Source organism: Streptomyces macrosporus (genome assembly GCF_039533145.1).
GTDB classification, from domain to species: domain Bacteria; phylum Actinomycetota; class Actinomycetes; order Streptomycetales; family Streptomycetaceae; genus Streptomyces; species Streptomyces macrosporus.
Map to the genome: position 1 here is coordinate 56,946 of NZ_BAAASZ010000034.1, position 49,092 is coordinate 106,037.

At 72.5% G+C, this 49,092-nt stretch carries 37 protein-coding genes, 5 tRNA genes and 1 riboswitch; of the genes, 18 read left to right on the top strand and 24 right to left on the bottom strand.

The genetic code is table 11. The features are described 5' to 3' along the window. Positions 1–441 precede the first annotated feature (441 nt). From ABD335_RS24460 to hrpA, 3 genes are all read right to left on the bottom strand, one after another. A complete protein-coding gene (locus tag ABD335_RS24460; protein WP_344327301.1) occupies positions 442–852 on the bottom strand; it encodes a DUF6274 family protein in 411 nt (136 codons plus the stop codon). 152 nt (positions 853–1,004) lie between these two features. Further along, positions 1,005–1,079 (bottom strand) — tRNA-Asp (locus tag ABD335_RS24465). A 101-nt stretch (positions 1,080–1,180) separates the two neighbouring features. Beyond that, a complete protein-coding gene (gene hrpA / locus ABD335_RS24470; RefSeq protein ID WP_344327303.1) occupies positions 1,181–5,176 on the bottom strand; it encodes an ATP-dependent RNA helicase HrpA in 3,996 nt (1,331 codons plus the stop codon). Between the two features lie 107 nt (positions 5,177–5,283). Here hrpA and ABD335_RS24475 point away from each other — a divergent pair, with 107 nt between their 5' ends. Beyond that, entirely contained in the window at positions 5,284–6,384 is a 1,101-nt protein-coding gene (locus ABD335_RS24475) for an ABC transporter permease (RefSeq protein ID WP_344327305.1), read from the top strand. A gap of 597 nt (positions 6,385–6,981) precedes the next feature. Here ABD335_RS24475 and ABD335_RS24480 read toward each other — a convergent pair. The 3 genes from ABD335_RS24480 to ABD335_RS24490 form a co-directional block, all read right to left on the bottom strand. Continuing rightward, positions 6,982–8,730 carry an AIPR family protein gene (locus tag ABD335_RS24480; RefSeq protein WP_344327308.1) on the bottom strand — a complete coding sequence of 583 codons (1,749 nt, stop codon included), beginning with the start codon at positions 8,728–8,730 and terminating at the stop codon, positions 6,982–6,984. A gap of 458 nt (positions 8,731–9,188) precedes the next feature. Further along, the gene (locus ABD335_RS24485; RefSeq protein WP_344327310.1) at positions 9,189–9,701 is read right to left on the bottom strand and encodes a GNAT family N-acetyltransferase; all 513 of its coding nucleotides are present in this window, start codon (positions 9,699–9,701) and stop codon (positions 9,189–9,191) included. Positions 9,702–9,713: 12 nt separating this feature from the next. Next, entirely contained in the window at positions 9,714–10,487 is a 774-nt protein-coding gene (locus tag ABD335_RS24490; protein WP_344327312.1) for a GntR family transcriptional regulator, read from the bottom strand. A gap of 252 nt (positions 10,488–10,739) precedes the next feature. Here ABD335_RS24490 and ABD335_RS24495 point away from each other — a divergent pair, with 252 nt between their 5' ends. Genes ABD335_RS24495 through ABD335_RS24505 form a run of 3 tightly spaced genes read left to right on the top strand, consistent with a single transcriptional unit; the run spans position 10,740 to position 13,551 of the window. Beyond that, on the top strand, positions 10,740–10,922 hold the full coding sequence (locus ABD335_RS24495; RefSeq protein WP_344327314.1) for a hypothetical protein: 183 nt from the start codon (positions 10,740–10,742) through the stop codon (positions 10,920–10,922). Next, positions 10,919–12,340, top strand: a complete 1,422-nt coding sequence (gene repSA, locus ABD335_RS24500; protein ID WP_344327316.1) for a replication initiator protein RepSA — start codon at positions 10,919–10,921, stop codon at positions 12,338–12,340. Before ABD335_RS24495 ends, repSA begins: the two co-directional genes overlap by 4 nt. Then, positions 12,337–13,551, top strand: a complete 1,215-nt coding sequence (locus ABD335_RS24505; protein ID WP_344327317.1) for a site-specific integrase — start codon at positions 12,337–12,339, stop codon at positions 13,549–13,551. The genes repSA and ABD335_RS24505 overlap by 4 nt, the downstream gene beginning before the upstream one ends. A gap of 99 nt (positions 13,552–13,650) precedes the next feature. Here the strand turns inward: ABD335_RS24505 and ABD335_RS24510 are convergent. The 4 genes from ABD335_RS24510 to ABD335_RS24525 all read right to left on the bottom strand — a co-directional run bounded on the left by ABD335_RS24510 (position 13,651) and on the right by ABD335_RS24525 (position 15,605). Continuing rightward, positions 13,651–13,724: transfer RNA gene (locus tag ABD335_RS24510), tRNA-Phe, on the bottom strand. 4 nt (positions 13,725–13,728) lie between these two features. Beyond that, positions 13,729–13,803 (bottom strand) — tRNA-Asp (locus tag ABD335_RS24515). A gap of 37 nt (positions 13,804–13,840) precedes the next feature. Next, positions 13,841–13,913, bottom strand: a tRNA-Glu gene (locus ABD335_RS24520). Between the two features lie 126 nt (positions 13,914–14,039). Further along, entirely contained in the window at positions 14,040–15,605 is a 1,566-nt protein-coding gene (locus tag ABD335_RS24525; RefSeq protein WP_344327319.1) for a metallophosphoesterase family protein, read from the bottom strand. 84 nt (positions 15,606–15,689) lie between these two features. Here ABD335_RS24525 and ABD335_RS24530 point away from each other — a divergent pair, with 84 nt between their 5' ends. The 6 genes from ABD335_RS24530 (at position 15,690) to ABD335_RS24555 (ending at position 20,742) form a co-directional block, all read left to right on the top strand. Then, a complete protein-coding gene (locus ABD335_RS24530) occupies positions 15,690–16,052 on the top strand; it encodes a metallopeptidase family protein (RefSeq protein ID WP_344327321.1) in 363 nt (120 codons plus the stop codon). Positions 16,053–16,368: 316 nt separating this feature from the next. Continuing rightward, complete coding sequence (locus ABD335_RS24535; protein ID WP_344327322.1) at positions 16,369–17,073, top strand: hypothetical protein; 705 nt, start codon at positions 16,369–16,371, stop codon at positions 17,071–17,073. 217 nt (positions 17,074–17,290) lie between these two features. Further along, positions 17,291–19,261 (top strand): DEAD/DEAH box helicase, encoded by a 1,971-nt coding sequence (locus tag ABD335_RS24540; protein WP_344327324.1) that lies wholly within the window; start codon positions 17,291–17,293, stop codon positions 19,259–19,261. A 439-nt stretch (positions 19,262–19,700) separates the two neighbouring features. Then, positions 19,701–19,773 (top strand) — tRNA-Lys (locus ABD335_RS24545). Positions 19,774–20,172: 399 nt separating this feature from the next. Next, entirely contained in the window at positions 20,173–20,529 is a 357-nt protein-coding gene (locus ABD335_RS24550) for a PRC-barrel domain-containing protein (protein WP_344327326.1), read from the top strand. A 39-nt stretch (positions 20,530–20,568) separates the two neighbouring features. Beyond that, positions 20,569–20,742: a hypothetical protein gene (locus ABD335_RS24555; protein WP_344327328.1), complete on the top strand. Its 174-nt coding sequence runs from the start codon at positions 20,569–20,571 to the stop codon at positions 20,740–20,742. Between the two features lie 175 nt (positions 20,743–20,917). Here ABD335_RS24555 and ABD335_RS24560 read toward each other — a convergent pair whose 3' ends face one another. The 3 genes from ABD335_RS24560 to ABD335_RS24570 form a co-directional block, all read right to left on the bottom strand. Then, entirely contained in the window at positions 20,918–22,285 is a 1,368-nt protein-coding gene (locus ABD335_RS24560; protein WP_344327331.1) for an Nramp family divalent metal transporter, read from the bottom strand. Beyond that, on the bottom strand, positions 22,278–22,559 hold the full coding sequence (locus ABD335_RS24565) for a hypothetical protein (protein WP_344327334.1): 282 nt from the start codon (positions 22,557–22,559) through the stop codon (positions 22,278–22,280). The genes ABD335_RS24560 and ABD335_RS24565 overlap by 8 nt, the downstream gene beginning before the upstream one ends. A 72-nt stretch (positions 22,560–22,631) precedes the next feature. After that, on the bottom strand, positions 22,632–23,540 hold the full coding sequence (locus tag ABD335_RS24570; RefSeq protein ID WP_344327336.1) for a manganese catalase: 909 nt from the start codon (positions 23,538–23,540) through the stop codon (positions 22,632–22,634). Positions 23,541–23,788: 248 nt separating this feature from the next. Here ABD335_RS24570 and ABD335_RS24575 point away from each other — a divergent pair, with 248 nt between their 5' ends. The 3 genes from ABD335_RS24575 to ABD335_RS24585 all read left to right on the top strand — a co-directional run bounded on the left by ABD335_RS24575 (position 23,789) and on the right by ABD335_RS24585 (position 27,389). Then, positions 23,789–24,559, top strand: coding sequence for an AfsR/SARP family transcriptional regulator (locus tag ABD335_RS24575; protein ID WP_344327340.1), 771 nt, complete (start codon positions 23,789–23,791; stop codon positions 24,557–24,559). Positions 24,560–24,765: 206 nt separating this feature from the next. Next, a complete protein-coding gene (locus ABD335_RS24580) occupies positions 24,766–25,950 on the top strand; it encodes a PP2C family protein-serine/threonine phosphatase (protein WP_344327345.1) in 1,185 nt (394 codons plus the stop codon). Between the two features lie 237 nt (positions 25,951–26,187). Then, a riboswitch (cyclic di-AMP (ydaO/yuaA leader) is annotated at positions 26,188–26,325 on the top strand. A gap of 11 nt (positions 26,326–26,336) precedes the next feature. Further along, positions 26,337–27,389: a M23 family metallopeptidase gene (locus tag ABD335_RS24585; RefSeq protein WP_344327349.1), complete on the top strand. Its 1,053-nt coding sequence runs from the start codon at positions 26,337–26,339 to the stop codon at positions 27,387–27,389. A 269-nt stretch (positions 27,390–27,658) separates the two neighbouring features. On the opposite strand, the gene ABD335_RS24590 is transcribed toward ABD335_RS24585, so the two are convergent. Then, positions 27,659–28,381, bottom strand: coding sequence for an antibiotic biosynthesis monooxygenase (locus tag ABD335_RS24590; RefSeq protein WP_344327353.1), 723 nt, complete (start codon positions 28,379–28,381; stop codon positions 27,659–27,661). A gap of 128 nt (positions 28,382–28,509) precedes the next feature. Next, entirely contained in the window at positions 28,510–29,352 is an 843-nt protein-coding gene (locus ABD335_RS24595) for a helix-turn-helix domain-containing protein (RefSeq protein ID WP_344327358.1), read from the bottom strand. 233 nt (positions 29,353–29,585) lie between these two features. On the opposite strand from ABD335_RS24595, the gene ABD335_RS24600 reads away from it, so the two are divergent. Continuing rightward, positions 29,586–30,212, top strand: coding sequence for an ATP-binding protein (locus ABD335_RS24600; RefSeq protein ID WP_344327362.1), 627 nt, complete (start codon positions 29,586–29,588; stop codon positions 30,210–30,212). 62 nt (positions 30,213–30,274) lie between these two features. Here ABD335_RS24600 and ABD335_RS24605 read toward each other — a convergent pair whose 3' ends face one another. The 6 genes from ABD335_RS24605 to ABD335_RS24630 all read right to left on the bottom strand — a co-directional run bounded on the left by ABD335_RS24605 (position 30,275) and on the right by ABD335_RS24630 (position 37,293). Beyond that, positions 30,275–31,480 (bottom strand): PrsW family intramembrane metalloprotease, encoded by a 1,206-nt coding sequence (locus ABD335_RS24605; RefSeq protein ID WP_344327367.1) that lies wholly within the window; start codon positions 31,478–31,480, stop codon positions 30,275–30,277. 160 nt (positions 31,481–31,640) lie between these two features. Then, positions 31,641–32,375 carry a tRNA (guanosine(46)-N7)-methyltransferase TrmB gene (gene trmB, locus ABD335_RS24610; protein ID WP_425583733.1) on the bottom strand — a complete coding sequence of 245 codons (735 nt, stop codon included), beginning with the start codon at positions 32,373–32,375 and terminating at the stop codon, positions 31,641–31,643. A 163-nt stretch (positions 32,376–32,538) separates the two neighbouring features. Beyond that, positions 32,539–33,810, bottom strand: coding sequence for an alpha/beta hydrolase (locus ABD335_RS24615; RefSeq protein ID WP_344327373.1), 1,272 nt, complete (start codon positions 33,808–33,810; stop codon positions 32,539–32,541). A 97-nt stretch (positions 33,811–33,907) separates the two neighbouring features. After that, the gene (locus tag ABD335_RS24620) at positions 33,908–34,315 is read right to left on the bottom strand and encodes a PPOX class F420-dependent oxidoreductase (RefSeq protein WP_344327377.1); all 408 of its coding nucleotides are present in this window, start codon (positions 34,313–34,315) and stop codon (positions 33,908–33,910) included. 112 nt (positions 34,316–34,427) lie between these two features. Beyond that, a complete protein-coding gene (gene lhgO / locus ABD335_RS24625; RefSeq protein WP_344327420.1) occupies positions 34,428–35,663 on the bottom strand; it encodes an L-2-hydroxyglutarate oxidase in 1,236 nt (411 codons plus the stop codon). Positions 35,664–35,820: 157 nt separating this feature from the next. Beyond that, entirely contained in the window at positions 35,821–37,293 is a 1,473-nt protein-coding gene (locus ABD335_RS24630) for an NsdA family TPR-like regulatory protein (RefSeq protein ID WP_344327380.1), read from the bottom strand. Between the two features lie 621 nt (positions 37,294–37,914). Here ABD335_RS24630 and ABD335_RS24635 point away from each other — a divergent pair. Beyond that, the gene (locus tag ABD335_RS24635) at positions 37,915–40,077 is read left to right on the top strand and encodes an asparagine synthase-related protein (protein WP_344327384.1); all 2,163 of its coding nucleotides are present in this window, start codon (positions 37,915–37,917) and stop codon (positions 40,075–40,077) included. A gap of 77 nt (positions 40,078–40,154) precedes the next feature. Here ABD335_RS24635 and ABD335_RS24640 read toward each other — a convergent pair whose 3' ends face one another. Further along, a complete protein-coding gene (locus ABD335_RS24640; protein ID WP_344327388.1) occupies positions 40,155–42,239 on the bottom strand; it encodes an NPCBM/NEW2 domain-containing protein in 2,085 nt (694 codons plus the stop codon). Positions 42,240–42,495: 256 nt separating this feature from the next. After that, positions 42,496–43,323, bottom strand: coding sequence for a TetR/AcrR family transcriptional regulator (locus ABD335_RS24645; RefSeq protein ID WP_344327392.1), 828 nt, complete (start codon positions 43,321–43,323; stop codon positions 42,496–42,498). A gap of 378 nt (positions 43,324–43,701) precedes the next feature. On the opposite strand from ABD335_RS24645, the gene ABD335_RS24650 reads away from it, so the two are divergent. Together ABD335_RS24650 and ABD335_RS24655 are read left to right on the top strand one after the other, a co-directional pair. Then, positions 43,702–45,054, top strand: coding sequence for an NAD(P)/FAD-dependent oxidoreductase (locus ABD335_RS24650; RefSeq protein WP_344327425.1), 1,353 nt, complete (start codon positions 43,702–43,704; stop codon positions 45,052–45,054). Between the two features lie 155 nt (positions 45,055–45,209). Continuing rightward, positions 45,210–46,919 carry an ATP-binding SpoIIE family protein phosphatase gene (locus ABD335_RS24655; RefSeq protein ID WP_344327397.1) on the top strand — a complete coding sequence of 570 codons (1,710 nt, stop codon included), beginning with the start codon at positions 45,210–45,212 and terminating at the stop codon, positions 46,917–46,919. Here the strand turns inward: ABD335_RS24655 and ABD335_RS24660 are convergent. Beyond that, positions 46,907–48,229: an MFS transporter gene (locus tag ABD335_RS24660; RefSeq protein ID WP_344327400.1), complete on the bottom strand. Its 1,323-nt coding sequence runs from the start codon at positions 48,227–48,229 to the stop codon at positions 46,907–46,909. The two genes, ABD335_RS24655 and ABD335_RS24660, sit on opposite strands and share 13 nt — an antisense overlap. Positions 48,230–48,366: 137 nt before the next feature. Between ABD335_RS24660 and ABD335_RS24665 the strand changes: the two genes are divergently transcribed. After that, the gene (locus ABD335_RS24665) at positions 48,367–48,924 is read left to right on the top strand and encodes a MarR family winged helix-turn-helix transcriptional regulator (RefSeq protein WP_344327404.1); all 558 of its coding nucleotides are present in this window, start codon (positions 48,367–48,369) and stop codon (positions 48,922–48,924) included. Positions 48,925–49,092: the final 168 nt, after the last annotated feature.

Genomic DNA, 49,092 nt, shown 5'->3' on the forward strand with positions numbered 1-49,092 from the left:
CGCCCGCCCGCACCATCTGTCAGGCCGGTGTCCCCCACGTGGCCTGAACATCGACCGCGCTGGGCTCCGCCGGGCCCGGCGCGGTCTTTCGTCTCCGGAGGCCCCCACGGCCGGACCTTTCGGTTCCGGTCGCGGGGGCCTTCCGTGTGCCAACAGGGGCCTGTTCAGGGCCTGTTGACGGGGTGTCGGGTCCCCTGCCGGCTGCGGGGAAGGTGTGGCGAGGATGTGAAGAACCCGGTGGGGGCCGAGCAGTGCAATGGCACATATTAAATTTGGCGAGCGTGAGAAGGGGGTGAATTCCCCCTCTTGGTGAACCGATTCGGTGACTCCCGTCACACCACTCGTCTCTTGCCTCGGTCAACTACCGTGCGGTAAGGGGGAAATAAGCGTATGACCGCCCCCTTCCGGTGTCATGGCGGTCCGAAAGCGATACGCGGCCGGTCAGTTCACCGACTCGCCCACGCCGGCGGGCTCCTCGCCGCCCTGCTCCCCGCCCGGCGCGGCACCGACCGGCGCGACGGCGGCGGGCGGCACCGCGGGCGCCTCCGACCGCGCTCCCGACCGCGGCGCGGGCACGGACGTCGCCAAGGGCCCCGGGGGAGCGGCGGGAGAGGGGGACGAGGAGAGCGCGGAGGGCAGCGGAGGGGAGTCCGTCACGACCTCCGAGGCGACCTCCGGAGACGGTTCGGTGCGCGCCCGGGGACGCTCGTCCGCCGGCTCCATCGCCAACAGCTGCAACCGGTGGCAGACCGGGCAGTGGCGGGTCGCGTGGCCGTAGCGTGCCGCGGCGGCCAGATGGGCTCTCAACAGGGCCCGTGTCTCGTGCCGCGGGGGGTTCGGAGTCGTCGGCATGGCGCCCACCTCCCTTGTAGCAGGGGTACCCGCGCCCCGCGGGGGCGTCAAGACGTCCCGGCGGCACATGGCAAGGGAAGGTGCCCGGAGGGGCGGAAAACGGCCAACGACCAACGGCCCGAGTCCGTGGGGGACTCGGGCCGTCGAGAGTGCGGTCCTGACGGGATTTGAACCCGCGGCCTCCACCTTGACAGGGTGGCGAGCACTCCAAACTGCTCCACAGGACCTGGAGACCACAGCCGGATCTCGTTCGGATCTCCGAGCTGCGAGAAGAGACTCTACAGCAGCCCAGGGCCTCAAGGCGAACTCACCGGCCGTGGTCGTGGTGTCACGGGGCCGCGGCGTCGACGGCCTTGAGGATGCGCTTGTCCGACACCGGATACGCCGTCCCGAGGGCGTGCGCGAAGTAGCTCACCCGCAGCTCCTCGATCATCCAGCGGATCTCCTTCGCCTCGCGCGGCACCGGCCGCCCCGGCGGGAACTGCTCCAGCAGCCACGCGTACTCGTCCCGCATCTCCCGCACCTTCGCCATCCGGGCGCGGTCCCGCTCGGCGTTGGTGGGGAGTTGCTGGAGACGGCGGTCCACGGCCACCAGATAGCGCAGCAGGTCCGGCAGGCGTCCCGCGCCGTGGTCGGTCACGAACCCGGGGCGGATCAGCTCCGAGAGCTGCTCGCGCACGTCCGCCAGGCTCGGCACGAGTGCCGGACTGCCCGCGAGTTGGGGCGTCTTGAGCCGGCGCTCGCACGCCTGCCAGGCGGCGAGCACCTCCCGCACCTGCCGGACGGTCGCCACCACCGCGTCGGTGATGTCGGCGCGCACCGCGTCGAAGAGCTTGCGGAAGCCCTCCTCGTCCCAGGCCGGACCGCCGTGCGCCGCCATCAGGCGGTCGGCGGCGGCCGTCACGCAGTCGTCGAACAGCGCCTGGACGCTCCCGTGCGGGGAGGCGGCGAGGGCGAGCCGGTCGCGGTTGGAGAGCCTGTCCTGGGCGAACTTGGCGGGATTGGAGGGCAGGTTCAGCAGGATGAGCCGGCGCGTGCCGCGCCACATCGCCTGCCGCTGCTCCTCCTCGGTGTCGAAGAGCTTCACCGACACCGAGCCCCCGTCGTCCGCCAGCGCCGGATACGCCTTGACCGGCTGGCCCGCCCGCCGCGTCTCGAAGGTGCGCGGGAGCGTACCGATCGTCCAGGCGGTCAGCCCGGTGCGCTGCTCGACGCGGGCACCCTCCTTGGCGGAGTCGAACGCCTTGGACAGGGCGGCCCGGGTGCGGGGCCGCAGGGCCGTCCTCAGCTCCTCCAGGTCCTTGCTCTCGGAGTCGCCGGAGAGCTTGCGGCGGCGCTCGTCCACCACCCGAAAGGTGATCTTCAGGTGGTCGGGGACCTTGGAGAGGTCGAAGTCGCCGGACTCCACCCGCACGCCCGTCATCCGCGTCAGCTCGCGCGCCAGCACGGCCGTCAGCGGCTCCCGCAGCGTCCGCTCGGGCACCTCGCCGTCCTCGGAGACCGTCCCCAGGAAGCGTCGGGCGAAGTCGGGGGCGGGCACGCAGTTGCGCCGGATCGCCTTGGGCAGGGACCGGATCAGCTCGGTGACCAGGTCCTCCCGCAGCCCCGGGATCTGCCAGTCGAAGCCCTCGGAGGAGACCTGGTTGAGCACCTGGAGCGGGACGTGGACGGTCACGCCGTCGGCGTCCGCGCCCGGCTCGAACTGGTACGTCACCCGGAGCCTGAGCCCGCCCTGGCGCCACACGTCGGGGTAGTCGGCCTTGGTGACCTCCCCGGCCCGCTCGTTGATGAGCATGGACTTCTCGAAGTTGAGCAGGTCCGGCTCCTCGCGGCGCTTCTTCTTCCACCAGGAGTCGAAGTGCGCGCCGGAGACCACGTGCTCGGGGATGCGCCGGTCGTAGAAGTCGAACAGCGTCTCGTCGTCGACGAGGATGTCGCGCCGGCGGGCCCGGTGCTCCAACTCCTCGACCTCGCCCAGCAGTTTGCGGTTCTCGTGGAAGAACTGGTGGTGGGTGCGCCAGTCGCCCTCCACCAGCGCGTGGCGGATGAACAGCTCGCGGCTGGTCTCCGGGTCGATGCGCCCGTAGTTCACCTTGCGCTGCGCGACGATCGGGACGCCGTAGAGCGTCACCTTCTCGTACGCCATCACCGCCGCCTGCTTCTGCTCCCAGTGCGGCTCGCTGTAGGTGCGCTTGACCAGGTGCTGGGCGAGCGGCTCGATCCAGTCCGGGTCGATCTTGGCGTTGACCCGCGCCCACAGCCGCGAGGTCTCCACCAGCTCGGCCGACATCACCCAGCGCGGCGGCTTCTTGAACAGCGCCGATCCCGGGAAGACGGCGAACTTGGCGTTCCGCGCGCCCAGGTACTCGTTGCTCTTCTCGGTGCTCTTCCCGCCTTCCTTCCCGGCGTCCTTGAGCCCGATGTGCGACAGCAGTCCGGCCAGCAGCGACTGGTGGACGCGGTCGGGGTCCGCCTCCTGGTCGTTCAGGTGGATGCCCATCGACTTCGCGACCTGGCGGAGCTGGACGTAGATGTCCTGCCATTCGCGTATGCGCAGGTAGTTGAGGAACTCCGACTTGCACATGCGACGGAAGGCCGAGGAGGACAGCTCCTTCTGCCGCTCCCGCACGTACCGCCACAGGTTGAGCAGGGTGAGGAAGTCGCTGTTCTCGTCCCGGAAGCGGGCGTGCTGCTGGTCGGCCTGCTGCTGCTTGTCGGCGGGACGCTCGCGCGGGTCCTGGATGGACAGGGCCGCGGCGATCACCATGACCTCGCGGACGCAGCCGTTGCGGTCCGCCTCCAGCACCATCCGGGCCAGCCGCGGGTCCACGGGGAACTGCGCCAGCTTCCGGCCGGTCTGCGTCAGCCGCTTGCGCGGGTCCTTCTGCGCCGGGTCCAGGGCGCCCAGCTCCTCCAGGAGCTGCACGCCGGCCTTGATGCTGCGGTGGTCCGGCGGGTCGATGAAGGGGAAGCGCTCGATGTCGCCCAGGCCGGCCGCGGTCATCTGGAGGATGACGGAGGCCAGGTTCGTCCGCAGGATCTCCGGGTCGGTGAACTCCGGCCGGGAGAGGAAGTCCTCCTCGGAGTACAGCCGGATGCAGATGCCGTCCGAGGTGCGCCCGCAGCGGCCCTTGCGCTGGTTGGCGCTGGCCTGCGAGATCGGCTCGATCGGCAGCCGCTGGACCTTGGTGCGGTGGCTGTAGCGGGAGATGCGGGCGGTGCCGGTGTCGATGACGTACTTGATGCCCGGGACGGTCAGCGACGTCTCGGCCACGTTGGTGGCCAGCACGATCCGCCGCCCGCTGTGCCGCTGGAAGACGCGGTGCTGCTCGGCGTGCGACAGCCGCGCGTACAGCGGCAGCACCTCGGTGAAGCGGAGGTTCTTCTTGTTCAGCGCGTCGGCGGTGTCTCTGATCTCCCGTTCGCCGGAGAGGAAGACCAGGATGTCGCCCGGACCCTCGGCCTGGAGCTCGTCGACGGCGTCGCAGATCGCGGTGATCTGGTCCCGGTCGGGGTTGTCGCCGTCCTCCTCCAGCAGCGGCCGGTAGCGGACCTCCACCGGGTAGGTGCGGCCGGACACCTCGATGATCGGGGCGTCGCCGAAGTGCCGGGAGAAGCGCTCGGGGTCGATGGTCGCGGAGGTGATCACGACCTTCAGGTCCGGGCGGCGCGGCAGGAGCTGGGCGAGGTAGCCCAGCAGGAAGTCGATGTTGAGGCTGCGCTCGTGCGCCTCGTCGATGATGATCGTGTCGTACTGGCGCAGCTCGCGGTCGGTCTGGATCTCGGCCAGCAGGATGCCGTCCGTCATCAGCTTGACCAGGGTGTCCTCGCCGACCTGGTCGGTGAAGCGGACCTTCCAGCCCACCGCCTCGCCCAGCGGGGTGCGCAGCTCCTCGGCGACGCGCTCGGCCACGGTGCGGGCCGCGATCCGCCGCGGCTGGGTGTGCCCGATCAGTCCGCGGACGCCGCGCCCCAGCTCCAGGCAGATCTTGGGGATCTGCGTGGTCTTCCCGGACCCCGTCTCACCGGCGACGATCACCACCTGGTGATCCCGTATCGCCGCCAGGATCTCGTCCTTCTTCTGGCTGACGGGGAGCTGCTCGGGGTAGTCGATCGCGGGCACGGCGTCCCGCCGCGCGGCGACGCGCAGCTCGGCGCGCTCGATCTCGGCGGCGATCTCGGAGAGGACGGCCTGCCGCGCCTCCGGCTTGCGGATGCGACGGGTGCCCTCCAGCCGCCGTCCCAGCCGCTGCTGGTCGCGCAGCATCAGCTCGGGCAGCCGTTCCAGGAGGGCGGGGAGGGTGGGATCAGACACAGTGGACATACGTACTCCAGGATCGCACCCGCGCCGAGCACCGGGCGAATCAATTCGCCGGACCCTCTGGGCGATATGCGGTCGTATGGGGGTAATGGCTGGTTAGGGTGAGGCACATGAGCGACCAGCGCCACCCTCTACCGCACGGTTCGCGTGGTACGCCCGGCTCTCATCATGCACAGGATCACGACGGCGCCGCGGCCCGGTGGTGGGCGTGGTTCAAGGAGTCGCCGTTCCTGCCCGCCACCGTGCTGGTGCTGATCGTCGGTGCGGGGGCCGGGCTCTTCGCCGGCTCCTACACCTATGCCATGGCGAACCCCACCCCGCGCCACATCCCCGTCGCGGTCGTCGGCGACACCGCCGCGCACGAGGAGCGCGCGGACGCCTTCGCCGACGCCATGAGCGAGGACCTGCGCTCTTCCCTGGACCTGAGCGAGTACCCCGACCGCGCGGCGGCCGACGAGGCCCTGGAAGCCCAGAAGGTTTTCGCGGTGCTGAGTATTCCCGCCGACCCCGACCGGGAGCGGCCCGTCCTGGAGGTCTCCAGCGCCTCCGGCGCGTCCGTCGCCGAGCTGCTGACCCAGGCCGCCCGCACCGTGGGCGAGAAGACCGGACTGCGGGTGGCGGTGCGGGACGCCAAGCCGCTGGACCCGGGCGACCCGCGCGGCCTGGCCCTGTTCTACGTCACCCTCGCGGCGGTGGTCGCCGGCTTCATCGGCGCCATCCAGCTCAGCGTCAACGCCAAGGCCCTGAATCCACCCGAGCGGATCGCCTTCACGGCCGCCTACTCCCTCCTCGGCGGCTTCTCCATCACCGCCATCGTGGACTGGGTGCTGGACGCGGTGGACTTCCCCTTCGTCCACTCCTGGATGATCCTGGCCCTGACCATGTTCGCCTCCGGCATGGTCTTCACGATGTTCCAGACCCTGATCGGCCGCTGGGCCATGCTCCCCACCTGGGGTCTGATGGTCCTCATCGGCAACCCCTCCTCCGGCGGCGCCGTCTCCTGGCCCCTGCTCCCCTCGCTGCTGGGCGCCGTCGGCCGCTGGCTGCCCCCGGGCGCGTCCGTCAACGCCCAGCACTCGGCCGTCTACTTCCCCGGCCACCAGCACGTCCAGCCCTATCTGGTGCTGGCCGGCTGGGCGATCCTCTCCTGCGCCGTCTTCTGGATCTGGCGCCACCGCCACCCGGGCGGACGCGAGACCGACGGTTCGTAGCCGCCCGCCCGGACCCGCACGCGACGTGGCGCGCCGCGCCCGCCGAGGCCGAACGCGCCGCCGTCGAGTGGGCGTTCCGCGCCCTCCGCCGGGACGTGCCACGGCACCGGTGGTACGACGACCACCCGATCGGCGGCTTCCCCGCTCGCGCCCGACACACGGCCGAGGTCGGCCCACCTGTTCGACATGGAGCCGTCACGGGAGCCGACCCCGCGCCAGGCCGTGCTCGCCGACCCGCACACCCGAACCGCCCTCCGGTCTCCGGGTGCGGCACATACGGAAAAGCCCCCGGCGAGTGGCTCGCACGGGGGTTTTCCTGCGGTGGCTGGGGCCGGGGTCGAACCGGCGACCTTCCGCTTTTCAGGCGAGTTGATCGTACGGAGTGGATCACCTTCCCGCACGACAACGACCAGCGTTGACAGGCAATGGCGTACGGCTGCGTTCGGCGGCGTTCGCTGACGTTGCCGTCAGACTGCCGTCAGTTGCACTCAGCTTGGAAGCTCACCGCCTGGCTTACCCACATGCTCCCAACACGGGCTTGGATCGACCGCTGTCTCATAATTTCAACCACCGATCCACGCAGAGTTGCAGAATAATTTAGCGCCTCTTGGCTCTGCGTGCCTTCTCCCTGCGGATCCGCATCTTCAAGGTTTCGAAGTAAGTCTCGTAAGGTGTATTCACGATCTTCTTGTGTAGATCCTGCGAAACAAGCGCATCGCCTGACTGTTGCGTGATGGACGAAAGCCCTGTCTCGGACAGAATCTCATAGGCGTAAACGTAGGCTTCCGAGAACTCGTCTGCCCTATTCTCGGCGGCCTCGGCAGCCTCACGCAAGAAGGAGATCAGTCGGCCAGCCTCTTCTGAGGGATCCTGTGCCCTATCTGCTAGGTTAATTCCAGTCACAACCCCGGCTGCCAGTAGGGCAATGTAAGCACTATACTCTGGCTTGCGGAAGCGTTGAAAATACCTAACTTCCGCTTCTGCGTGAATTTCGCTGACTTCGTTTCTGCCGGCTCGCGCCGCACCGCTGATAGAGAACAGTGCGGAAAAAACCTTGTCAGAAGTGTTTTGATGCTCGTAAATTACTTCCAAGACTGGAGCGAGTAGCTTGCTGTAGTTATTGTCGAAGATATTCGTGGGGCGCTCACTGAACACCCCCTTGTACAGGGCCTTGGTCTCCTCGTAGGTGATCTGCACATCGCTGATCGCCGCGATCATGTCTGTCACGCCATGGGCTGCGTCTGGTGCAACAGAGAGGCCGGATCGAGCTGCCTCTCGTTGAACGAGCTGAGGCCGGAGATACTTAGCCAGATCCAGATCAATCTGCCGGACTCGATTTTGGTAGTTTGCCGAATGGGCTACTTCCCAAAGGTCGTTCGATTCCACGATTTTCACAGGGATCAGCAGGCTGTCATTAACGAATTCTCGCCTGGCTACGATGCACATCGTGGTCTGACATCCGTTAACGATGGAGGCGCTTTCGAGGAGAAGCTTGTTGCCGGAGCGCTCAACGCGGTTGGCTCGAATGGTGATGCCGTTATTCCGCTCGAGCATCTTCTCGGGTGTCTCTTCTACCGTCTTAGCGATTTTGCGATTCACTGATTCCCGGTCATGGTTTTTCTCCAGCCCCAAGAAGGATCGGATATTTTCAAAGAATAGACCGTCGCCGTGCTCGTCATAAAGGTGTAGAAGTTCGACGCCGGACAGGATGCCGACATGCACGGAACCAGCGTTGAGCCAGTCCGTTGCGCCCTTCAATTCGAGGAGGGAGGGAACCTCGAAGGACTTCCGATAGACCGATTGCAGAGAAAGTAGCAGAGTCGGTCCGTCGAGAATCAAAAGTCGGTCATCGGAAACAAGTGAATCGTAGAATGGGCGTGAACTGCGCCTTGCTGCCTTGTATCGACTTAGGACACCATCGATTTTTGAGGATGTGATAATGGCGTATATAGGGCGCGGTCGATTTTCAAGCTCGCTGGCGCTAAAGAGCGCGCCTTGGCCGGAGTCCCTGTCTTCGAGTTCGCGGTCGTAAGCCTCGAATTGGCTAATGATCTCGTCAATTTCACTTGCTCGGCGCAACCTGAACTTTGACTGTACGTAAAGGCGTTGCCCATTTTCATTGGGGCCCGCCAAGATGTCGACGCCCCGGTCGTGGCTAAGTTTATCGTTCAGGTGAAAATCGGTGAATTCGTCGCATCGCGGAATCCGAGGCAATAGAGCGAGGGCAAAGTTTACGAAACGCAGTCCCTTGCCATGCGGGTTTTCGTCCGCGAGTTGCTCGTCCAAGTGCCCTGAGAAGCTGTCGTAATCGTTGAGCCAGGCAGGAAGCGTAGTCGCAGATCCCATGTGCGATCTCCCTCGTGTGAGGCCTCACAGCCTCGGCCGTCAGCCGAAGTAGCATATCTCGCCTGCGCCTTAAGCGAGTTGACATGAGTGAGGAGGCGGCTAGCTTCGCCTGCGAGGTCGGCGGAGCGGCTTTGGGGTGGAGCTGGCTTGGGGCGAGAGATCGGGGGCCCGTACGCTGGCCCGCGAAATCGGGCAGCCCTTGGCCTGCCCGCAAGTGCCCGATGTGGGCCCCCGATCTTCGAGGCTCGCCCCAAGGTGGCTCCGTAAAGCCGCGGAGCCGGCCGCCCCAGCCACGACGGCACCTGGTCAGCAACCGCTGTGCTTGCTGCTGGTGCGCGGCCGGCGGACGCCGGGGCGGAGCGGGGCGAAGACAGGAGCGCAGGCCCGGCGGGGAGCCGGGCCGCGCGCGGCGAGCGGCAGCGAGCCGCACTTGATGAGGTAGAGATCTTTGTAACGCGCTAGCTGGATGGCGAGACGTAGCAAAGGGCGCTGGTCTGCTGGCCGTTGCCGTAGTGGTGCGTGGTCTCGCCGATCTTGCGCCATCCGAGACGTTCGTAGAGGCGTATGGCGGCGGTGTCCTTCGTCATGACGTCGAGCACCAGGCGGAGTCCACGGGCCTGCGCGTAGGTCGTCGCGGTCTGCATCAGCTTCTCGCCCAAGGCTCGCTTCCGGGCGCTCTTGGTCACGAAGAGTCGGCCGAGGACGGCTACGCGCTCGTGGCTCTCCCCGCTCTGCCGGGTCCAGAGAGATACGGCGTCCTCGCCGTTGGGGCTCATCACCGCCACGTGTCCGACGACCTGGTGGTCGGCCTCTGCCACCCAGGAAGCCAACACGTCCTCCGATCGCAGCCAAGCTTCCGGGTCGGCGACCCCTTCGACGGGATACCCGTCCGTGGCGTGCACCTCCACCAGTGCCGCCGCCGCGCCGGGCAGATCGGCTTCCTCGAACGGGCGGACTCTCGGGCTTCCCATGCGGACTCCTGGCTACTCGACGGGCAGTTCGTACAGCAATCCGGTCTGGTCCGCGCGGTGCACGTAGCGGGAGACCTCGAAGGGAACGCCGTCCTGGTCGAGGCTGGTGTGCAGCACCTCAAGGACCGGGACACCGGGCAGGAGTTCCAAGACGGCGGCTTCCTCCGGCGTCGGCATGCGCGCGCTGATCTCGTCGCGCACGCGGGTCATGACGTGCCCCAGTTCCTCGAGTCGCCCGTAGATGCCGTGCGGGCCGGTCTTGGGCTGCATGAGCGCGGTGCCCTGCGTTTCGTCCCACCGGAGGTAGGTCGAGACGATCTGCACCGGCTCGTCGTCGGCGAAGTAGTGGTTCTCCCGGTGAAGGACGCTGGCCTCGTCGCTCGGCACGTTCAAGCGCTCGGCGATGTCCTTCGGCGGTGTCTCTCGGTCGATGCTGACGACATCGATCCTGGCCGTCTTGCCCTGGCGCTGCGCCTCCAGCCGGAAGGGCGTCAGACCGGTCTCGCGGTTCTTCGAGGAGTAGCGGTCGCTGCCGAAGCGGAAGAGCCGCTGCGGCTCGCGCACGAAGACTCCGCGGCCCTGCTTGGCGGTCACCAGGCCCTGTTCGGCCAGCAGGCGGATCGCCTCACGAGCCGTGTTCCGTGCGGTGCCGTAGCGCTCGGCCAGGGCCCGTTCGGACGGCAGCTTGTCCCCGGGCGAGAGCCGGCCCGCCTCGATCTCGGCTCGTAGCTCCTCCGCGATGCGCCTGCTCGGAGGCTGCTGGGGAGGAGGGGCAGATGTGGTCATACCGAACAGCATAGCGACTGGCTTAAGCCAGCTCCTTGACGCGTGCGACCCTCCATGGTCAACTGGCTCAAGCCACCAGTGGCTCAAGCCAGTTGAAGGGCGGCGCCCTACCGCCAAGCAGATGCGCCGCCCCACCCCTCTCTCAAGGGAGCTTCCATCATGCCCGTGTCGCTTATCCATGCACAGCGCCGGTCCGGTCCTCCTGCACCGAGGATCGTCCGCCGCCCGTTCCGCTGCTGCCCGGTGTGCGGCATGCCGAGCTGCCTCGATCGGGACGCCTGTCGTCGGGACTTCGTGAACATCGAGTGGCTGGAGTGCCCGGACTGCGCGGGCTCCGGCTACGACACCACCGGATTCCAGATCTTCTGCCCGGCCTGCCGAGGGGCGAAGGTCCTGGAGGTCGAGATAGTCGACGATTCGGGGGTGGCCGAGTGACGGCCTTCCCCGTCGCCCCGGAGGCCGTGGCCGGTGTCGCCGCCTCCGTGGGCACCGACCCGCTGACCCTGGCCGACCTGCTGCGTGTCGCCTCGGCTCCGGGCTTCGACCGCTGGCGCGATCAGGTGCGCCGTACCGGGGGCTGCTCGGACCCGATCCACCTGTCCGGTACGACCGTGATCCGCGACGCCCGGACCGGGGCCGTCCTGCACTCGTACTCCACCGAGAACGAACCCGGTGGGCGGCTGCGGGTGGCCTGTGGGAACCGGCGGGCCTCGCGCTGCCCGTCGTGCGCCTGGACGTACGCGGGGGACGCCTACCACCTGATACGGGCCGGGCTGACCGGCGATCCGAGGATGGGCATCCCGGACCGGGTGCGGGTCCACCCCGGGGTGTTCGTCACGCTGACGGCTCCCTCGTTCGGCCCGGTCCACAACCGTCCCGAGTCCGGCCGCTGCCGCTGCGGCGTCGCTCACGCCGAGGACGCCCCGGAACTGGGGACGGCGCTCGATCCGGCCCGGTACGACTACGCCGGGGCCGTGCTGTGGAACAACCACGCCGGGAACCTGTGGCGGCGCTTCACGATCTACCTGCGCCGCGAGATCGCCGCCCGTGCCGGGTTGTCCCAGCGCGCCCTGCGGGACGTGTGCCGGATTTCCTTCGGGAAGGTCGCCGAGTTCCAGAAGCGCGGCGCGGTGCACTTCCACGCCATCGTGCGCCTGGACGGTCCCGGCGGTCCCGGGGACGCTCCGCCCTCCTGGGCCGGCACCGGCCTGCTCGGCGACGCGATCCAGGCCGCCGCCGCACGGGTCGCCGTCTCCGTGCCGGGGTCCGGTGGCTTTCCTGCCCGCGTCCTGCGCTGGGGCGCACAGGTGGACGTCCGCGCGATCGGCACCGACGGCCACGAGTTGACCGAGCAGGCCGTGGCCGCGTACGTGGCGAAGTACGCCACCAAGGCCGCCGAGTCCACCGGCACCGTGGACCGCCGCATCGGGGAGCTGGCCGAACTCGACAAGCGGCCCGGCCTGCCTCCGCACACGCGGCGGCTGATCGAAGTCTGTCATGCCCTGGACGACGCCTATCCCGATCGCAAGCTCTGGGCCTGGGCCCACATGCTCGGCTTCCGTGGGCACTTCCTGACCAAGTCCCGCCGCTACTCCTCGACCTTCGGCGAGCGTCGCCAGGTGCGCGCCGACTTCCGCGCCCGCCAGGAGCGCCGTGAGCGGGGTCTGCCCGAAGACCTCGGCGGCGCGGACGGCTCCACGCTCGTGCTCGCCCACTGGACCTATGTCGGGCACGGCCACACGCCGGGCGAGTCCTGGCTCGCGGCCTCCATCGCCCGAGACATCCGCCAGAACCGGGAGATCGCCCGCGAAGCACTCGCGGAACTCGACGACGAAGGGGAGGACTGGACATGAGCCGCCGCAGCCGTCTGAACGGCGAAGGAACGATCACGCTTCGCAAGGACGGACGCTGGGAGGCCGCGGCCTACGTCCCGACCTCGGCGGGCACGCTCAAGCGCAAACGCCAGTACGCGCGCACGCGCGCCGATGCCCACGCCAAGCTCGTGCGGATGCTGGAGCAGGCGAACCGTGGAATCCCCGTCGCCGACAAGTCCTGGACGGTCGGGGCCTACCTCACGTACTGGATCGAGCATGTGGTGACGCCTCGGCGGCGGCCCAAGACTCTCCTCGCCTACGAGTCGGCGGTTCGGCTCTATCTGGTGCCGCTGCTCGGCAGCAAGCGTCTCGAACGGCTGGCGCCCCGGGACGTGTTGGGCATGCTGGCGCGGCTGCGCGAACTGTGCCTGTGCTGCGCTCGGAAGCTCGACGCCCGGCGGCCCGAGGAGGTGCAGTGCTGCTCGCGCGGCCGGTGCTGCGGCCGGCGGCTGTCGACCCGGATGATCCAGCTCGTCCACGCGGTGCTCCGCAACGCCCTGCAGAACGCCGTGCGGGAAGAGCTCGTGTCGCGCAACGTCGCCAAGCTCGTCCAGGTGGAAGGGCCGTCGTACGCGCGCGGCAAGGGGATCGATCCGGCGTCGGCCCGCGAGCTGCTGGCGACGGTGAAGGACGACCGGCTGTACGCGCTGTACCTCATGGCCCTGACCCTCGGGCTGCGCAAGGGCGAACTGCTCGGCCTGCGGTGGGACGCGGTGGACCTGGAGAAGGGCGAACTCGCCGTGACCCGATCACTCCAGCGGATCAACGGGGAGCTGGTGTCGGCACCGCCCAAGACGCGGCACTCGTGCCGGACGATCCCGCTGCCGCCCTTCGTCGTGGACGCCCTACAGGCCCGGCGCGAGCAACAGCGGCGGGAGCACCTGAACTGCGGTGACGACTGGCTGGACTCCGGATACGTCTTCACGACGGCCGTCGGCTCGCCCGTCGATCCGCGGAACCTGAACCGCCACTGGTACGCCCTGCAGAAGCGGACCGGCCTGGAGGGCTACCGCTTCCATGATCTGCGCCACTCCTTCGTCTCGCTGCTGCTGGACCTCGGCGTGGCGCCCCACATCGTCCGGGAGATAGCCGGCCACAGCGATCTCCAGGTCACGCTAGGGGTGTACGCCCACGCCTCGGCGGAGGAGAAGCGGAAGGCGCTGACGCGGCTCGGCAAGCTCTTCGAGTGAGCAGCGGAGAGACCCACTGCCGTCGTACTGCCGTCAGTACGCCAACGCGAAACCCCCGCCGATGATCTCGACGGGGGTTTCTGCCCTGATGGGCTGCGGTGGCTGGGGCCGGGGTCGAACCGGCGACCTTCCGCTTTTCAGGCGGACGCTCGTACCAACTGAGCTACCCAGCCGCAGCGGTCCTGACGGGATTTGAACCCGCGGCCTCCACCTTGACAGGGTGGCGAGCACTCCAAACTGCTCCACAGGACCAAGTTGTACGAGCACCAGTCTCGCACAGGGTGGTGCGTGCCCCCAACGGGATTCGAACCCGTGCTACCGCCTTGAAAGGGCGGCGTCCTGGGCCACTAGACGATGAGGGCTGATGGCCCACCTGGGCGCTTCTCAGCGCGTCGGGGACGTGAGAAGCATATGGGATGGCGGGACGGTTCGCCAAAACAGTTTGTCGAGGGGTGTCCCGGCGGGTCCTCGACGGGACCGGTCGGGGGCTACTCGGAGGGCGACGGGGAGGGCGTGGGAGAGGGGGAGCCACCGGACTCCGCCTCGTCCGGCAGACGGCGGCTGACCTCGGCCGTCGTCAGGCCCAGACCGCCGAGGGTGATCTCGTCCCACGCCTGGAGCCGCTTGGTCTCCTGGTCCAGGTAGAGGACCGTGGCCATCACCGGCTGCGGCTCGTCGCCCTCCACGGCGCGCAGGCCGCCGCCGCCCGTGGAGCCCACGATCATCAGCCGGGTGCCGTCCTCCATCACCTGCGTCTCGCGGCGGTGGAGGTGGCCGGAGAGGACCAGCGGCACGTCGCCGTCCGTCTGCTGGGCCGCCACCGGGTTGTGCGCCGCCGCGATGTGCACCGGCTCGCCCCGCTCCTCGCTCTCGCGCAGTGCCCTGGCCAGCTTCCGGCCGGCGGCGCGCTCGGCCGGGTCGCCCTCGGCGACCACCGAGCGGTCCGGGGTGAACTGCGGGTCGCCGGTGCCCGCGATCCGCAGGCCGTCCAGGACGACCGATTCGCCGTCGTCCAGGACGTGCGTGTTCTCCAGGTCCTCCAGGTACTCCTGGGTGGTCTCCGAGTCGTGGTTGCCGCGCACCCACACGTACGGCGCGTCGAGGTCCTCCACGGGGTCGAGGAAGCCGTTCTCGGGGGCGGTGCCGTGGTCCATGGTGTCGCCGGTGTCGATGATCACGTCGATGCCGTACTGCTCGACCAGCGACGCGATGATGTGCCACGCGGCCGGGTTGAGGTGGATGTCGGAGACGTGCAGCACCCGGATGGTGCTCGGGTCGGGCCGGTAGGTGGGGAGGGTGGAGGTGGCGTCGTAGAGCTTGGTGACGTTGGTCACCAGCCGGGCCAGCTCCTGCTGGTAGACGTCGAACTCGGCGACGATGCTGCGCGCGTTGCCGACCACGCTCGGCGCGCCGGCCAGCAGTCCGGAGAACCTCGGCTCCAGCACCGACTTCGGGTTCCACGTCGCGTACGCCGTGGCGCCGGACGCGGCCAGCAGCGCCAGGGCGAGCCCGCCCGCCGCGAGCGCGCGCCGCGGGCGCCGGTAGACGACCAGGCCCAGTGCCGTGGCGCCGGCGAGCACCGCGACGCAGGACCGCACGGCCAGGTCCCGCGCACCGGTCCGGACGTCCCGGGAGATCTGCTCCTCCAGCCCGCTGATCCGCTCCGGGTGGTCGACGAGGGACCGGGCGCGTTCGGGGTCGAGCTGGTCGATGTCGACGTGGAGGCCGAGCGGCGCGACATGGCTGTCGAGTTCGAGCGCGCCGAGCGGCGGCACGTCGATCTCCGTCCCCCCGGTCGGCGAGGGCCGCAGCGACATGCGGGTGTCCACCGGTCCCACGGGCGCCTGCACGCCGCCCACGACGAGCAGCCCGAGCCAGGCGCCCAGCAGCGTGACGGCGATCAGCCCGAGCGGCCGGGCCCAGGGGCGGGCGGTGGGGGCGAGGGAGGGCGTCGGTGCCGGGCGGCCTGCCCGGCGGCGGCGCCGGAGAGAGCGGGGAACGGCCGCGGCCCTGCGGGCGAGGTCCCGGAGCGGCCGGAGGGGTTCTCGGCTCATGCCGTGCCATATGCCCTGCTTGTACGGCGACTATGCGGTGCCGGAACCGTGCGGTGCCCGCGCGGCGTGGCGGACAATGGGCGCGTGCTGGAGATGACGCGCGAGGAGTTCGAGGAACTGGTCGCCGAGGCGCTCGACCGGATTCCCCCGGAGCTGACGCGGCTCATGGACAACGTGGCGGTGTTCGTGGAGGACGAGCCGCCCGCCGAGGACCCCGAGCTGCTCGGGCTCTACGAGGGCACCCCGCTGACCGAGCGCGGCGAGTGGTACGCGGGGGTCCTGCCGGACCGCATCACCATCTACCGCGGCCCCACCCTGCGGATGTGCGAGCGCGACGGCGGCGACCGGGAGATGGTCGTCGAGGAGGTGGAGATCACGGTCGTGCACGAGATCGCCCACCACTTCGGCATCGACGACGAGCGGCTGCACGCCCTGGGCTACGGATAGCCGCGGGGTCGCCGAGGGGCGCGGCGGAGAACCCGTCGCGCCGGACGTCGACCCGCACGCGCCCGCCCGGCGCGCCGCTCGCCGCGGGGGCTGTGCGGTGCGCCGGCGGACGCACTCGACCTTTTCCGCGGGCGCCACGAGACGCCGCGGCCGGCCGAACGGGGCCGTGGGCGGGCGGCGTTGGCGGACGCGGTGGGCGCGGCGGCGGTCGTCCTGAGGGCGGTTTGGGTGGGTTTGTCGCTCACGCGTGACCTGGCGGGCCGGCGGCAGTTGGGCAGTGGGCCCGCCCCGTTCCGCCTCCCGGAGGTGCCGCCCCGTGCGCCGAGACCGAACCGCCCCCCGCATCCCGTCCCGCGTCCCCGTCCGCGGGAGTGTCCGCACGGCCGCCGGCGCCCTGTTGCTCGCCGCCCTCGGCGGCTGCGTGACGGTCGGCCCGCCGCCCGACGGGGACGGCACCAGGAGGCAGCCGGTCGGACACCAGACGTCCCGGGGCGCCGACGGCGTCCCGCCCGGAAGCGCGGTGGCGCCGCGCGGCGGGGGCGGGGACCGGGAGGGGGGCCGGAGGCGTCCGGCCGAGGACGGGGACGACAAGGGCCGGGGGAAGAAGGACCGCGAGGCGTCCGGTTCGCCCTCCGCCTCCTCCTCGCCGTCCGCGGGCGCGTCGCGCTCGGCGCGGCCGTCGCCGTCGACGAGCCAGGGCAAGGGCGGCCGGCCGTCCGCGCCCGCCTCGCCCCCGCGCGACTCCGCCCCGTCGTCCCCGCCCCCGGACCGCACGACCCCGCCCGCCGACCCGTCCCCGTCCGGCGGCGACGGCAGCGGCGACGGCGGAGCGGGCGCCGGCGGGGGAGAGAGCGGCGGCGCGGAGGCCGGGGCGGAGGACGACCCGCGCGAGACGTACGCGTCCTACGAGGCCGACGTCGGCGGGGGCGCCGGTGTGACCGACCTCACCGGACCGGCCTCCCGCGCGGCTCCGTCGAACGGCCGGACGGGGCGGTCCGGCGGACCCACCGGCCGACCGTGACCGTTGTCACAAGGGCCCCACGGGGAAAGGGATTTGCGCTGGGGGGCGCCGGGCCGTATGGTGGTAGATCGTTTGATCCCATTTGCCCGGCGCCCATTTCCAGCGCGCCGTGTGGCGCGTTCCTTACCCGAGCCGTGGCTGACCGCATCGAGGCGGTCGTATGCGAAAACACGGAGTTGTGGGCGCGTGCCATGACTCCGGAAGGTTTTCATCTCGCATGACCGTAACCACCCCTGACGTCGTCCTGCCCGAGGACGAGAAGACGATCACGTTCGCCGATCTCGGACTGCCCGGGGAGATCGTCCGCAAGCTCGCCCACAACGGCGTCACCGTTCCCTTCCCGATCCAGGCCGCGACCATCCCGGACGCGCTGGCGGGCAAGGACGTCCTCGGCCGCGGCCGCACCGGCTCCGGCAAGACGCTGAGCTTCGGCCTGCCCCTGCTCGCCCGGCTGGCGGGCGGGCACACCGACCGCAAGCACCCCCGCGGCATCATCCTCACCCCCACCCGCGAGCTGGCCATGCAGGTCAGCGACGCGCTCCAGCCCTACGGCGACGTCCTCGGCCTGAAGCTGAAGGTCGTCTGCGGCGGCACCTCCATGGCCAACCAGATCAGCGCCCTGGAGCGCGGCGTGGACATCCTCGTCGCCACCCCGGGCCGGCTGCGCGACCTGATCGGCCGCGGCGCCTGCTCGCTGGACGAGGTGGAGATCGCCGTCCTGGACGAGGCCGACCAGATGGCCGACCTGGGCTTCCTGCCCGAGGTCACCGAACTCCTCGACATGCTGCCCAAGGGCGGCCAGCGGATGCTGTTCTCCGCCACGCTGGAGAACGAGATCGACACCCTCGTCCGCCGCTACCTCGTCGACCCCGTCAGCCACGAGGTGGACGCCGCCCAGGGCGCGGTCACCACCATGAGCCACCACGTGCTCATCGTGAAGCCGCGCGACAAGGCGCCGGTCACCGCCGCGATCGCCGCGCGCAAGGGCCGCACGATCGTCTTCGTCCGCACGCAGATGGGCGCCGACCGCGTGGCCGAGCAGCTCCGCGAGGCGGGCGTGCGCGCGGACGCGCTGCACGGCGGCATGACGCAGGGCGCCCGCACCCGGACGCTGGCCGACTTCAAGGACGGCCGCGTCAACGTGCTGGTCGCCACCGACGTCGCCGCGCGCGGCATCCACGTCGACGGCATCGACCTGGTGCTGAACGTGGACCCGGCCGGCGACCACAAGGACTACCTGCACCGCTCCGGCCGCACCGCCCGCGCGGGCCGCTCCGGCACGGTCGTCTCGCTGGCGCTGCCACACCAGCGTCGGCAGATCTTCCGGCTGATGGAGGACGCGGGCGTGGACGCCTCGCGCCACGTCATCGGCCGCGGCGACGCCTTCGACGACGACGTGGTCGAGATCACGGGCGCCCGTTCGCTGACCGAGGTCCAGGCCGAGTCGGCGCTGAACGCCGCCAAGCAGGCCGAGCGCGAGGTGGCCGAGATCACCCGGCAGTTGGAGCGCGCGCAGCACCGTGCCGCCGAACTCCGCGAGGAGGCCGACCGGCTGTGGGCCCGTGCCGCCCGCGAGCGGGGCGAGGACCCCGAGACCGCGGTGGCCGCGGTGGCCGAGGCGACCGCCGCCGCGGCGGCGGAGGCCATCGCCGAGGCCGCTGCCGCCGAGGCGGAGGCCGAGGCGCGGCGGGCCCGCGAGGAGAGGTCGTACGAGCGCCGCGACGATCGGGGCGGCTTCCGCCGGGACGGCCGGGACCGCGACCGGGACCGTGACCGCGACCGTGACGACCGCCGTCCGTACGGTCGCGACCGGGACCGCGACGACCGGCGGGACGGCCGGGACCGCGACGACCGGCGCCCGTTCAACCGGGACCGGCGTGACGACCGTCGCGACGACCGGCGCCGTGACGACCACCGTGGTGGCCGTTCCTACGACCGTCCGTACGAGCGCCGCGACGACCGGGGCGGTTTCCGTCGCGACAACGACCGCCGTGACTTCGGCCACCGAGGCGGCGACCGCCCGTTCAACCGGGACCGCCGCGACGACCGCCGTGACGACCGGCGCGACGACCGCCGCCCCTACGGCCGCCACGACGACCACCGTCGTGACGACCACCGTGGTGGCCGCTCCTACGACCGTCCGTACGAGCGCCGGGCCGACAAGCCGCGCTGGAAGCGCAACGGCTGACGTCCGACGCCCCTGACCGACCGAGGGCCCGTTCCGAACTCCCGTTTCGGAGCGGGCCCTTGGCGTCTCCGCCGCCGGACCGGCGGTCCGGGACGGGGGATCGGTCGGGCAGGACGGTGCGTCCGACGGTCCCCGGCACCGTCGACGCGGCCGTCGATGTCCCTTCGACGCCGCCGTCGACCTCGACGCCGACGAGGCGGACGCCGCCCGGGTGACCGCCGTCGAGGCCGACCGTCCACCGTCCGCCCTCGGGGGCGCGCGCGGTGACGTGGACCAACTCCGCGCCTCCACAGGCGCGCTCACCGGGGAACAGGTCGCGGCGGCGAGCGGGGACCTCCACGGGCGGCCGAATCCGTAGGGCGGAAACGACACCACCGGCCGTGGCGCCGCGCGCAATGCCTTCGAAGCGCGGCCCGCCTCCGGGCTATGCTTCGGGGGCGGGCCGTTAGCTCAATTGGCAGAGCAGTGGACTTTTAATCCATTGGTTGTGGGTTCGAGTCCCACACGGCCTACCGGGTCGGTGCCCCCGAGACGGCTCCGGCCGACGGATTCGTGCCCCGGTCGCGGAAGCGGCCGGGGCACCATCGTGTCGGGGCCGCCCGGCGGGGCCGCCGTGTCCTCGGCCGGCGGCGGCCCCCTGTGCGTGGAATGCCGGAAAAGTCCAGTGATGCCGGAAGAGTCGCACAGGCGTAGCCTGGAATCAGGTCGGCGCACGCTCACGTGCGACGACCCGGAAGGGCGGTCCCGGTGTGTACGCGCCGGGGCCGTTGTCGCAGGTGCCGAGGCCCGTGGACGGGAACGAACCGGAAGGGCGGAGGGCGCCCCGCCGGAGCCGCGCCGCGGCTTCCCGCGGAAAGGCGTTTCCGCGGAAAGGCGCACGTCGACCGGCGACCCACGCAGGGAGCAGAGGCATGATCCAGCCAGCCGACATCCGTGAATGGCGCAACCACGACGTTGTCGACCTGCAAGGACACAAGATCGGCGCGCTCGAAGCGGTCTATGTGGACACGACGACCGACGAGCCCGCCATGGCCACCGTACGGACCGGACTGCCCACCCGCCAGCACCTGGTCTTCGTTCCCCTCGACAAGGTGGTCGTCGGGCCGGACTACCTCAAGGTCTCGTACGCCAAGGCACTGGTGAAGAAGGCCCCGTCCATCGGCATGGACGACGTGCTCCCGGCCGAGCGGGAGAAGGAGGTCTTCGAGTACTACAGCATGAGCTACCACCCGGGCGCCGGCGGCGAACGGCAACTCGCGCGCCGCTGACCGACCGTGCCGGGCCGGCGCGAAGGAGGTGTCCACAGCATGGCGATCTTTCTCTTCCTCGTCCTCGTGGCCGTCGTACTGGGGATCATCGGTGTGGTGGCGGAGACCCTGTCCTACCTGCTGACCGTGGGCATCGTGGTCCTGGTGGTGGCCGTCGCCTTCCTCGCCGTGCACCTGTCCCGGCGCTCCCGCCGCCGGCACCTCACCCGGTGAGGCTCCGGTGGTGGGGCGAGGAGGCCGCTGCCGGGGCTCCCGGGTCCCCTGACGACCCACGGACCCTGGGGCCCCGCGGCGGATGCCCGTCCGCCGCGGGGCCCCCGTGTCTCCGCCGTGTCTCCGCCGTGTCTCCGCGCGGAGCGGCGGCGCGCGCCGGACACTCGCCGGACACTCAGCCCAGGAGCACGTCCTGGATCAGGAAGAGGTTGAGGCCGGTGATCGCCACGGCCGCGGTCGTGCCCAGGACGGTCGTGACGGAGCGGTTCACCAGACTCCCCATGACGCTCCGCCGCGCGGTGAAGACGACCAGCGGGACCAGGGCGAAGGGGATGCCGAAGGACAGCACCACCTGACTGAGCACCAGTGCCCGGGTGGGGTCGACGCCCAGGGCGAGCACGGTCAGGGGCGGCCCCATCGTGATCAGGCGCCGCAGCGTCAGCGGGATGCGGCGCCGCAGGAAGCCCCGCATGACGACCTGTCCCGCGAGGGTTCCGACGCCCGACGAGGCCAGGCCCGACGCCAGCAGGGCCAGCGCGAACGCCAGCGCCGCGCCGGGACCGATCGCGTCGCCCAGGCCGTGGTGGAACTGCTCCAGGGTCTCGTAGGCGGACCCGGCGGGACCCTTCCCGTGGAAGGCCGCGGCGGCGACGGTGAGCATGGTCGCGTTGACCAGGCCGGCGGTGCCCAGGGCGATGAGGATCGCCCTGCGGTTCGCCCGCAGCACCAGCCGTTTGCGCTCCGGTGACGTACGGCCGTACCGGCGGCTCAGGGAGGAGTGGAGGTAGATCACGTGCGGCATCACCGTGGCCCCGACCATGCCGGTGGTCAGCAGGATGCTCCGCGTGTCGGCGAACCTCGGCCGCAGGCCGGACAGCGCCCCGCTCCAGGAGCCGGTCCGCAGGCTCTGGTAGAGGAACCCGGCGAGGATGACCAGCAGGAAGCCGGTGATCACCAACTCGAAGCGCCGCCTGCCCTCGGGGGCGAGCGTCAGCAGCAGCAGGGACGCGGCCCCGACGAGGAACGCCGCCGGCACCAGGGGGATGCCGAACAGCAGGTACAGGGCCACCGCGCCGCCGACGAACTCGGCCAGGTCGGTGGCCATGGCCACCAGTTCGGCCTGGACCCACAGCACCCGGCACAGCGGCCGGGGGGTGTGCTCGCGGCACAGCTCCGGCAGGTCGTGGCCGGTGGCGACGCCGATCTTGCACGCCAGGTACTGAACGAAGATCGCCACCATGTTGGCCAGGGCGATCACCCACAGCAGCAGGGGGCCGTACCGGGCTCCCGCCGTCATGTTGGTGGCGAAGTTCCCCGGATCGACGTAGGCCACCGAGACCACGAACGCCGGGCCGAGCATCGCGACCACGGCCCACCGGCCGGGGCGCCGGGCGTCCGCCCGCCGCTCCGGGACGGTGTCCGGAACGGTGTCCGCTCCCGTTCCGGCGAGGGGCGGGGCGACGGCCGTCGGGTCCGGTGGTGCCGGGACGGCGGGCGGACGCCCGGCGGGGGACCTCTCCCGGGGTTGGCGCGGGTCAAGCATCGGCCGCGTCCCCGTCCCCGGCGGTCCGGGCTCGGACGCCGGCCGGCGGGACGTCCTCCCGTGGCGTCCGTGCCGCGTGGCGGTACGGCGCCAGCCTGAGGGCGACGGCGGTGAGCAGGGCCAGCCCCAGCAGGCGCTCGGCCGCGCCGCCGGCGGTGAGGCCGACGGCCGCCGCCGCGGCGTACAGCGCCAGGAGCGTCGCGGTGACGGGGCGCGGGTGCCGCCGGAAGGTCGCCGCGGGGGCCGTTCCGCTCGTGGAGTCTCGTGTGCCCATGGTCGTCCCGCTTCCTCTCCGTACGGACGGGCGGGCCCGCCCCCGGTGAGGCGGGGAGGGCCCGCGGCGACCTCACTCGTCGGGCGAGAGCGTGTCCCGGATCTTGCCCCTGAGCCCCGTCTCGGTGCCCATGGCCGGGCCCTTGGGTTGGCCGTAGCTGCCGTCGTAGGTGGCGAACAGCTTCGGGTCGGGGGGCGGGGGAGAGGCCTTGTCGCCCAGGGGCCGGGTGTCGGCGAGCACGCTGAACTCGTGCTCTCCGTCGGGGGTCGGGCCGGAGGCCCACAGACCCGCGGCGGCGGCCTCGCCGTCGGAGAGGTGCCACAGCGTCGCGGCGTGCTCGCGGTGCTCCTCGTCCGCGAGGCCGCCGGGGACGATGACGTCCTCCAGGTTGTCCTCGCGGAGTTGCTCGATGGCCGCGAGCCACAGGTTCTGGTGGTAGGTGTCCCGGGCGAGGTTGAACTTCAGCATGTCCTTCACGCCGGGGTCGTCGGTCATCTTGTACAGGCGTGCCGTCTGGAGCCGGCTCTGCGCCTCGGCGGCGACGTTGGCGTAGAAGTCGGCCAGCAGGTTTCCGCTGGCCACCGCGTAACGGCCGTTCCAGGGGTAGCCGTTGCTGTCCGCCGGGAGCGCCGCGCCGCCGGCGACGATCGCCTGCTGCGGGTCCATGCCGCTCATCACGGCGCCGACGGCGGGGTCGGAGGTGGCGACCTTGGTGGTCGCGGTGGCGGGGGCGCCCTCCAGGAGCCGGGCGATCATGGTGGCGAGCATCTCCACGTGGCCGATCTCCTCCGTGGCGACGTCCATGATCAGGTCCTTGTACTTGCCCTTGATGCGGCAGTTCCAGCCCTGGAACAGGTACTGCATCATCACGGTCATCTCGCCGTACGCGCCGCCGACGAGTTCCTGGAGCTTGTGGGCGTACACCGGGTCGGGCTTCTCCGGCTTCGCCTCGAACTGGAGCCGCTGGGTGTGCTGGAACATCTGTGCTCTCGCTTTCCGAACGAGCGGGCTTCTCGGCCGTCGGCGGAGCGCGGACGTGTGCCGTCCACCGCGCCGGGGGCGGGGTGCGCTCCGCTCTTCGGACGCTAGGCACCGCCCGTCACCGTTCCGTCTCCATCGGGCGGGGCGACGGGCGCGCCGAGGGGGTGTGACGTGCCCGGCGCTGGGAACACCGTGCGTTCACGGACCCGTGGAGACCGGCCGTGCCGGTCTCCCCCGGAGAGAAAGTCATGACGTCCTCCTTCGTCCTCACATCCCGGCAACCCCACCCCGAGGCCGCGGAGTGGGAGGCCCGTCTCGCCCTGTTGGGCCGCTTCCACCTGGAGATCCGGTCCCGGAGAGTGGCCATCGGCCCGTCCGTGCAGCGGCTGTTGGCCCTGCTGGCGCTGCACTCGGAGGGGGTGACCAGGCCCTCCGTGGCCTCGACGCTCTGGCCCGACCTGCCCGTGCGGCGCGCGGGCGCGAGCCTGCGCTCGACCCTGTGGCGGCTGTCCCGGAGCAGCGGGGAGGACCGGCTGGTCGACGCCGACGACAGTTGCCTCGCGCTCGCCCCGACCGTCGGCGTCGACCTGCACCTGGCCGAGCGGCACGCCGCGTCCCTCGTCTCGTCGCAGGAGCCCGGCCCGGTGCCGCTGCCGGTCCTGGCCGAACTCGACGAGGACCTGCTGCCCGACTGGACCGAGGACTGGCTGCTGGTCGCCCGGGAGCACTTCCGCCAGACCCGGCTGCACGCGCTGGAGGCCGTGAGCCGGCGACTGCGCGACGGCGGCCGGCTCGCCGCCGCGATGGAGACCGCCATGATGGCCGTGGAGGCCGAGCCGCTGCGCGAGAGCGCGCACCGTCACGTGGTGGACGTCCACCTGGCGGAGGGCAACGTCGCCGAGGCCCTGCGGCACTACGAGTTCTTCCGGCGGATGCTCCGCAACGAGCTGGGGCTGGGGCCGTCGTCCGGTTTCCGCCGGCTCGTGGCGCCCTACCTGAGCCGTCCCCTGGACCCCTGACGCCGGCCCGTGGCCGCGGTGACACCCCCGTGACGGAGGCGTGACGCCACCGGGTGTTCCGGGGGCGCCCCGGCTCCTTCTCCGGAACGCCCGGCGGGGCGCGCGGCCGGGAGCGGACCGCTGCCCGCCCTGGTGCCCGCGGCGGGCGTGGCCCGGCCGGTGCCGGTCGACTCGCTCCACGGCCGGGCATCGGGGAGAGTGGAGAGGTGTACGGCGACGCGCGGCATGGGACGTTGGACGGCGGGAGCCGGGCCCGCGTCCGCGCCATCCCGGGCATCGGCCGTCCGCCGTGGCTGCTGCCCCTGGCGCTGATCGCGCTCGGGGTGATCTTCGATCTGCTGACACCGGCCAGTCTGCTCGTCGGCTCGCTGGCCGCCGCGCCCATGGCCGCGGCGGCCCTGTGGACGGGGCGCGGCACGGTGCTCACGGGGGCCCTCTCGACGGTCTCGGCCTTCTCCCTGGTGGTGTGGGCGAACGTCCTGACCGTGGTGGAGGGCGTGGTGCGGGTGGTGGCGGTCTTCACCGTCAGCCTGCTGGCCGTGGCCGTCCACCACGCCCTGCACCACAGCGAACTGCGACTGGCCTCGGTCCGCCGGGTCGCCGAGGCCGTCCAGCTCGCCGTGCTGCCCGTCCCGCCCTCCCGCATCGGCGACCTGACGCTCGCGGTGCGCTACGAGGCGGCGCAGGTGAACGCCCTGATCGGCGGCGACATGTACGGGGTGCAGCAGACGCCGCACGGCGTCCGGATGCTGGTGGGCGACGTGCGCGGCAAGGGGCTGGACGCGGTCGCCGCGGTCACCGTGGTGTTCGGCGCCTTCCGGGAGGCGGCCGAGACGGAACCGGACCTGGGGGCGGTCGCGGACCGGCTCGAACACGCCCTGGTCCGGGAGATGGAACAGCGGGGCGGGGCCGGCCGGGTGGAGGGGTTCGTCACGGCCGTCCTGGCCGAGGTCCCGGCCGGGGCGCCGGGGACCCTGCGGATCGTCAACCGGGGCCACCCGCCGCCCCTGCTGCTCTCCGCGGACGGGTCGTCCGTGCGGGTGCTGGAGCCGGACTCGTACGCGCTGCCGCTGGGGCTGGGGGAGTTGGCGGGCGGAGGCGGCCACGCGGATCCGGTGCCCTTCCCGCCGGGCGCCCTGCTGCTGCTCTACACGGACGGGCTGACCGAGGCGAGGAACACCGAGGGCGCCTTCTACGATCCGGTGGCGCGGCTGCGCGGCCGGCGCTTCGCGGAGCCGGGCCTCCTCCTGGACGCGCTCGTCGCGGACATCGACGCGTACACGGCCGGGGGCACGGACGACGACATGGCGATGCTGGCGGTCATGCGCGATCCCGTCCCGCCGGCCGCGGCGCGATCACCGTCCGTATCAGGGACGCACCCCTCCGCATAACATCTGAGGCAACGTCAGGTAATGTGACGCGTCTCTCCGTTGGGATTCCAAGGTCAACTCGCCCGAATTGCTCAGGTATTGCCCCGTTAAGTCCCCCAGAAAATTGCTTCTGTTTCAAAGGGGAGACTTGGAATCACGCGTGTCCCTCTATTAACGTTCGATAACGCAGCGCGGTCGTCACCGCCGCCGCAAGAGGCGGCACCGTGCGCCGTCGCCGAATCCCGAACGCGGTCTCGCGGTACCGAGAGGCCGTGCCCAGGGAACCGGGGAACCACCATTTGGGGTGAATCGGTCCGCACCGTGTGCGCGGATCCGTAGGGGACCTTCCTGCTCCGAACCCGTCAGCTAACCCGGTAGGCGAGAGGGAAGGAAAGGAGAGCGCCTCCGTGGCGTCCAGCAGCCCGGCCCCCGAGGCCCCCGAGGTCTCGTACGACCCGCACACCGCCACCTTCGCCCCGTTCGGCCCGGACGGGGACGAGGACCGCCCGGCGTGGAACCCCACCGAGGACTCCATACGCCCGGTCCGCGGCCGGCACCGCGTGGTCAAGCAGCGCACCGGCATGGCACGCAGCGGAGCGGTTCTCGGCGTCGGCATGATCGCCGCGGTCGGCGCGGGCGGCATCGCCACCGCCAAGGAGAAGTCCCCGGCCGCGATCTCCATGCCGGACCTGGGCTCCGTCGCCGACGACATCCCCGGCATCGGCGGGCTCATGGCCGACTCGGAGTCCGACACCGACGAGGGCTCCGGCGAGACCGGCACCCCCCTCGTCCAGGCCGGTTTCGGCACGGACACCGCGAACGGCACCACCGACACCCTGACCGCGGACGCGGGCGAGGCCCTGCGGGCGCGCATCCTCCAGCAGGCCGACCGGCAGCAGGCGAGCGCCACCCAGGCGGCCCTCGAGGCCGCCGCCGACCAGGCCGCGGACAAGGCGGCCGAGGAAGCGGCGGAGAAGGCCGCCAAGGAGGAGGCCGAGCGCAAGCGCAAGGCCGCCGAGGAGGCCAAGCGGAAGGCCGAGGCCGAGCGTCTGGCCAAGCTCGCCGCCGGCTACACCCTCCCGCTCTCCTCGTACCAACTGACCTCCACCTTCGGCCAGTCCGGCTCGATGTGGTCCAGCACCCACACCGGCCTGGACTTCGCGGCCCCCTCCGGCACCCCCGTCAAGGCCGTGCACAGCGGTGAGATCGTCGAGGCGGGCTGGGCCGGCTCCTACGGCTACCGCATCATCCTCAAGCTCGACGACGGCACCGAGATCTGGTACTGCCACCTGTCGTCCATGACCAAGACCGGCGGCAAGGTGACGACCGGCGACGTGATCGGCCGCGTCGGCTCCACCGGCAACTCCTCCGGCCCGCACCTCCACCTGGAGGTCCGCCCGGGCGGCGGCGACCCGATCGACCCGCTGGCCTGGCTGCGCGGCAAGGGCCAGAACATCTGACCTCGTCCCGCTCCCGACTCCCGCGCCGCCGCCTCGCGCACCGTCGGTGTGTCCGTCGGCCGACCGGAGGAGGGGACGAGGCGGCGGCGTCCGGGCCCCTGCCCTTCCCCGTCTCCACTCCTGGCTCCACCCCCTGGCTCCACCCCATGCCCCGGCGGCCCTGGTGACCCACCCCCCGACACCAGGGTCGTCGGCCTCTCCGCCCCGCTCCCGAGCGGTCACGGTCGCCGCTCCCGCCGCCGGCCGACGGTTTCGGTGCGCCGTACGCCTCAACGCGCCGACGGGCCGGCCGGCTCCAGAGGACGCTCGCCGGTGAACCGCAGGTGGTAGCGGTTGACGCCGCCGCGCACCAGCCCGGGGAAGTGCTGGACGCGGTGCCACTGCGGGCTCGTCGAGCCGATGCCCTCGCCGGGCGTCCGCAACGCGTCGACGTGGGCCTGCTCGCTCTCCCACTCCGCGTAGTTGACGACGCGCGTGCCGTCGACGCTCAGGTGGAAGTGCCCGGCGATGCCGCCGGGCGGCAGGCCGCTGTCGGTCGCGAGCGCCTCGCCGACGGCGTCCACCCACGCCCGCTGCCGCTCCTCGTCGGGCCCCTCGAACCCCGCGTCCACGACCACGACGCATCCGGGTTCGGGCCGCTCGCCCTCCCGCCGGGGCGGGAAGCTGCGGTAGAGCCGGGTGCGCACCAGCTCGACCCGCTCGATCCCCGGCACCGCGGCGTCGATCTCGTCGTTCCGCTCCTGCCGGTGCTCGCGGACGTAGTCCTCGTACGCCTCCTGGCACGTCCACTGGGAGTGGTGGAGCAGCGTCCGGCCGTCGGACCCGGCGTACACGCTGTACGACAGCAACTCCGGCGTCGGCCAGGGCCGCTTCCTCCAGGTGGCCGCGATCGCCGCCACGGCGGCGCGCTGCCGCTCGGGCGTCCCCACGTCCCAGGTGCTGAAGAGCGCGGCGCCGACATCGGGGCGGGTGGGGTCGGGGTGCGTGGGCATGACGGTGCTCCTTCGCCGGTCACGGAGGTGTCCAACGCGTTCGTGACCCACCCTCACACCTCAAGTCGCCTTGAGGTCAAGGGGCTCCGGGACCGTCGGCCGCGGCCCGCTCCGGGCGGGAGGGGGCGTCACGGCTCCTTGCGCAGCTTGTCGAGCAGGGCGATCGAGGCGTCCGGCTCCAGCGCCCGCCGGTGGAGGTCGGCGAACGCCCTGCGGTACTCCTCCACCTCCGCGTCCTTCTCCAGGTAGAGGGAGGCGGTCAGGCTCTCCTGGTACACGACGTCCAGGGACGGGTCCGCGCCCACCAGGACGAGGAACGCGCCGACGGCGGAGGACCGGAGCCCCCGGTCGAACGGCAGGATCCGCAGGTCGACGTTGGGCAGCCGCGCGCACTCCACCAGGTGCGCCAACTGCTCCCGGTGGACGTCCGGCGGACCGGCCCGCCGGACGGCCGCCTCGTCCAGGACGACCCGCAGCTCCAGGGGGTCGGGGCGCGTGAGGACCTCCTGCCGCTTCATGCGGACGTCGAGGACGGCCCGGAGGCGCTCCTCGGGGATGGGGTCGAGGTCCGTGCGGTACAGCGCCTCCGCGTAGCGGCGGGTCTGGAGCAGGCCGGGAACGTGGGCGGTTGCGTAGTGGTCCTCCCGGACCGACTCGTTCTCCAGGGTCAGGAACAGGTGCATCCGGCCGGGGATCGCGTCGGGGTACGCCTGCCACCAGCCCTCGGCCCGGGCGCTCCGGGCGAGCTCGACGAGACGGGCGCGCTCCTCGTCCGACGCGCCGTACACGCGGCACAGGGCGTCGACGAAGGCCCACTTGACCGGCCCCTCCTTGGTCTCGTAGCGGCTGACCGTCGCCTTGGAGAGACCCACCAGCCCGCCGGCCTCCTCCAGGGACAGCCCCTTCTGCCGGCGCAGCCTGCGCAGGCCGGCGCCGAGCTGTCGGCGTCGTGTCGTCGGCCCTGTAGCCATGGCCGGCCACATCTCCCTTCACCTGGCGCCGGACGAGCGCCCGTTCCCGGGCGCTCCGAATGCGTCGCCGGAACAAGGTAGTTCACGGAGAAGGAGATTCGAGGGGGATTCGTGGCTGAGAGTTACACAGTGAGAGTCACCATGTAATACTCTCACGCGTTCTGTCACTCAGAGCATTCGATCGGTCACCGCTGCCGGTGAGGGTGGAATCCGGGGTCGGAGGGATGGCGTCCATGCGTCTCGATCACTGTCTGTCCAGGAAGCGGTGGGAACTCTCCTTCCTGGCGGAACCGGAGGAGGTGGCCGTTCTGCGGCGCGTCGTTCGGACGCACCTGACGCTCTGGGGGTTCCCGGAACTGATCGACGAGGCGCAGCTCTGCGTCAGCGAACTGGTCGCGAACGTCATCAGGCACGTCGGGGTGGGCACGCCCGTCACGCTCGCCGTCTCCACGAACCGGACGCGGCTGCGCATCGAGCTGAGCGACCCGGACACGCGGGCGCTGCCCACCCTCCTCGGCGCGACGGACGACCAGGAGTCGGGCCGGGGTCTGGCGCTGCTCGACTCCGTGACGGCCGGCTGGGGCGTCTACCTGCGCGAGGACACCAAGGTGACGTGGTGCGAACTGGACGCCGGCCTCGTCTGCGGCGCGCACGTCACCAGGGCCGATGCGGTGCTGACCCTGTACGGCTCCGACCACTCGACTTCCACGGCGAGGGGCGCGACCGAGGAGACCGCCGTCCAACTGATCACCGACGTCCTCCACTGGCTCCGCGCCCACGGCCACGACCCGGACACCGCCCTCGACCACGCCCGGAAGCGCTTCTGCTCCATGCCCGCGCAGGCCACGCGGTGGAACTGACGGACGACGGGACGCGCCCCGCCGGCCCGCGCGGACGGGAAGGCCCGCGCGGACGGAGAGGGTCAGCGCCGCGCCGCGCGCGGGACGGACCGGGCCGCCGTGGTGGTCGCCGGAGAGGCCAGCGGGCGGCGGTGCCAGAGGGTGCGGAGGAGGTCGCGCTCGTGGACGAGGAACCCCGGCGGCGGGGCGCCGCGCTCCGCGCGGGCGCGGAGCAGCGCCAGGCACACGGCCGCGCGCTGGTACTCGGCGACCGCGCGGGCGGCCCGTCGCCCGTACCAGCGACGCGCCACCTCCCGGGCCAGGGCCCGGGTGCGCGGGCAGGCCAGGGCGGACGGTTCCGGGGCCGCCAGCCAACCCGCCGCCGCGTACTGGGGAAGCGTGGCCCGCACGGTGAGCAGCACGCGGCGGCGCGCCCTGACCACCGCCCAGACCACCAGGCCCAGCACGGGCACCATGAACAGGCCGTAGACGGCGAGGAAGACCCACATCGTCCGGCTCGCCGCGCCGTTCCACACGGCGTGCAGCGTGACGGCCGCGGCCAGGCCCAGCAGCGGCAGCGCCGTGCGCAGCGCCCGCCGGCGCCGGGCGACCAGGGCCGCGGCGCCGAACCCCATGCCCACCAGCACCGTGAAGAGGGGGTGGGCCAGGGGCGCCATCACCGCCCGTTGGAAGAACGTCCCCAGCGTGCTCGACTCCAGGCCGAAGTGCCCGAACGCCAGGTCGTCGCCGAAGGCCCGGCCCAGGTAGAGGACGTTCTCGGTGAAGGCGAAGCCCGTGGCGGCGACGCCCCCGGTGACGACGCCGTGGACGACCCCGCCGAAGTCCCGCGGCCGGTGCAGGTACAGCAGCAGGACCGCGCCCGCCTTCGCCGTCTCCTCCACCACGGGCGCGACCAGGGTGGTGCCCAGCGCGTCGGCCCGGTCGGGGGCGCGGGGCAGGAGGCTGGAGGCCAGCCACTCGGTGACGAAGCCGTTCACCGTGATCGCCACCAGCGTGGCCGCGCACGCGCCCCAGCCGAAGGCGAACAGCAGGTGCCGCCGAGGCGTGGGCGCGGCCCGGTCGAGCCAGCGGAACGCGGCGAGCAGCAGCGGCACCGGCAGGACGGCCAGACCCAGGCCGACCAGGAACCCGTCGGACCCGGTCTGCTGGTGGACGAGTCCCAGGATCACCGCGCCGCACAGTCCCAGCAGCACCGTCAGGACGGCCGTGGACACGGCCGCGGCGAGCCGGGCGCGGGCACGCGCGCCCCCCGTCGGGACCGGGTCCACGGCCCCGACGGGGCGGCTGCTGTGCCACCGGGACGCGCCGCGCGGTGCACCGCGCCCGTCCGCCGGTGGCGCGGAAACCTCTTGGTGCACGTCAGGACCCTAAGCACATCCGGGGCGGTGCCGGCTAGAGGCCGGCCGGCCACCGTCCGGAACACGCCCTTCAGGGGACGCGGCGGAAGATCAGGTCGTGGACGACGTGGCCCTTCTCCAGGCCCTGCCGCTCGAAGCGGGTCAACGGCCGGAAGTCGGGGCGGGGCGCGTAGCCGCCGTCCGGTTGGGTGTTCTCCAGCGCCGGGCAGTCGGTGAGCACCTGCAGCATCTGCTCCGCGTACGGCTCCCAGTCGGTCGCGCAGTGCAGCAGCCCGCCCGGCGCCAGTCGGGAGGCGGCCAGCTCGACGAACTCGGGCTGGATGATGCGGCGCTTGTGGTGGCGCTTCTTGGGCCAGGGGTCGGGGAAGAAGACGCGGATGCCGGCGAGGCCGTCCGGGGCGAGCATCTCGCGCAGCAGGATGATCGCGTCCCCGTTGGCGACCCGGACGTTGGTCAGCCCGTACCGCTCGGCCAGCAGCAGGAGGTTGCCCTGGCCGGGGGTGTGGACGTCGGCTGCGAGGAGGCCGGTGCCGGGGTCGGCGGCGGCCATCTCCGCGGTGGCCTCGCCCATCCCGAAACCGATCTCCAGCACCACGGGCGAGCCCGGCGGGAGGGTGTCGAAGAGCGCGTCGAGGTCCAGCTTGCGGTCGCCGTCGATCTCCACGCCCCACTTCGGCCACAGCCTCAGCAGGGCGTCCCGCTGGTTGGCGGAGACCCGGCTGCGGCGGGGCTGGAAGCTGCGGATGCGACGCTCGTGGCGCTCCCCGGCCGGATTCGGGGAGGGGCCGACACCGGCGGGGAACATGCTCCCTCGCCGACGCTCGACGGCCGGCGCGGCGGACTGCTCGGGGAGCGTCTCGGGAATCGTCTTCTCTGGCGCTTTCTCGGACACAGTGGATACGAGTGTACGGCCGTGCGTCCGCCGGGCGGGCCGGCGGACGCACGGCCGCCCCCGGCCGGCGTCGGGGTCAGCGCCGGTCCAGGTGGGCGAACCAGCGCGCGTTGTGGGCGATCGCCGCCGTGTACGCGCCGAAGTGATCCGCGTCACCGTGGTTCACCACCGTGGCCCGGGAGCCGTGCTCGACCAGGTCCTCCGCGCAGTGGCGGGCGTTGGCGATCGGCACGTCGCGGTCGCCGTCGGAGGCGTGGAGCCGCACCGGCACGCGCGGCGCCCACGCGCAGACGCCGTCGTTGAGCCGGACCACCTCCGCGAGCGTGCCGTCGGGCCGCCGGAGCCGCTCGTACCACTCGGCCGTCAGCAGCTCCTCCACCGTGTCGGGCAGCCGGCCGGCGATCTCCTCGTCGCGGTGGTCGTTGTCGAAGAGGTCCTCGACGCGGTCGGCGTACGGGGCGCGGAAGACCTCGCGCGGATCGTCGTAGAGCGGGTGCAGCCGGTTCTGCGCGACCAGGAAGTAGGAGAGGTAGAAGACGGCGGACGCGCCGTCGATCCGCCCGTCGAACATCGCGGGCAGCTCCACGCCCTCGATGTCGTACGGCCCGGCGACCGGCGCCAGCGCCCGCGGCCGGAAGGACGGGTCCGCGCCCCGGGCCAGCTCCCGGCCCAGCGCCATGGCCACCTGCCCGCCCTGGGAGAACCCGGTGACGTACACCTCGTCGGTGAGCCGCTTGCCGTGCCGCGGCGCGGCGGCGCGGGCGGCGCGCAGCGCGTCCAGGGAGGCGGAGACGGAGGAGCGGGTGTCCACGTACGGGTGGGTGCCCGGGCCGCTGCCCAGGCCCAGGTAGTCGGGGGCGACCACGGCCCGCCCGCCGGAGGCGTAGAGCAGGGCCGCCAGGGCGGAGAAGTTCTCCCCGGTGGAGGGGACGTGGCCGCGGTAGGCGGTGGTGCCGTGGGTCTCGGAGACGGTGGCCAGCCGCTCGCCGCCGCCGACGGGCAGGACGAGCAGGGCGGATGCGGTGGTCGGTTCCCCGCCCGGGGCGACGGTGGCGTAGACCAGGCGGTGGGCGGTGACGCCGTGGCGTACGGCGGAGGCGTCCACGCCGTTCGCGGCCAGCAGCTCCGTGAGGCGGGCGGGGGTCCGGTCGAGCAGGGGGGTGGCGGACAGCAGCGTGCCCCGGGCGTGTCGGCCGTGTTGGCCGTGTTGGCCGTGGTCCGACCGGGGGGTCTCCGGTGCGGCGGGACCGGCCGCCGAGGCGGGTAAGGCGGTCAGGGCCGACAGCACGGCGGCGGCCGTGGCCGCCGCCGTGCGCCGGACGGCCCGTCGGGTGCGGTGTTCGGTCATGCGGCGATCCTCGTCCGGGGACCGTGCCTCCTGGAATGCGGCGCACCCCCGGGCGCGGGGGAGGGTCGTCCCCACCCCGCCGAGGTGGGGACAAACCTCAGAACCGGCCGGTGACCCTGACCGGCGTGACCCGCACGACGACGCGCTCGCCGTCGTTCACCGACGCCGGGTTGAACGTGGCGTAGTCCTGGCCCGTGTACTTCACCGACAGCTCGTTCAGCAGCTCCCCGTCGCTGTCCGGCGTGACGGTGGCGTCACCGCGGACCTCCGCGTACACGTACGGGTTCTCCGGCGGGTTGATCAGCACGGTGACGCGCGGGTCGCGGGCGATGTTCCTCCCCTGCTGCCGGTCCACGGTGGTGGAGAACAGCAGGTCGTCGCCGTCGCGCTTGATCCAGACGACCGTCAGGTGCGGCCGTCCGTCGGGCATGACCGTCGCCACGGTGGCGAAGGCGCGCGCGTCGTCGAGGTACTTCTTCAGCTCGTCCGAGAGGCCGACTGCCATGGTGGAATCCCTGGGTGTGAGGCGGATGGGGCGTCAACTCCACTGCTTTATGGAGGAGTTGAACACCGCTCGCCCGGCGGACATTCCCGGACGCCGCCCTGCCCGGCCGGGCTCAGCGCGTCGCGTCCAGCGCCGCCAGCGCCCGCCGCGCCACCTCCCGGCCGATCGGCAGGGAGGCCGTCGCCGCCGGGGAGGGGGCGTTGAGGACGTGGACCGTGTGCGGGGCCTCGGTGATCAGGAAGTCGTCCACCAGCGTCCCGTCCGGCCCGACCGCCTGGGCGCGCACCCCCGCCGGGGCCGGCACGAGATCCTCGGCCTCCACCTCCGGCAGCAGACGGCGCACGGCCTCGGTGAAGGCGGCCTTGGACACCGAGCGGCGCACCTCGGCCGCCCCGTACCGCCAGTGGCGGCGGGCGAGGTGCCAGGTACCGGGCCGGCCCAGCACCTCGGCCAGGTCGCGGAGGCGGACGGTGGACCACCGGTAGCCCTCGCGGGCCAGGGCCGGCACGGCGTTGGGACCGATGTGGACCGAGCCGTCCACACCGCGCGTGAGGTGGACGCCCAGGAACGGGAACGCCGGATCCGGCACCGGGTACACCAGCCCCCGCACCAGCCCGGCACGGGCCGGGGACAGCTCGTGGTACTCGCCCCGGAACGGGACGATCCGCACCGGCGGCGCGTCGCCGGCGAGCCGCGCCACCCGGTCGCAGTACAGCCCCGCGCAGTTCACCAGGGCGCGGGCCCGCACCACCGCGCCCGCCGTCGTACGGACGGCCACGCCCACGCCCGGCCGACGGTCCACCACGGCCACCTCGGCGCCGTAGCGGACCTCCGAACCGGCGTCGGAGGCCAGCCGGGCCAGCTCGGCGGCGACCGCGCCGAAGTCGCAGACGCCGGTGGTGCCGACGTGGATGGCCGCCAACCCGTTGACGTGCGGCTCGTACTCGGCGATCTGCGCCGGGCCCAACTCGCGCACCGGGATGCCGTTCTCCCGACCGCGCTGCACCAGCGCGTGGAGCCGGGGCAGCTCCTCCCGCTCGGTGGCGACGATCAGCTTGCCCGTCACCTGGTGCGGAATGCCGTGCTCCGCGCAGAACTTCACCATCTCCGCCGAGCCCTGCACCGCGAACCGGGCCTTGAGCGAGCCGGGGCGGTAGTAGACGCCGCTGTGGATCACCCCGCTGTTGCGGCCCGTCTGGTGCCGGGCCGGACCGGACTCCTTCTCCAGGACCACCACCCGCGTGCCGGGCCGGGCGCGCGTGAGCGCGTACGCCGTCGACAGGCCGACGATCCCGCCGCCGACCACCAGCACGTCGCAGTCGTACGCCGCGCGCCTCGCGGGAACCATGGAGGGAGCCGTGGAGACAGTGGACACGTCTTCCATCATGGCCCGGACCACCGACAACCAACCCTCGGACGGCCCACGGCGTGACCCGTTCGGCCCTCACGGGCCCCGCCGGGACCGGTACGGCCCCGAACGCGGCCCGCCCGGCCCGCGCCGGGGATCACGCCGGCGCGGCCAGCAGCGGCCGGGCCCGCTCCCGCAGCTCCGCCACGCGCGGCTCGTCGCCGTACGGCTCCAGCCGGTGCAGCAGGTCCCGCACGTACTCCTTCGTCCGGGCCGAGGAGATCCGGCCCGCGACCTCCACCGCCCGGGTGCCCGCCGCGCAGGCCGCGTCCAGGTTGCCCGACTCCAGCTCCGCGACCGCCGACACCACCAGCCGCAGCCCGTGCGAGCGGACGAACTCCTCCGTCGGCCGTGACAGCGCCTGCTCGGTGAACCGGCGCACCTGGCGCGGCGCGTTCAGGTCGCGGTAGCACTCGGCGGCGTCGGCGGCCAGCCGGTCGTAGGAGTAGAAGTCGAGCCAGGAGGGGTCCGGATCGCCGTCCCGCGAGCGCTCCAGCCAGCTCTCCGCCGCCGCCAGCGCCATGCCGCAGGCCGCCGAGTCGCCCGCCTTGGCGTGGGCGCGCGCCTCCACCAGGTGGAAGAAGCTCATCGTGCGGGCCGTGGCCAGGCCCCGGTTGCGCTCCAACGCGGCCTGCGCGAGGTCCACGCCCTCGTCGGCGAAGCCCCGGTACGTCGCCTGGAGCGACATCGAGGCCAGGACGTACCCGCCCAGCGGCACGTCCGCCGCCGCCCGCGCCAGCCGCAGCGCCTGGATGTAGTAGCGCTGCGCGGCCTCCTGCTGGCCGGTGTCGAAGGCCATCCACCCGGCCAGGCGCGTCAGCTCGGCGGTGGCGCCGAACAGCGCGCGCCCCACCTCGTCGCTGTAGGAGCCCAGCAGCAGCGGCGTGGCGTCCACGCGCAGGCACTCGGGCACCATCGACGAACGCCAGTCGCCGCCGCCGTACTTGGAGTCCCAGCGCCTCGCCTCCTGTGCCGCCTCGCGGAGCTTGGCCACGTCGCTGTGGCCGACGCGCAGGGACGTCGGGGCGGGCGGGGGCGGTGCCGTGGACGCGCCGGGCTCCCCCTTCCTCCCCTGGAGCCTCGCCAGGGCCGCCGCGTCCCGCGCCACCGAACTGTCGGCCGGCTTGATCAGCCAGCGCGAGGTGGGCACGGCGTAGGCGCTCACCGAGAACGACCCCGCCAGCGACTGCCAGATGCCGCCGCTGCTCCGCCGCCCCGCCGGGTCCAGCCGGTACAGCTCGGTCGCCGACCGCACGGCCGCCCCCACGTCGCGGGGGAAGGCCAGACCCACCTCCGGCGCCGGATCGGCGTCGGCCAGCCCGATCTCGTGGAGGGGGACGGGACGCCCCAGCTTGCTGCCGATCGCGGCGGCGATCAGATGCGGGGCGACACCCTGCGGCACCATGCCCTTGGAGACCCACCGGGCGACCGATGTCTTGTCGTAGCGAAGGTTCAATCCCCGTTGCGCGCCGAGGTCGTTGACCCGGCGGGCGAGGCCGGCGTTGCTGATCCCCGCGAGGGCGAGAACGGCGCCGAGCTTCTCGTTCGGCCCGCGTGGCTCCCTGGACATGCGCACCCCTGACACACAGCCGACGGCCGCCCCGCACCGCACCCGCGGGGCGCTCGTCAACCCAGCGTAGTTCGCCGCATCCCTACCGTTAAGGGGCGGCATCGGGGATGGCGGGATTCGTCTCCGCACAGGAGTGCGCAATCGGCAACGCGTGAACGGCGCACGGACTACCGAGGAGTACGCCGCGCATGCTCCTCTGGCGTGTGCTCCGGGTGTGTGCCGATGCGCCTGCCCGTGCGCTCTGTGCGGCGCGGAGGGGAAGCGCTTCCATGGATGCTGCGTGGGTCGGCCCACTGCGCTGGACAACAGTGGGCTGGGGGAACACCGCCGTTCCATTCCCCGCGGACGGCGGTCGGGTCCGGGAGGCGACGACGCCTCCCGGACTGCCGATGATGTTTCGCGCGGCATATCTCACAACGGATATTTGGCCGAATGCCGTTGTCCGCAACGGGCGTTCCGGCACACCGACACGGCGTCGCGGAGCGACGTCGGTGTCCGCGCGTCCATGCCCTCGTACGCCTCTTGTGCGCCCATCCCGTGGCAGCATGGGTCCGCAAACGGCGGTCGCCACGGCGTTCCGCGGCGGCCGGCGACAGCTCGAGGGCCCATGCGGAGGCGGCGATGCGGTGGTTGGTCGGATGGGCCGCAGACAACGCACACGGCGCGGGCACCGCCGCGGCCCGGCCCGGACACACGATCCAGCCGGTCGGCGCCCGGCAGTTGTGGGAAGGGCCCGATCCGCTGTGGATCGTCGGCGACTGGCGGCCGGACGAGGTGCGCCTGGTCGAGGTCGACGGCGGCAACAAGCTCGCGGTGCTGGGCCGTTGCGGCGCCTCCGACGAGGAACTGCGCACCGCCCTGTACGCCGCCCGCGGCGGCGCCCTGCGCCATCTGACCGCCTGGCCCGGCAGTTACACCGCCGTGGTACGCGTCGGACGCCGCGTCACCGTCACCACCGACCTCGCCGGCGCCCGGCCCGTCTTCCACACCCCGTGGGCGGGCGGCACCGCCTACGCCACCGCCGCGCTGCCGCTCGCCGACCTGATCGAGGCGCAGCTCGACGTCGGTCACCTCGCCGCCCTGCTCGCCTGCCCCGACGCGCCCGAGGCCCTGGGCGACGGCACCCCCTACGCGGGCGTGCGGCGCGTACCGCCGGGCCACGCGCTGATCATGCGGGACGGCCGCAACCGCGAGACCGTCGGCTACGAGCCCGCCGTCCCCACCGTCGTCGCCGCGCCCCCGGTGGACGCGGACGCCGCGGTCGCGGGCGTGCGCGACGCGCTGGTGGAGGCCGTACGGGTGCGGTTGGCCGCCCCGCGTCACGCGCCCGTGCCCGACTTCGACAGCCTCGACCCCGGACCGATCCCCGGCATGGGGCCCGCACAGCGCCGCGCGGATCGCCCGGGCCGACCGGGGAGAGGTCCCGCGCCCGGCATCGGCGCCGACCTCTCCGGCGGCAGCGCGTCGGCGACGCTCGCGCTGCTGGCCGCCGGACTGCCCGGGATGCCCGGCACGGTGTACGGCACGCCGGGGACGTCGGCGGGCGAGCGGCTGCTCGCCGTCACCTTCAACGACCTGACGCTCGACCCCCGTTCGGGACGCGAGGCCGAACTGGAACGCGCCCGCGGCATCGCCGAGAACCCCCGGCTCCACCACATCGTCGTCGCCGCGGGCGAGGAGGCCCTGCCGTACGCCGGTCCGGACGGCGGCTCGCTCCTCGACGGCCCGCTGACCGACGAGCCCGGCCCGTCGCTGATCGTCGCCGAGCGGCATCGGCGGCGCCTGGCCGCGGGCAGCGCGGACCACCTGGCCGGCTACGGCGCCCGACAGGTCCTGGACGCGCACCCGGCCCGGCTGGCCGACCTGCTGCTCGACCGGCGCCGCCGCCACCTGCTGCGGCCGGTCACGGCGCTGGCCAGGGCGGAGGGGGCGCCCGGACGGGCGGTGCTCGTGCCGCTCACCGTCTACCGCGCGGCACGCAGACTGGCCCGCACGCCCTACCGGGACGGGCTGCTGGAGGCCGCGCGGCGGCTGCGGGAGCGCGACGTCGCGTCGGACTGGGCCGGGGGGAGCGGCCCGGGCGGCGAGCCGGGGGTGCTGGACGCCTCGCTGGCCGCCCTCGCCTGGTGCCGTCCAGGGCCCGCCGCGCGCTGGTTGACGGGAGAGGTGCTGGCCGAAGTATCGATTCGCCTGGAGCAGGCGGCCCTCCGCCCGGTGCCCGGGGAGACCGGCACACGCCCGGGGGAGCGGCGGGCACGGGCCGCGCTCGCCCGGCTGGCGGCCGACCACCGAATCCTCGAACAGGCCGCGGAGGTCCGCAGCCAGCGTCTGCACGCGCCCTTCCTGGACAACCAGGTCGTGCGGGCCTGCCGCGCGCTGCCCGAGGCGCTGCGCGTCCAACCGGGGGCGCGGGCGTCCGTGCTGCGCGCCGTCCTGGCGGGGGCGGGCATCCACGACCTGCCGCCCGGCTGGGGCACCCCCTCCCAGGCGACGCAGGTGGCGGCCGTGCGGACCGGGCTGCGGTCCCGGATCGGCGACCTCGTCGACCTCTTCGACGCGCCCCTGCTCGCCGACGCCGGTCTGGTCGAGGCCCGCGTCGTCCGCAAGGCGCTGCGCGCGGCGGCCGAGGGCGAACCGCTGCCGCTGGAAGGGCTGGCGGAGCTGGTCTCCACCGAGGTCTGGCTGCGCCGGCTGCTGGCCCGCCGCGGGAGCTGCTGGACGGGCACGGCCGCGCCGCGCCAGCGCGCGGTGGCCGGAGGGGTGCCGCAGCGCCCGGCCCTGTGAACCGGAACCGGCCCTGTGGCCCACCGCCGGGCCGCCGGGCGCGGAACGCTGGGCGGGGCGGGGCGCGGTGGGGCCGGTCAGCCGCAGGTGATCCGCGCCTGCGCCCAGTCCGCCAGCGCCACCGCGTCCAGGGGGGTGCGCGGCTCGACCACCAGCCGGAGTGTCCCGCGGCCGGAGAGGGAGACGTGGACCGGCACCGGGGCGTCGCCCCGACGGACCACACCGGACCGCCACAGCCGGACGCCGTCGCCGTAGACGGAGAAGCGGACCGCGGCCGGAACCACCGTCAGATCGTCCACCCCGACGAGGGCGTCGAACGCCGTGCAGGAGCGGTCCAGGTCGATCGTGAGGGTGGAACGGGCGGCCACCGTCACCCCGGGCCCCTGGTTCCGCCCGCCGACGCGCAGATCGGAGCGCTGCCACATCCGGTCGCTCTCGCCACCGCGCACGGTGGGCCGGTCGGCGCCGGAGGAGTCCCGGGGAAGCCGGTCGAGCCGGTGGACGGTGGACGCGGTCGGCGCCGGCGACGCGGGAGGCGTCGGCGCGGGGGTCCCACCGGTCGGCGACGTGGAGCCGGGGAGGGACGGTCCGGGCCCCGGCACGGAGTTCGGCCCCGACCCCGGCGCGGACGGGGAGCCGGACTCCGGGGCCGGTGCCGGCTCGGTACCGGGCGGCCGAACCAGCGTGCGGTCCGTGGAGCCCCCCGCCGACTGCGACGGCATCACGGTCAGCGGTTCCGAGCCCCCCGCCTTCGAGTCCGCCGCCTCACCCCCGGGCGCGCCGGGCACACTCGCCGTCGACGGCCGTGACTCCGGCTGCGGACCGCGGGACCTCTGCCCGTCGGCGACCAGGGCCAACGTCAGCGCGGTGGCCACGGCGGCGGCCATCACACCCGCCGTGACGCCCGCCTTCGCCGTGGCGCCGAGCCCCTCGAACACCGTCGCGCCGCCCCCGGCCGCACCGTCCGTGCCCACCGGCCCCACCGCGCCCATCACGCCCGCCGAACCCTCGACCGGGACGGCCGAGGGCGCCGCGACCCCGATGCCCAGGGAGGTGCCCAGGGAGACGCCCACGGAGGTGCCCACAACGGTGTCCGCGACGCCGTCCACGGCAGCCTCCGCCGCACCGGCCGCTCCGCCCGAGTACACCCCCGCACCCCAGCCGACGACCGCCACCGGCAGCAGGAGACGCAGCCGCTCGCAGACGTCCCTCGTCCCCAGCGCCGCCGACCGGCAGTCGACGCACCGCTCCAGGTGCCTGCGCAGCCCCCGGTCCATCCGCGCCCGCAGGGCTCCGCGGGCGTACGTCCCCAACCGGTCGACGTGGCGCGCGCAGTCGCCGGCCGCCGTCCGCGACCGATCGACGTGGGCCTGGAGGTACGCCTGCCGCAGCCCCTCCTTCGCGCGGTACGCCAGCATCGCCGTCGCGTCCGCCGTCAGCCCCAGCGACGGCGCCACCTCCCGCGGCGACTCGCCCTCCACCACGGTGTGCCACAGCACCACCTGCCACCGCTCGGGCAGGCCGCGGAAGGCACGCACCACCGTCGACCGCTCGGCCTTCCGCATGGCCCGCACATCGGCGTCCGACTCGAAGGAGTCACCGCTCCCCGACGAGTCGGCCGCCACCGCGAACACCGCGAAGCCCTCGGCCAACTGTTCCCAGCCGGCCGTCCGCCCCCAGGCCGCCGCCACCTGCCGGACGGCCCCCAGCAGGTGGACGCGCACCGCCGTGTCGGGGCCCGCGCCACCGCGCACGGCCAACAGGGTCCGTGCGAAGACCTCGTCCGTCAGGTCGTTCGCGGTGGCCTCGTCCCGGCAGCAGTGGCGGACGTAGCGGAGGACGGCATCGGCGTGCCGCCGGTACAGCTCCTCGTACGCGCGGGTGTCCCCGCCGCGCATCCGCGAGATCAACTCCGTGTCGCCGGGCGGCCTCTCCTCCGCCTCCGCCCGCCGTGAGGACTCCACCCACCGCGACGGCACGGCCTCCGGCACGGCCCCCGACACGGACCCCGACGTGGCTTCCGGCGGGATCTCCGGTCGGGCGGAGGCGGCCCAGGCGGGCTCGGCCCGCGCGGGCCCGGTGCCGGGCGCGATCCTCCCCGGGACGCCCGCTTCCTCCGCGTCCTCCGAACCGGCCGACTCCTCCCGCCTATCGACACTCACCGCGAGAACCCCCGTACACACCATTGCCAGCGAACACCGGCACAGCGTGGCACGGCGGCGGCCGCACGATCCCGGGCGTGCGCCTCAATCACTCATCCGGGGCGATGAATCGCGAACGGTACGCACGGAGTGCACTGATGAGGTAGGGGAGATTTCGGGAAGCCCGACGAGGGCGGTTCGAACATGACCGAAAATCGCCCTGAAGTCGGACCCCGATCGATGTCCGGACCCGCCGAGCGGCGAGCCGCTCGGTTCCTCAGACCCCCGCGGGCCTCGCGTCCCGGGGCCTGAGCCCCTCCAGCAGGATGTCCAGCAGCCGGGACGAGGCCGCGGCCTGCTGCGCCGGATTCGGCAGGGAGGGGGCCGCCGTCGCTATCACCAGCAGCACGTCCGCGACCGTCACGTCCGACCGCAGCTCGCCGGCCGCCTGCGCCCGCTCCACCAACTGCCCCACCACACCCAGCAGTTCGGCGGCTCCCGCGTCGTCCTCGGAGACCTCCCGGCCGTGCTCCGCCGAACCCGGCTCCGCGACGGGCTCCGCGACGGACCGATCGTCCACCAACCGCAGCCCCGGCTGCCCGTGTCCGTCGCTCCGCGCCGCACGCGCCTTTCCGGAGACGGCGGTCTCGGCCGACTCGTCGGCGAACGAGCCGACCCGGAGCACCCGAGGCGGCAGCAGCCGTCCCGCCCCCGAGGCCACCGAGGTGCGCAGGAACCGGGAGAGCGCCGGCCACGGCTCCTCCTCCTGTCTCAGCGCCGCCCGCGCCTGCTCGGTCAGCCGCGCGGTCTCCTCCTCGGCTATCCGCCGCACCAGTACGTCCTTGCTGGGGAAACGCCGGTAGACCGTGCCCACCCCGACCCGCGCCCGACGCGCCACGTCCTCCATCGGGGCGCCGTACCCCGACTCGCCGAAGACCTCGCGGGCGGCGCGCAGGACGTGCTCCAGATTGCGCTGGGCGTCGACCCGTAGCGGAGTGGTGCGTCCGTTTCCCCCGACGCCGACCGCGCGTACCGTCTCGTCGTCCCCGGACGGATCCGCGACCGCGGTCGACCAACGAGAGCCCTGAATGCCCTGAATATGCATGCTGTATTCCCCCGGTAGTGGCAGCCTCCCCCCGGAGACTCCCGCCCTTGCCGTCGGAGCACGGTCGAACTCCGCCCCGACGCCCTACGAACATAGTTGACCCCGCGTGGTGAGAGTAGGGGGTTGTTCCGCCACGTCCGCCCTCGAACGGAGTACGGGGCCAAACCCTCCCTCGCCGCCTCCCTCCAATGGCCTCAGAATCCGCTTTGAGCTGCGACGATGCCATGCTCAGAGGGGTGATGCACACACCGGAATCAGTCATTCCGCCGGTCGTACGATTTCCGGGACCTGTGGACAAACATCCGCCCTCGGGTGCGTCATGGACAGGTGACGAAGGAACCCGCGCGCATTCTCGTGGTCGGCGGCGGCTACGTCGGCATGTACACCGCCCTGCGCCTCCAGCGACGCCTGAAGAAGGAGCTGAGGCGCGCGCGAGAGGGGCAGGGCGGTGTACAGGTCGTCGTGCTCGGCCCCGATCCGTACATGACGTACCAGCCCTTCCTGCCCGAGGCGGCCGCCGGGTCCATCTCCCCCCGCCACGTCGTGGTGCCCCTGCGCCGCGTGCTGCCCCACTGCAGGGTCGTGACCGGCGAGGCCAAGGCCATCGACCACGCGCGGCGCGTCGCCACCGTCGAGACCCTCGCCACCGAGCACACGGGCACCGGCCCCATCGAGGTGCCCTACGACGAACTCGTCCTCGCCCCCGGCTCCGTCTCCCGCGCCCTCCCGGTCCCCGGCCTCGCCGACCACGGCATCGGCTTCAAGACCGTCGAGGAGGCCATCGGGCTCCGCAACCACGTCCTCGAACAGCTCGACATCGCCTCCTCCACCCGCGACCCCGACGTCCGCGCCGCCGCCCTCACCTTCGTCTTCGTCGGCGGCGGCTACGCGGGCGTCGAGGCCCTCGCGGAACTGGAGGACATGGCCCGCTACGCCTGCCGCTACTACCACAACATCCGCCCCCGGGATCAGAAGTGGATCCTCGTCGAGGCGACCGACCGCATCCTCCCCGAGGTCGGCGAGGCGATGGGCCGCTACGCCGTGCGCGAACTGCGCCGCCGCAACATCGACGTGCGCCTGGAGACCCGCCTCGACTCGTGCGAGAACCGCGTCGCCCAGCTCAGCGACGGCTCCCGCCACCCCTGCCGCACCCTCGTGTGGACCGCGGGCGTCAAACCCCACCCCGTCCTCGCCGCGACCGACCTCCCCCGCGACGAACGCGGCCGACTGCGCTGCACCGCCACCCTGCGCGTCGACGGGGTCGAGCACGCCTGGGCCGCCGGCGACGCCGCCGCCGTCCCGGACCTGGCGGCAGGGGGCACCTCACGGGCCGGAGGCCCCGGGGGAGGACCGGTCCGGGAGTGCGCCCCCAACGCCCAGCACGCGGTGCGCCAGGCCCGCCTGCTGGCGGACAACCTGGTGGCGTCGCTGCGCGGCGAGGAACTCAAGGAGTACCGGCACGCCTACGCGGGCTCCGTCGCCTCCCTCGGCCTCCACAAGGGCGTCGCCCACGTCTACGGCCGTAAGCTCAGGGGCTACCCCGCCTGGCTCCTGCACCGCGCGTACCACCTGAGCCGGGTGCCGACGGTCAACCGCAAGACGCGCATCCTCGCGGAGTGGACGCTGGCCGGGCTGTTCAAACGTGAGATCGTCTCGCTCGGTTCGCTGGAGCACCCGCGCGCCGAGTTCGAGCTCGCCGCGGGCACCGGCCGCCATCCCGAGGGGCCCTGACGGATGTCGGTGCCGTCGGCCACACTGGTCGTGTGACCATGGGTGGGCTCGTGTCAGCGAAGAGTCACCAGCGGGCGCGGCGGACACGGCGGGTACGGCAGGCACCACAAGCACAGGCACAGCAGACGCATCGGAATCGGATCGGACCGCACGCAGTGAACTTCACGCGCTGGAGCGCCCGGCTGCCCGGCACACAGCGACGCACCGCCGCCCGGGCGGTGCGACGGCAGCGCAAGGCACCGGCCACCTCCCCCGGCGCCGTCCCGGCGGCCCGGGACGAGCGGGCCGAGCACGGCGACCCGTCCGCTCCGGCCGACGGCGGAGCGAGACGCAGCATCGACGCCCTGTCCGCGCACGACCTGCTCGGACACCTCCCGGCCCTGGTCGCCCTCGTCCACGGTCCCGAGCACCGCGTCGCGTTCGTCAACGACGCCTACGCCGCCGCCTTCGGCGCCCGCGTGCCCGGCGCCCCCGCCCGCGAGGCCCTCCCGGAACTGGTCGAGCTGGGCCTGCTCCCGCTGATGGACCAGGTCCTGCGCAGCGGCAGACCCCGCACGGTCAAGTCCCGCCGGGTCTCCGGCGCCTCCGGCCGCGCGCGCCCGGGCTACTACACCTTCACCTGCACGCCCATCGAGCTGTCGGGCCCCGATCCGCGACGCGGCGTCCTCGTCTTCGCGGCCGAGGTGACCGATCAGGTCGAGGCCGCCGAGCGGCTGCGCGCCAGCGAACGGCGGCAGCGCGAGGCCGCCGTCACCCTCCAGCGCAGTCTGCTGCCGCAGCAGCTCGAACAGCCCGACGACCTGCGGGTGGCCGCCACCTACCGGCCGGGCGGCACCGACGCGGCGGTCGGCGGCGACTGGTACGACGTCATCACCCTGGGCGCGGGCCGCACCGCGCTGGTCATCGGGGACGTGATGGGCCGCGGCGTGCGGGCGGCGGCCGTCATGGGCCAACTGCGCACGGCCGTCCGCGCGTACGCCCGCCTGGACCTGCCGCCCCACGAGGTGCTCCAGCTCCTGGACGGACTCGCCGCCGAGATCGACCCCAACCAGATCGCCACCTGCGTCTACGCCGTCCACGACCCCAACGAGGGCCGCCTGGTGTACGCCTCCGCAGGCCACCTGCCGATCCTCGTCCGCGACCCGGACGGCACGGTCCACCGCGCCGACGCCTCCACCGGCCCTCCGCTGGGCACCGGAGGCTGGCTGCACACCTCCGCCTCGGTCCCCTTCGGGCCGGGCTCCGCCGCCGTGCTCTACACCGACGGCCTGGTGGAGCGGCGCGACGCCGACATCGACCAGGGCATCGAGGCCCTGGAACGCGCCTTCGCCGGAGCCACCGGCGGTCCGCAGGTCGTCTGCGACCGGCTCCAGCGCGCCCTGGGCATCACCGCCGCGCACGACGACGACGTCGCCCTGCTCGTCCTCCAGCACCCGGTCCGCACGGGCCACGACGCCGAGCTGTTCCACAATGCCGCGCTCGACCTCCTCGGCGGTGTCGAGGCCGCCCCGCGGGCCCGCGCCTTCGCCTCCGGCGTCCTGACGAGCTGGCGGTTCCCCCCGGACCTGCACGACCTGGGCGTGTTGGCCACCAGTGAACTGGTGGCCAACTCCCTCCAGCACGGCACCCCGCCGATGCGCCTGCGACTGCGCCGCACCGACCGCCGCCTGATCATCGAGGTGACCGACGGCGACGACCACCTGCCGCGCCGCCGCCGCGCGGAGCCCGTGGACGAGAACGGACGCGGCATCTCCATCGTCGCGACCATCGCCTCGGCCTGGGGCTCCCGGCGCACTTCGGGCGGGGGCAAGGCGGTGTGGTGCGAGTTCGTCCTGCCCGAGACCGTCGCGGGTCAGGCGGTCTGAGCCGCCTCGGCCGCCCGGGACGGCTCGACCGGCTCGGGCGACCCGGTCGGCTTGGAGGAGGCGACCACCACGCTCCGCAGCGGGTTGTCCTGCGCGGGGGTCAGCCGGCGTCCCAGCAGCAGCGCCAGCACGGTGATGCCGAGCGAGCACAGCACCAGCATCACGATGTACGGCACGTGCAGCGTGGCTCCCATCGGACCGCCCACCGCCGGACCGACCGCCAGCGCCAACTGCTTCACCAGCGCGAAAGCGGAGTTGTACCGACCCACCATCCGGGGCGGTGCCATGTCCGCCACCAGCGGCGCCACGGTCGGCGACAGCATCGCCTCGCCCAGGCCGAACAGCGCGTACGTGGAGATGAGCGCCGCGACGGCCAGCGCGTGCCGCTCGGCGACCAGCCCGGACACCCCGGCCGCCAGCCACGCCACCGCCCAGATCAGCCCGACCACCGCGATCACCCGGCTGCGCCGCCTCCGCTCCACGACCCTCAGCACGACGAACTGCGCCAGCACGATCACGGCGGTGTTCGCGGCGAGGGCGACGCCCAACGTCGTCGGGGAGACCCGGGAGACCTCGACCGCGTACGCCGACAGCCCGGACTCGAACTGCCCGTAGCAGGCGAAGAACGTCACGAAGCCGAGCACGCACAGCGTCACCATCGCCCGGTCGGCCAGGACCGACCGGCGGACGTCCGGCGCCGGGGCGCCGTCCTCGACGCGGCCGACCCTCTCGACGCGCGGCCCCTTCGGCAGCCGTACGGTCGCCACGGTCACGCCCAGGAGCACGTACATCGCCGACTCGATCCCGAACAGCAGCAGGAACGACGACGGACGCTCCGGATCCACCACCATCCCGCCGAGCAGGCCGCCGATGCCCAACCCGAGGTTGTTGAGGAAGAACTGGGTGGCGAAGGCCCGTGACCGCGTCGCCGTCGTCGAGCACCACACGATCATCGTGGCGAGCGCGGGCTGGATCACGGCGATCCCCGCACCGAAGACGGCGGCGGACGCGAAGGTGGCCGTCACACCGGTCGACAGCGCGATACCGAGCGAACCGGCGGAGGCGAGGACCGTGCCCACGACGGCGACGGGCAGCGGACCCCGCCGATCGATCGCGCGCCCGGTGAAGGGCAGCACGACCAACGCGGCCACGGCGAAGAGCGCGAGCACCGTTCCGGCGGTACTCGCGCCGAGACCCCGCACCTGTGCCACGTAGATGAACAGGAACGGGACGGTGAAGCCGTTGCCGAACGCGCTCAGTGCGTTCCCCAGCTGGATCCGGCGCAGCGCTGTGCCTGTCGTGGCGGTCACACTCACCTACCTCTAGGTCGATTCTGTCGAAGATTCGAAGGTCAACAGGAGTAGTGATCTTCGAAGCTAAAGTTAGACGCTAAAGAGTACACGTAGAAAGCCTTCGATGTGAATGAGTTTCGTGTCATACTCCGCCCATGTCCGAGCAACCCCTGCTCGATCGGGGGCGCGAGCCCACACTCGACGAGCAGATCGCCATCTACCAGCGCGAATACGGCGACCTGGACCCCCAGGTCGAGAAGATCGTCAACGCGCTCAGCCGTCTCGACCGGCGCATGAGCGTCGCGTACGGACGTCAGCTCGCGACCCTCGGCCTCAACCAGGCGGAGTGGGAGGTCCTGAAGGAGCTGGTGATGTCGGGCGAGCCCTACCGGCTCGGCCCCGGAGCCCTGGCCAAGCGCCTGGGGCTCACTCCCGCCGCCATGACCCACCGCGTGGACCGCATGGCCGGCGCCGGCCTGGTCACCCGGGAACGGGACGAGAACAACCGCGTCCGGGTCATCGTCGAGCTGACGGACGAGGGGCGCGAGAAGTGGCTCCAGGTGATGAGGATGGCCTCCGCCTTCGAGGAGGACCTGCTCCAGGACCTTTCGAGCGAGGAGCGTGGCACGCTGGGAGAGCTGCTGACGCGCCTCCTGCGCCGGGTGGAGGACACCCAGCCGGACGCGGACGGCCGTCTCAGCGATCTGGACTGACAGCCGGTTCCGATCGGGCTTGACGCCCCGGGACCCGATCTGTAAGGTTCTCCGGGTTGCCACGGGCCGGAACGGTTCTGCTGGCGACTTCTCTGCCGCTTCCTGCGGCGATCACTCACTTGGTGTGACTACCCTTCCGGGGTGGAGTGCGGCGTGCCGTCATTCCTT

What these genes read in the sequence shown, in the direction of transcription:
- ABD335_RS24460 (WP_344327301.1), bottom strand. Translation starts at nt 852, where the DNA reads ATGCCGACGACTCCGAACCCCCCGCGGCACGAGACACGGGCCCTGTTG.
- hrpA (WP_344327303.1), bottom strand. Translation starts at nt 5,176, where the DNA reads ATGTCCACTGTGTCTGATCCCACCCTCCCCGCCCTCCTGGAACGGCTG.
- ABD335_RS24475 (WP_344327305.1), top strand. Translation starts at nt 5,284, where the DNA reads ATGAGCGACCAGCGCCACCCTCTACCGCACGGTTCGCGTGGTACGCCC.
- ABD335_RS24480 (WP_344327308.1), bottom strand. Translation starts at nt 8,730, where the DNA reads ATGGGATCTGCGACTACGCTTCCTGCCTGGCTCAACGATTACGACAGC.
- ABD335_RS24485 (WP_344327310.1), bottom strand. Translation starts at nt 9,701, where the DNA reads ATGGGAAGCCCGAGAGTCCGCCCGTTCGAGGAAGCCGATCTGCCCGGC.
- ABD335_RS24490 (WP_344327312.1), bottom strand. Translation starts at nt 10,487, where the DNA reads ATGACCACATCTGCCCCTCCTCCCCAGCAGCCTCCGAGCAGGCGCATC.
- ABD335_RS24495 (WP_344327314.1), top strand. Translation starts at nt 10,740, where the DNA reads ATGCCGAGCTGCCTCGATCGGGACGCCTGTCGTCGGGACTTCGTGAAC.
- ABD335_RS24505 (WP_344327317.1), top strand. Translation starts at nt 12,337, where the DNA reads ATGAGCCGCCGCAGCCGTCTGAACGGCGAAGGAACGATCACGCTTCGC.
- ABD335_RS24525 (WP_344327319.1), bottom strand. Translation starts at nt 15,605, where the DNA reads ATGAGCCGAGAACCCCTCCGGCCGCTCCGGGACCTCGCCCGCAGGGCC.
- ABD335_RS24540 (WP_344327324.1), top strand. Translation starts at nt 17,291, where the DNA reads ATGACCGTAACCACCCCTGACGTCGTCCTGCCCGAGGACGAGAAGACG.
- ABD335_RS24550 (WP_344327326.1), top strand. Translation starts at nt 20,173, where the DNA reads ATGATCCAGCCAGCCGACATCCGTGAATGGCGCAACCACGACGTTGTC.
- ABD335_RS24555 (WP_344327328.1), top strand. Translation starts at nt 20,569, where the DNA reads ATGGCGATCTTTCTCTTCCTCGTCCTCGTGGCCGTCGTACTGGGGATC.
- ABD335_RS24560 (WP_344327331.1), bottom strand. Translation starts at nt 22,285, where the DNA reads ATGCTTGACCCGCGCCAACCCCGGGAGAGGTCCCCCGCCGGGCGTCCG.
- ABD335_RS24565 (WP_344327334.1), bottom strand. Translation starts at nt 22,559, where the DNA reads ATGGGCACACGAGACTCCACGAGCGGAACGGCCCCCGCGGCGACCTTC.
- ABD335_RS24570 (WP_344327336.1), bottom strand. Translation starts at nt 23,540, where the DNA reads ATGTTCCAGCACACCCAGCGGCTCCAGTTCGAGGCGAAGCCGGAGAAG.
- ABD335_RS24575 (WP_344327340.1), top strand. Translation starts at nt 23,789, where the DNA reads ATGACGTCCTCCTTCGTCCTCACATCCCGGCAACCCCACCCCGAGGCC.
- ABD335_RS24590 (WP_344327353.1), bottom strand. Translation starts at nt 28,381, where the DNA reads ATGCCCACGCACCCCGACCCCACCCGCCCCGATGTCGGCGCCGCGCTC.
- ABD335_RS24595 (WP_344327358.1), bottom strand. Translation starts at nt 29,352, where the DNA reads ATGGCTACAGGGCCGACGACACGACGCCGACAGCTCGGCGCCGGCCTG.
- ABD335_RS24600 (WP_344327362.1), top strand. Translation starts at nt 29,586, where the DNA reads ATGCGTCTCGATCACTGTCTGTCCAGGAAGCGGTGGGAACTCTCCTTC.
- trmB (WP_425583733.1), bottom strand. Translation starts at nt 32,375, where the DNA reads ATGTTCCCCGCCGGTGTCGGCCCCTCCCCGAATCCGGCCGGGGAGCGC.
- ABD335_RS24615 (WP_344327373.1), bottom strand. Translation starts at nt 33,810, where the DNA reads ATGACCGAACACCGCACCCGACGGGCCGTCCGGCGCACGGCGGCGGCC.
- ABD335_RS24620 (WP_344327377.1), bottom strand. Translation starts at nt 34,315, where the DNA reads ATGGCAGTCGGCCTCTCGGACGAGCTGAAGAAGTACCTCGACGACGCG.
- lhgO (WP_344327420.1), bottom strand. Translation starts at nt 35,663, where the DNA reads ATGGTTCCCGCGAGGCGCGCGGCGTACGACTGCGACGTGCTGGTGGTC.
- ABD335_RS24630 (WP_344327380.1), bottom strand. Translation starts at nt 37,293, where the DNA reads ATGTCCAGGGAGCCACGCGGGCCGAACGAGAAGCTCGGCGCCGTTCTC.
- ABD335_RS24635 (WP_344327384.1), top strand. Translation starts at nt 37,915, where the DNA reads ATGCGGTGGTTGGTCGGATGGGCCGCAGACAACGCACACGGCGCGGGC.
- ABD335_RS24645 (WP_344327392.1), bottom strand. Translation starts at nt 43,323, where the DNA reads ATGCATATTCAGGGCATTCAGGGCTCTCGTTGGTCGACCGCGGTCGCG.
- ABD335_RS24650 (WP_344327425.1), top strand. Translation starts at nt 43,702, where the DNA reads ATGTACACCGCCCTGCGCCTCCAGCGACGCCTGAAGAAGGAGCTGAGG.
- ABD335_RS24665 (WP_344327404.1), top strand. Translation starts at nt 48,367, where the DNA reads ATGTCCGAGCAACCCCTGCTCGATCGGGGGCGCGAGCCCACACTCGAC.